This window comes from Pseudomonas sp. FP2335 (assembly GCF_030687535.1).
GTDB lineage: Bacteria > Pseudomonadota > Gammaproteobacteria > Pseudomonadales > Pseudomonadaceae > Aquipseudomonas.
This window is the reverse complement of record NZ_CP117437.1, coordinates 5071986-5129656: the sequence shown is the minus strand read 5'-3', so window position 1 is coordinate 5129656 and position 57671 is coordinate 5071986. Positions and strand designations below refer to the sequence as shown.

The window sequence follows — 57671 nt, the reverse complement described above, 5'->3', positions numbered from 1 at the left end:
CGAGCTGCCTTACCACGTTGTGGCCTACGACTACGGCGTCAAGTACAACATCCTGCGCATGCTGGTCGAGCGCGGCTGCCGCGTGACCGTGGTGCCGGCGCAAACCCCGGCCAGCGATGTCCTGGCCCTGCAACCGGACGGCGTGTTCCTGTCCAACGGCCCGGGCGACCCTGAGCCGTGCGACTACGCCATCCAGGCGATCAAGGACGTGCTGGAAACCGAGATCCCGGTGTTCGGCATCTGCCTCGGTCACCAACTGCTGGCCCTGGCCTCCGGCGCCAAGACCCTGAAAATGGGTCACGGCCACCACGGCGCCAACCACCCTGTGCAGGACTTGGACACTGGCGTCGTCATGATCACCAGCCAGAACCACGGTTTTGCGGTGGATGAAGCGACTTTGCCGGGCAATGTCCGCGCCATTCACAAGTCGCTGTTCGACGGCTCCCTGCAAGGCATCGAGCGCACCGACAAGAGCGCGTTCAGCTTCCAGGGCCACCCGGAAGCGAGCCCTGGCCCGAACGACGTAGCGCCGCTGTTCGACCGTTTCATCAATGAGATGGCCAAGCGACGCTGACTGAGCGGCCTGCGGGCGGCCCCGTACCTCGGTGGCCCCCGCAGGCTCTTCAAAGATTGTTCAAGACGGCTTGCCGACTGACCTGCGGATTTGAGTGACAAACCCATGCCAAAACGTACAGACATAAAAAGCATCCTGATTCTTGGCGCTGGCCCGATCGTTATCGGCCAGGCCTGCGAATTCGACTACTCCGGCGCCCAGGCCTGCAAAGCCCTGCGCGAAGAGGGCTACCGCGTCATCCTGGTGAACTCCAACCCGGCCACCATCATGACCGACCCGGACATGGCCGACGCCACCTACATCGAGCCGATCAAGTGGCAAACCGTTGCCAAGATCATCGAGAAAGAGCGTCCGGACGCACTGTTGCCAACCATGGGTGGCCAGACTGCCCTGAACTGCGCCCTGGACCTGGAGCGCGAAGGCGTCCTGGAAAAGTTCGGCGTAGAGATGATCGGTGCCAACGCCGACACCATCGACAAGGCTGAAGACCGTTCGCGTTTCGACAAGGCGATGAAATCCATCGGCCTGGCGTGCCCGCGTTCCGGTATCGCCCACAGCATGGAAGAGGCCAACGCGGTCCTCGAGACCCTGGGCTTCCCGTGCATCATCCGTCCGTCCTTCACCATGGGCGGCACGGGTGGCGGTATCGCTTACAACCGTGAAGAATTCGAAGAAATCTGCGCCCGCGGCCTGGACCTGTCGCCGACCAAAGAGCTGCTGATCGACGAATCCCTGATCGGTTGGAAAGAATATGAGATGGAGGTTGTCCGCGATAAGAAGGACAACTGCATCATCGTCTGCTCCATCGAAAACTTTGACCCGATGGGCGTGCACACCGGTGACTCGATCACCGTGGCTCCAGCGCAGACCCTGACCGACAAGGAATACCAGATCCTGCGTAACGCCTCCCTGGCGGTACTGCGCGAGATCGGCGTGGAAACCGGCGGTTCCAACGTTCAGTTCGGCATCTGCCCGAACACCGGCCGCATGGTCGTGATCGAAATGAACCCGCGTGTATCCCGCTCTTCGGCTCTGGCCTCGAAAGCCACCGGCTTCCCGATTGCCAAGGTCGCGGCCAAGCTGGCGGTGGGTTACACCCTGGATGAGCTGTCGAACGACATCACCGGCGGCAAGACTCCGGCGTCCTTCGAGCCGTCCATCGACTACGTCGTGACCAAGCTGCCACGTTTCGCCTTCGAGAAGTTCGCCAAGGCTGACGCGCGCCTGACCACCCAGATGAAATCCGTGGGTGAAGTCATGGCCATCGGCCGTACGTTCCAAGAATCCTTGCAGAAAGCCCTGCGCGGCCTGGAAGTGGGCGTTTGTGGCCTGGACGAGAAGCTCGACCTGAGCAACCCGGAAAGCATGAGCGTGCTCAAGCGCGAGCTGACCGTGCCGGGCGCCGAGCGTATCTGGTACGTGGCTGATGCCTTCCGTGCCGGCCTGTCCGTCGAAGACATCTTCGGCATGAACATGATCGACCCATGGTTCCTGGTGCAGATCGAAGATCTGATCAAGGAAGAAGAGAAGGTCAAGACCCTGGGTCTGGCCAGCATCGACCGCGACATGATGTTCCGCCTCAAGCGCAAAGGTTTCTCCGACCAGCGTCTGGCCAAGCTGCTGGGCGTGACCGAGAAAAACCTGCGGACCCATCGCCACAAGCTGGAGATCTTCCCGGTCTACAAGCGCGTTGACACCTGCGCTGCCGAGTTCTCCACCGATACCGCGTACCTGTACTCCACCTACGAGGAAGAGTGCGAAGCGGCGCCGTCGGGTCGCGACAAGATCATGATCCTGGGCGGCGGTCCAAACCGTATCGGCCAAGGCATCGAGTTCGACTACTGCTGCGTACACGCCGCTCTGGCCCTGCGCGCAGACGGGTACGAGACCATCATGGTCAACTGCAACCCGGAAACTGTGTCCACCGACTACGACACTTCTGATCGCCTGTACTTCGAACCAGTGACCCTGGAAGACGTGCTGGAAATCGTACGCGTCGAGAAGCCCAAAGGCGTGATCGTCCAGTACGGCGGCCAAACCCCGCTGAAACTGGCTCGCGCCCTTGAAGCGGCTGGCGTGCCGATCATCGGTACCAGCCCTGACGCCATCGACCGTGCCGAAGACCGTGAGCGCTTCCAGCAAATGGTTGAGCGCCTGAACCTGCGTCAGCCGCCAAACGCCACTGTGCGTAGCGAAGACGAGGCCATCCGTGCAGCCAGCAAGATCGGCTACCCGCTGGTGGTGCGTCCGTCCTACGTGCTGGGCGGTCGGGCGATGGAAATCGTCTACGAAGAAGAAGAGCTCAAGCGTTACCTGCGTGACGCCGTGAAAGTGTCCAATGACAGCCCGGTGCTGCTGGACCACTTCCTCAATTGCGCCATCGAAATGGACGTGGACGCTGTCTGCGACGGCACCGACGTGGTGATCGGCGCGATCATGCAGCACATCGAACAGGCTGGCGTTCACTCCGGTGACTCCGCGTGCTCGCTGCCGCCGTACTCGCTGCCGGTGCACATCCAGGACGAGATGCGCGAACAGGTCAAGAAAATGGCCCTGGAGCTGGGTGTGGTCGGCCTGATGAACGTACAGTTGGCGCTGCAAGGCGAAGACATCTACGTTATTGAAGTCAACCCGCGCGCTTCGCGTACCGTGCCGTTTGTTTCCAAATGCATCGGTGTTTCCCTGGCCATGATCGCTGCCCGTGTGATGGCTGGTAAGACCCTGAAGGAAATCGGCTTCACCAAGGAAATCATCCCGAACTTCTACAGCGTGAAAGAGGCGGTGTTCCCATTCGCCAAATTCCCTGGTGTGGACCCGATCCTGGGCCCTGAAATGAAGTCCACTGGCGAAGTGATGGGCGTGGGCGATACCTTCGGTGAAGCATTCGCCAAGGCCCAGATGGGCGCCAGCGAAGTGCTGCCGACCGGCGGTACTGCGTTCATCAGCGTGCGTGATGACGACAAGCCACTGGTTGCAGGCGTTGCCCGTGATCTGATCAACTTGGGCTTCGAAGTCGTGGCCACTGCCGGGACCGCCAAGCTGATCGAGGCTGCCGGTCTGAAAGTGCGTCGCGTGAACAAGGTGACGGAAGGCCGTCCGCACGTGGTCGACATGATCAAGAACGACGAAGTCACCTTGATCATCAACACCACTGAAGGTCGCCAGTCGATCGCGGATTCCTACTCCATTCGTCGTAACGCCTTGCAGCACAAGATCTACTGCACCACCACCATTGCTGCTGGCGAAGCTATCTGCGAAGCGCTCAAGTTCGGTCCGGAAAAGACCGTGCGTCGCTTGCAGGATCTACACGCAGGATTGAAGGCATGACCAAATACCCAATGACCGTCCAGGGCTTCAAGGCCCTGGAAGAGGAACACGCCCATCTGACCAAGGTCGTCCGTCCAAAGCTGAGCCAGGACATCGGTACGGCCCGCGAGCTGGGTGACTTGAAGGAAAACGCTGAATACCACGCTGCTCGCGAGCAGCAGGGTATGGTTGAGGCGCGGATCCGTGACATCGAAGGCCGCCTGCAGAACTCGGTGGTGATCGACGTGACGACCATTCCGAAGACCGGCAAGGTGATTTTCGGCACGACCGTGGAAATCGCCAATGTCGAGACTGACGAAAGTGTGGTCTACCACATCGTTGGCGAGGACGAAGCTGACTTCAAGCTCGGCAAGATCTCCGTCGGTTCACCGCTGGCCCGCGCCTTGATTGCCAAGGAAGAGGGGGATGTGGTGGCCGTCAAGACGCCGGGTGGCGTGATCGAGTACGAGATTGTTGAAGTTCGTCACGTCTGAAAGGCGGCGCCCGCTCCGTGCGGGCGCCATGCTTTGGCAGCTCTCCCAGATGCTTTGGGTGGGTGGCCTGTGGTTGTTGCACATTGGTGTTTTACCGGCGCTGGGCCTGATAGGCCTGGCACCGTTGCTGATCGATGAGATCGACGGATTACTGAGTGCGCTGCTGGTGGGTTTTGCGGCGGCGTGCGTGACACTCCAGGCGTTGGTGCTGGTCAAGGCCGAAGGCTGGGGGAGTTTGTGGCGGGATATTCGCGGCCAACTGCTGTTGATGGCGCTGTATGCGTGTGCAATGTTTTGCATCGTGCATGTGTGGCTGCCGGAAGCGTTGCGCTGGCAGTTGTTCAGCTATCTTGTGCTAGGGTTCTCTGGCTTGGTCCTGGTTGTGCAACCTGCACCGGGATGGAGTGGCAGGGCGCGCGAAGCACGCCCGTGACCCTTTGAATCATTTGAAGCGATGAACGTTCGACAGCTGCTTGTTGACGCTGAAGTTCTTGCGATACAGCAGCGCCATCTTGCCGATGACCTGAACCAGGTCGGCCTTGCCCACCTTGCACAGTTCTGCAATGGCGGCCAGGCGCGCTTCGCGGTCAAGGATGTTGACCTTGATCTTGATCAGTTCGTGATCGCCCAATGCGCGTTCAAGTTCGGCTAACACACCTTCAGTCAAACCGTTGTCTGCCACAATCAGAACTGGTTTCAGATGGTGGCCAATGGATTTGTACTGTTTCTTCTGCTCTTGAGTGAGCGGCATAATCTGACCCCTGCGTCTGATCTTGTAAAAAGCGGCGGCCAGTTTACCCGAGCGAGTCCGGGACCGCCCAGTTAATCACAACCCGTTTTATTTTCGAGGTGGCCCGTGGCCCGTTCCAAAACTAGCCTCAAGTGGCTGCAAGAGCATTTCAACGATCCTTACGTCAAAAAGGCGCAAAAGGACGGCTATCGTTCCCGTGCCAGCTACAAGCTGCTGGAGATCCAGGACAAGGACAAGCTGATCCGTCCAGGCATGAGCGTTATCGATCTTGGTGCAGCCCCTGGTGGCTGGTCCCAGGTGACCAGTCGTCTGATTGGTGGGCAAGGTCGCCTTATCGCTTCCGACATCCTCGAGATGGACAGCATCCCGGACGTGACCTTTGTTCATGGTGACTTTACCCAGGACACGGTGCTCGCCCAAATCCTTGAGGCTGTGGGAAATTCGCAGGTAGACCTTGTGATTTCCGACATGGCCCCCAATATGAGTGGATTACCGGCCGTCGATATGCCGCGTGCAATGTTCCTTTGCGAGCTGGCACTGGATTTGGCGGGTCGGGTATTGCGTCCCGGTGGCGATTTCCTGGTGAAGGTCTTCCAGGGTGAAGGTTTCGACGAGTACCACAAGAACATACGCAAGTTGTTCGATAAGGTGCAGACGCGTAAGCCAGACTCTTCCCGGGACCGGTCCAGAGAGCAATACCTGCTGTGCCGTGGCTTCCGTGGCGTCGAAGGTGCGACGAGTGAAGAGCGTTTTTGAGAAAGTCGAGGAGGGCGATAGGTTTTTTTATGTCGCTTTCGTCACGAAGCTTTACGAATATTGTGTAGTCAAAGTTTCACAAAGGGTTACAGACGGCGCCTGCCAGAGTTGTAGGTAATGTAGTAAGTTAGGCCGGTGAATATCATGCGAAGCGCGCGCCAGTAGCGGAGCTTGCTTCAGAGGGTAGTTAATTGAACGATATGGCAAAGAATCTGATCCTGTGGTTGATCATCGCGGCTGTCCTTGTGACGGTGATGAACAACTTCTCCAGCCCTAACGAGCCGCAGACCCTCAACTACTCCGACTTCATCCAGCAAGTCAAGGATGGCAAGGTCGAGCGTGTAGCGATTGATGGCTTTGTGATCAACGGCAAGCGCAACGACGGCGATAGCTTCAAGACCATTCGTCCGAACATTCCGGACAACGGCCTGATCGGCGATCTGGTGGACAACCACGTCGTGGTTGAAGGCAAGCAGCCTGAGCAGCAGAGCATCTGGACCCAGCTCCTGGTCGCCAGCTTCCCGATCCTGGTGATTATTGCCGTGTTCATGTTCTTCATGCGCCAGATGCAAGGTGGTGCGGGAGGCAAGGGCGGGCCGATGAGCTTTGGCAAGAGCAAGGCGCGCCTGCTTTCCGAAGATCAGGTGAAGACCACCCTGGCTGATGTTGCCGGTTGCGATGAAGCCAAGGAAGAAGTCGGTGAGTTGGTCGAGTTCCTGCGCGATCCGGGCAAGTTCCAGCGCCTGGGTGGTCGCATTCCACGTGGTGTGCTGATGGTAGGCCCGCCAGGTACGGGTAAAACCTTGCTGGCCAAGGCGATTGCCGGCGAAGCGAAAGTGCCGTTCTTCACCATTTCCGGTTCTGACTTCGTCGAGATGTTTGTCGGTGTCGGCGCCAGCCGTGTTCGCGATATGTTCGAGCAGGCCAAGAAGCACGCACCTTGCATTATCTTCATCGATGAAATCGACGCCGTTGGTCGCCATCGTGGCGCCGGCATGGGCGGCGGTCATGATGAGCGTGAGCAGACCCTCAACCAACTGCTGGTTGAGATGGACGGCTTTGAAATGAATGACGGCATCATTGTCATCGCTGCTACCAACCGTCCGGATGTATTGGACCCTGCGTTGCTGCGTCCCGGCCGTTTCGACCGCCAGGTCGTGGTCGGCTTGCCGGACATCCGTGGTCGTGAGCAGATTCTCAAAGTGCATATGCGCAAAGTGCCGATGGGCGACGACGTGGCTCCGGCCGTGATTGCCCGTGGTACTCCTGGCTTCTCCGGTGCTGACCTGGCCAACCTGGTTAACGAGGCTTCGCTGTTTGCGGCCCGTACCGGCAAGCGCATCGTCGAAATGAAAGAGTTCGAACTGGCGAAAGACAAGATCATGATGGGCGCCGAGCGCAAATCCATGGTCATGTCCGAGAAAGAAAAGCAGAACACTGCTTATCACGAAGCCGGTCACGCCATTGTTGGTCGCGTTGTGCCAGAGCATGACCCGGTCTACAAGGTATCGATCATTCCTCGCGGTCGGGCGCTGGGTGTCACCATGTTCCTGCCGGAAGAAGATCGCTACAGCCTTTCCAAGCGTGCGCTGATCAGCCAGATCTGTTCGCTGTACGGCGGCCGTATCGCGGAAGAAATGACCCTGGGCTTTGACGGTGTGACCACCGGCGCGTCCAACGACATCATGCGTGCCAGCCAGATTGCGCGAAACATGGTGACCAAGTGGGGCTTGTCGGAAAAACTCGGTCCTTTGATGTATGCCGAGGAAGAAGGTGAGGTGTTCCTGGGTCGTGGCGGCGGCGGTCAAAGCGCCAGCTTCTCCGGTGAGACAGCCAAGCTGATCGACTCCGAAGTGCGCAGCATCATCGACCAGTGCTACGGCACGGCCAAGCAGATCCTGACCGATAACCGCGACAAGCTCGACGCGATGGCTGACGCGCTGATGAAGTACGAAACCATTGATGCCGACCAGATCGACGACATCATGGCTGGCCGCACCCCGCGTGAGCCTCGCGATTGGGAAGGTGGTTCGGGTACTTCGGGTACGCCGCCAGTGGTCCAGAATGAACGCCCTGAAACCCCGATCGGCGGCCCTGCGGCTGACCATTAAGGTTTGAAATGACTTCTGTGCTGTCCTCCACCCGGTTGCCTTGCGGCAATCGGGTTCTTGATTTGGCCCATACGCATGTCATGGGCATTCTTAATGTCACTCCTGATTCCTTCTCTGATGGTGGTCGCTTCAGCCAGCTTGATGCTGCGTTGCGCCACGCCGAGGCGATGGTGTTGGCTGGTGCGACCTTGATCGATGTGGGAGGGGAGTCCACCCGTCCCGGTGCTCGTGTGGTTTCTCCCTTGGAGGAGCTGGAGCGGGTTGCGCCGATTGTCGAGCGCATCGCCCAGGAGCTGGATGTCATTATCTCGGTTGATACCTCGACCCCGGCTGTGATGCGCGAAACCGCGCGGCTGGGGGCTGGGCTTATCAATGACGTGCGTTCCTTGCGGCGTGACGGTGCCCTGGATGCGGCAGCAGCCACCGGTCTGCCGGTGTGCCTGATGCACATGCTGGGGGAGCCTGGAAATATGCAGGACAATCCGCACTACGACGATCTCGTTGGTGAGGTGAGCAGTTTCCTGGCTGAGCGGATCGCTCAGTGCGCTGGAGTAGGCATCGCTCCCGAGAAGATCATCCTTGATCCTGGGTTTGGCTTCGCCAAGACCCTGCAACATAATTTGAGTCTGTTTAAACACATGGAGTCCCTCCATGCGCTTGGTCGTCCCTTGTTGGTTGGGGTTTCGCGCAAGAGCATGATAGGGCTGGCATTGAATCGTCCAGTGGGTGAGCGGTTGTATGGTGGCCTGGCGCTTGCGGCGCTTGCCGTGACCAAGGGCGCACGCATCTTGCGTGTACATGATGTCGCCGAGACGGTCGATGTGGTGCGCATGATTGCCGCTGTAGAATCCGCCGAATAAGAATGATGGAGCACTTATGACTAAAAAATACTTTGGCACCGACGGTATCCGTGGTCGGGTCGGCGAGTTTCCGATTACTCCTGACTTCATGCTCAAGCTGGGTTGGGCGGCAGGCATGGCGTTCCGCAGCATGGGCGCGTGCCGCATCCTGGTGGGCAAGGACACCCGCATTTCGGGTTATATGTTTGAGTCTGCGCTCGAGGCGGGTTTGTCTGCTGCCGGTGCTGATGTGATGTTGCTGGGGCCGATGCCGACGCCGGCGATCGCCTACCTGACGCGTACCTTCCACGCTGAAGCCGGTATTGTGATCAGCGCTTCGCACAATCCCCACGATGACAATGGCATCAAGTTCTTTTCCGGTCAGGGCACCAAGTTGCCTGACGAAATCGAGCTGATGATCGAAGAATTGCTCGACGCACCGATGACTGTGGTCGAGTCCAGTAAGCTGGGCAAGGTGTCGCGCATCAATGATGCCTCTGGGCGTTACATCGAGTTTTGCAAAAGCAGTGTTCCTACCAGTACCAATTTTGCCGGGCTGAAAATTGTTGTCGATTGCGCACACGGTGCGACCTACAAGGTTGCCCCGAGCGTGTTCAAGGAGTTGGGTGCCGAAGTAACGGTGCTGTCGGCGCAGCCTGATGGTTTGAATATCAACGAGAACTGTGGCTCCACGCACATGGAGCAGTTGCAGGCAGCCGTGCTGGCCAAGCATGCTGACTTGGGTATTGCCTTTGATGGCGATGGCGATCGCGTGCTGATGGTGGATCACACGGGCGCGGTGGTCGATGGCGATGACCTGCTGTTCATCATTGCTCGCGACTTGCATGAGCGTAACAAGCTGCAGGGCGGCGTCGTTGGTACGTTGATGAGTAATCTGGGATTGGAGTTGGCCCTGGCTGACCTGGGGATTCCCTTTGTTCGTGCCAATGTCGGTGACCGTTACGTAATCGCCGAGCTGCTGGAGCGTAACTGGCAAGTGGGTGGCGAGAACTCCGGGCATGTTGTCTGCTTCCAGCACACCACTACTGGCGACGCAATTATCGCGGCGCTCCAGGTATTGCTGTCTTTGCGTCGTCGTGAAGAGAGTCTTGCTCAGGCGCGTCAGGCGCTGCGCAAGTGCCCGCAAGTGCTCCTCAATGTGCGCTTTGCAGGGGGTGAAAACCCAATCGAGCACCCGGCTGTCAAAGATGCCTGTGAGCGTGTGACGCTGGCAATGGCGGGGCGTGGGCGGGTGTTGCTGCGCAAGTCCGGCACAGAGCCTTTGGTGCGCGTCATGGTCGAAGGTGACGATGAAACGCAGGTTCGCGAGCATGCAGAAAGCCTGGCAAAACTGGTAAGTGAAGTTTGCGCCTGAATTCGGCTTGCCAGTGGTGATGTGGTTGGGTAACATCTGCGCCCACTTTGACCGACGGGGTACAGCATGCGTCGCACTATGGTAGCTGGTAACTGGAAGATGCACGGTACCCGCGCCAGTGTCGCTGAGCTGATCAACGGCCTTCGTCACCTGGCCTTGCCTAGCGGCGTTGATGTGGCGGTTTTCCCGCCTCTCTTGCATATCACCCAAGTGGTTGATGGCTTGAAAGGCAAGTCGATTCAGGTCGGCGCGCAGAATTCTGCGGTGGAAGCCATGCAAGGTGCGTTGACAGGTGAGATTGCACCGAGTCAGTTGGTTGATGCGGGTTGTTCCTATGTGCTGGTTGGGCACTCCGAGCGTCGCCAGATGATGGGCGAGCGGGATGGGACACTCAATCGCAAGTTCGCAGCGGCACAGGCTTGTGGCTTGATTCCAGTGTTGTGCATAGGGGAAACCCTTGAGCAGCGCGAATCGGGCAAGACTCTTGAAGTTGTCTCGCGTCAGCTAGGCAGCATCATCGAGGAGCTGGGTGTCGGTGCGTTTGCAAAGGCAGTAATCGCTTACGAGCCGGTCTGGGCCATTGGTACCGGGCTGACTGCTACGCCGCAACAGGCGCAGGATGTGCACGCAGCCATTCGCGCGCAGTTGGCGGCAGAGAATTCTGAAGTCGCACAAGGTGTGCGTCTTCTATACGGCGGCAGCGTGAAGGCGGCCAATGCGGTCGAACTGTTCGGCATGCCGGATATCGATGGGGGGCTCATTGGTGGAGCTTCCCTGAATGCAGATGAGTTCGGTGCGATCTGTCGCGCCGCGGGAAACTGAAAAAATGCTGGAAACAGTCGTAGTCGTTTTTCATCTGTTGGCCGCACTGGGCGTAGTTGCCTTGGTTTTGCTGCAGCAGGGTAAAGGTGCGGATGCTGGTGCGTCTTTCGGTGCAGGTGCTTCAAATACTGTGTTCGGAAGCCAAGGTTCCTCTACCTTTCTTAGTAAGTTTACTGCTATACTTGCCGCCGGTTTCTTCATAACCAGCTTGGGGTTAGGTTACTTTGCTAAAGAGAAGGCTCATGTGCTGACTCAGGTAGGTCTCCCAAACCCAGCAGTGTTGGAAGTTCCAAAAGCAAAACCGGCTTCTGATGATGTCCCGGTGCTTCAAGAGCAAAAGTCGGCTACTCCAGCGACTGACGTACCTCCAGCTCAAGAGCAAAAGTAAGAAGGGTTGTAAACGCTGTATTGCCGAGGTGGTGGAATTGGTAGACACGCAACCTTGAGGTGGTTGTGCCCATAGGGTGTAGGGGTTCGAGTCCCCTTCTCGGTACCAATTATCAGGAGAGCCCGCTGTTGCGGGCTTTCTTGTAGGTGGAAGGTTACATTGACCCTGCAAGGGATCGGTCGTATACTTCCGCCCCAGCTTTGTCGCGGGGTGGAGCAGTCTGGTAGCTCGTCGGGCTCATAACCCGAAGGTCGTCGGTTCAAATCCGGCCCCCGCAACCAGTTTTAGCGGAGCCCCTTTTAAGGGGCTTTTTGTTAGCTGGACACTTTCAACGCCGCTGTTCGACGGCGTTTCAAGGATGGGCGTTTCGCCCATTTTTTTATTTTGCACAGCATGCACATACATGCACGAGGGGGTTCAGGTGTCGAGCAAGCTAGAAGAGTTGCAGGCCTTGCTGGCCCCGGTGGTCGTGGCCCTAGGCTATGAATGCTGGGGTATTGAGTTTTCGGCTCAAGGTCGCCACTCAATGTTGCGCGTTTATATCGATAAAGAGGGCGGTGTGCTGGTGGACGATTGCGCCATTGTCAGCCGTCAGATCAGCGGTGTCCTGGATGTTGAAGATCCAATCGCCGTTGAATACACCCTCGAAGTTTCCTCGCCAGGCATGGAACGCCCACTGTTCACTATCGAGCAGTTTGCTAAATATGTCGGTGAACAAGTGAAGATCAAGCTGCGATCCCCGTTCGAAGGGCGACGCAATTTTCAGGGCCTTCTGCGCGGTGTAGAAGAACAGGATGTCGTGGTGCAGGTAGAAGACCATGAGTTCCTGTTGCCGATCGATATGATCGACAAGGCCAACATTATTCCCAGTTTTGACTGAGACGCGGATCCCGCGGATCCAATGGCTTGCGAAAGGCGAGGCGTACGATGAGCAAAGAAGTACTGCTGGTTGTTGAGTCGGTATCCAACGAAAAGGGTGTACCGGCAAGCGTGATTTTTGAAGCGTTGGAGCTGGCCCTGGCCACTGCTACCAAAAAGCGCTTTGAAGACGAAGTTGATCTGCGTGTGGAAATCAACCGCCACACCGGTGCCTACGAGACTTTCCGTCGCTGGACGGTGGTCGAAGAGGACGATCTTGATGATCCGGCCATCGAAACCTGGCCGAGCAAGGTTGCGCAAACGCATCCTGGCGCCAAGGTCGGTGATGTCGTTGAAGAGAAAATCGAATCCATCGAGTTCGGCCGCATTGCTGCACAGACTGCCAAGCAGGTCATTGTGCAGAAAGTCCGCGAAGCCGAGCGCGCTCAAGTCGTTGACGCTTATCGCGAGCGCCTGGGTGAAATCATCTCCGGCACCGTGAAAAAAGTCACCCGCGACAATGTGATCGTCGACCTGGGCAACAACGCAGAAGCGTTGCTGGCTCGCGAAGACATCATTTCTCGCGAAACCTTCCGTGTCGGCGTGCGTCTGCGTGCGCTGCTCAAGGAAATCCGCACCGAGAACCGCGGTCCTCAGCTGATCCTGTCGCGTACCGCGCCGGAAATGCTGATTGAACTGTTCCGCATCGAAGTGCCGGAAATCGCCGAAGGCCTGATCGAAGTCATGGCTGCGTCCCGCGACCCGGGTTCGCGCGCCAAGATCGCGGTCCGCTCCAAGGACAAACGCATCGACCCGCAAGGCGCTTGCATTGGTATGCGCGGTTCGCGCGTCCAGGCAGTGTCGGGCGAATTGGGCGGTGAGCGTGTGGACATCGTCCTGTGGGACGATAACCCGGCGCAGTTCGTGATCAACGCCATGTCGCCAGCTGAAGTGGCGGCAATTATCGTTGACGAAGATGCCCATGCAATGGACATCGCCGTTGGCGCAGACAATCTGGCTCAGGCCATTGGTCGTGGTGGTCAGAACGTGCGTCTGGCCAGCCAACTGACCGGCTGGACCCTGAACGTGATGACCGAATCGGACATCCAGGCTAAGCAGCAAGCTGAAACCGGTGACATCCTGCGCAACTTCATCGACGAGCTGGAAGTCGACGAAGACCTGGCGCAGGTGCTGGTAGATGAAGGCTTCACCAGCCTGGAAGAGATTGCCTACGTACCGTTGGAAGAAATGCTCAACATCGACGGCTTTGACGAAGATACCGTCAACGAGCTTCGCGCTCGGGCCAAGGATCGTTTGTTGACTAAAGCCATCGCTACTGAGGAAAAGCTGGCAGACGCCCATCCGGCCGAAGACCTGCTCTCGCTTGAGGGTATGGACAAGGATTTGGCGATGGAACTGGCGGTGCGCGGCGTAATTACCCGCGAAGACCTGGCCGAGCAGTCTATTGACGACCTGCTCGACATCGACGGCATTGACGATGATCGTGCCGGCAAGTTGATCATGGCCGCCCGAGCCCATTGGTTCGAGTAATTAGGCGCGGCCTGAGGAGAGAAGTGCATGACGCAAGTCACGGTGAAACAACTGGCCGATGAGGTCAAAACACCGGTAGAGCGCCTGTTGCAGCAGATGCGTGAGGCAGGTCTGCCGCACACCGCCGCCGATGAAGGTGTGAGCGATAGTGAGAAGCAGTCTTTGCTGACTCACTTGAAGAGCAGCCACAAGGCGAAAGTGGAAGAACCGCGCAAGATTACATTGCAGCGCAAAACCACCAGCACACTGCGTGTTGCTGGTAGCAAGAGCATCAGCGTTGAAGTACGCAAGAAGAAAGTCTTCGTACAGCGCAGCCCGGAAGAAATCGAAGCCGAGCGCAAACGCGAACTGGAAGAGCGTCGCGCAGTAGAAAATGCTGCTCGTCAGAAGGCTGAAGAAGAAGCCAAGCGTCGCGCCGAAGAAGAAGCGCGTCGCCAGCCTGCTGCTGCGCAACCTGCTGCCACTGAAGCGGTCGCTGCGCCTGTTGAAGCTGTGCGTGAGGCCGCTCCGGTTGCCGCTGCACCTGCTCCGGCAGCTGACGCCCGCAAGCGTGACGAACCTCGTCGCCCGGACAAGCCACGTGCCGACGATAACAATCGTCGCAGCGGTGGTGGCGATGGCGAGCGCAAAAACGCTCCGCATCGTGCTTCGGTCAAAGAGAAAGCGCCTGCTCCACGCGTTGCCCCACGTACTACCGACGAAGAAAGCGATGGCTTCCGTCGTGGTGGTCGCGGCAAGGCCAAGCTGAAGAAACGCAACGCCCACGGTTTCCAGAGCCCAACCGGCCCTGTCGTGCGTGAAGTGAAGATCGGCGAGACCATCACTGTTGGCGATCTCGCCCAGCAGATGTCGGTCAAGGCAGCTGAAATCATCAAGTTCATGTTCAAGCTGGGTACTCCGGCCACTATCAACCAGGTACTGGATCAGGAAACTGCCCAACTGGTTGCTGAAGAGCTGGGCCACAAAGTGACCCTGGTCAGCGATACCGCCCTGGAAGATTCCCTGGCCGAGTCCCTGAAGTTTGAAGGTGAGGCGGTTTCCCGTGCACCGGTCGTGACCGTAATGGGCCACGTTGACCACGGTAAAACTTCCCTGCTCGACTACATCCGTCGTGCCAAGGTTGCTGCTGGCGAAGCCGGCGGTATCACCCAGCACATCGGTGCGTACCACGTTGAAACCGACCGTGGCATGGTGACGTTCCTCGACACCCCTGGTCACGCCGCGTTTACCGCAATGCGTGCCCGTGGTGCCAAGGCGACTGACATCGTGATCCTGGTGGTTGCAGCTGACGACGGCGTGATGCCACAAACCATCGAAGCCGTTCAGCATGCCAAGGCTGCTGGCGTTCCGCTGGTTGTTGCGGTGAACAAAATCGACAAGCCGGGCGCTGATCTTGATCGCATCCGTAGCGAACTGTCGGTTCACGGCGTGACATCCGAAGAGTGGGGTGGCGACACTCCATTCGTACCAGTCTCCGCGAAGATGGGTACTGGCGTTGACGAACTGCTCGAAGCCGTTCTGTTGCAAGCCGAAGTCCTGGAACTGACTGCTACTCCCTCGGCTCCTGGCCGTGGCGTTGTGGTTGAGTCCCGTCTCGACAAGGGCCGTGGCCCGGTTGCGACCGTTCTGGTTCAAGACGGTACCCTGCGCCAAGGCGACATGGTCCTGGTCGGTTCGAACTACGGCCGTGTACGTGCCATGCTCGACGAGAACGGCAAGCCAATCAAGGAAGCAGGTCCTGCTATCCCGGTCGAGATCCTCGGCCTGGACGGTACGCCGGACGCTGGCGACGAGATGAGTGTAGTGGCCGACGAGAAGAAAGCCCGTGAAGTGGCTCTGTTCCGTCAAGGCAAGTTCCGCGAAGTCAAACTGGCCCGTGCTCACGCAGGCAAGCTGGAAAACATCTTCGAGAACATGGGCCAGGAAGAGAAGAAGACGCTTAACATCGTCCTCAAATCTGACGTACGTGGTTCCCTCGAAGCGTTGAACGGCGCCTTGAACGGCCTGGGTAACGACGAAGTGCAAGTGCGCGTTGTCGGTGGCGGTGTCGGTGGTATCACCGAATCCGACGCCAACTTGGCACTGGCTTCCAACGCTGTGCTGTTCGGCTTCAACGTGCGTGCCGATGCTGGCGCTCGCAAGATCGTCGAGCAGGAAGGCCTGGACATGCGTTACTACAACGTCATCTACGACATCATCGAAGACGTCAAGAAAGCCCTTACCGGCATGCTTGGCAGCGACGTCCGGGAGAACATCCTGGGTATCGCCGAAGTACGTGACGTGTTCCGCTCGCCGAAATTCGGCGCGATCGCCGGCTGCATGGTTGTCGAAGGCACTGTGTACCGTAACCGTCCAATCCGCGTACTGCGTGAAGACATCGTTATCTTCGAAGGCGAGCTGGAATCCCTGCGCCGCTTCAAGGATGACGCTTCCGAAGTACGTGCCGGCATGGAATGCGGTATCGGCGTCAAGAGCTACAACGACGTCAAGGTTGGCGACAAGATCGAAGTCTTCGAGAAGGTTCAGGTTGCTCGCAGCCTCTAACTCGCGCACTTCCGGAGCCACGCAGCGAGTGGGCATGCAAATGCCCCGCGCAGCGTACGGACTCTAAACGCAACGCCCGGTCTGGCTTTTGTCAGGCCGGGCGTTTGCCGCTTTCAGACCCCACGGGTTTCACCGTGTGGCAGTAACAGGTAACAAGACATGGCAAAAGAATACAGCCGTACCCAGCGTATCGGCGATCAGATGCAGCGCGAGCTGGCCCAACTGATCCGTCGCGAAGTCAAAGACCCACGGGTTGGCCTGGTCACCATCACCGCCGTTGAAGTGAGCCGTGACGTTGGTCACGCCAAGATCTTCATCACCGTGATGGGGCAGGACAACAGTGAAGAAATCGCGCAAAGCATCAAGGTGCTCAACGCTGCGGCAGGTTTCCTGCGCATGCAGTTGGCCCGTGAAATGAAGCTGCGCAGCGTTCCCCAGCTGCACTTCCACTACGACGAAAGCGTCGTGCGTGGTGCGCATCTGTCGGCACTGATCGAGCGCGCCGTGGCGGAAGACAGTCAGCACCCGTCCACACCTGAAGACGCCAAGGAGTAAGCGGTGGCTCAGGTCAGACGTATCCGTCGCAACGTCAGCGGCATCATTCTGCTCGACAAGCCCATTGGCTTTACCTCCAATGCCGCTTTGCAGAAGGTCCGCTGGCTGCTCAATGCCGAGAAGGCCGGGCACACCGGCAGCCTTGATCCGCTGGCCACCGGCGTGTTGCCGTTGTGCTTTGGCGAGGCTACCAAGTTCTCGCAATACCTGCTCGATTCCGACAAGGGTTACGAAACCCTCATGCAACTGGGCAAGACCACCACCACGGCCGATGCCGAAGGTGATGTTTTGCAGGTTCGCGATGTGACCGTTGGTCGTGCGGATATTGAAGCGGCTTTACCCGGTTTTCGTGGGCAAATCAGTCAGATACCGCCGATGTACTCGGCGCTCAAGCGTGATGGGCAGCCACTTTACAAGCTGGCACGTGCGGGCGAAGTAGTGGAGCGCGAACCGCGTTCTGTTACTATTGCGCGCTTGGAATTGCTCGCCTGTGAAGGTGACACTGCGCGTCTGGCCGTGGACTGCAGCAAAGGCACCTATATCCGTACCCTAGTGGAAGATATTGGTGAAAAGCTTGGTTGCGGCGCGTACGTTGCAGAACTGCGACGCACCCAGGCCGGCCCTTTCACCCTGGCCCAGACGGTCACGCTGGAAGAGTTGGAAGCGGTGCACGCCGAAGGCGGCAATGAAGCAGTTGATCGCTTCCTGATGCCATCGGACAGCGGTTTGCTGGATTGGCCATTGCTGCACTTCTCGGAGCACAGCGCGTTCTACTGGCTCAACGGCCAGCCGGTACGTGCCCCGGATGCCCCGAAGTTCGGCATGGTGCGGGTACAGGATCATAACGGTCGCTTTATCGGTATCGGTGAAGTGAGCGAAGACGGGCGCATCGCGCCGCGTCGACTGATTCGGTCAGAATGACCGAACGAGTGTGGCTGTTAACAGGCACGGTCAACACTCATTTTTAGATACAGGGATTTGTCCCTGGCCTGTTGAGACTGCCCTTTGGGTGGTTTCCTGAAAAAAGGATTGCCTCATGGCTCTCGACGTTCAAGAAAAAGCACAAATCGTTGCTGACTATCAGCAAGCTGTTGGTGACACTGGTTCGCCAGAAGTGCAAGTTGCACTGCTGACCCACAACATCAACAAGCTGCAAGGTCACTTCAAGGCCAACGGTAAAGATCACCACTCCCGTCGTGGTCTGATCCGCATGGTAAACCAGCGTCGTAAGCTGCTGGATTACCTGAAAGGCAAGGATCTGGGTCGTTATCAGGCTCTGATCGGTCGCCTGGGTCTGCGTCGCTAATAAGCGATTGCGCTAGAGGTTGGTTGTCTGCCGTGTGTCAGTGGGATTCCCGCTGGCCCATGGCAGGCTCCCAGCCTCAAGTTTTATCTGGATACACGTTTTACCCTGGACTAGCGTCGGGCCGATTCCCGACATTGCCCAAGAATTTCGCAAGAAGACAAGTTCCCCAAGAGCCACAAAGAAGGTAGGACACCGTGAACCCGGTTATCAAAAAATTCCAGTTCGGTCAGTCGACCGTTACCCTCGAGACAGGCCGTATCGCCCGTCAAGCCTCCGGCGCAGTGCTGGTTACCGTTGACGACGACGTGACCGTATTGGTGACCGTTGTTGGCGCCAAGACCGCTGACCCAAGCAAAGGCTTCTTCCCTCTTTCCGTTCACTACCAGGAAAAGACTTACGCTGCCGGTAAGATCCCTGGCGGTTTCTTCAAGCGTGAAGGCCGTCCTTCCGAGAAAGAAACCCTGACTTCCCGACTGATCGACCGTCCGATCCGTCCGCTGTTCCCAGAAGGCTTCATGAACGAAGTGCAGGTTGTCTGCACCGTCGTTTCCACCAGCAAGAAAACCGATCCGGACATCGCTGCGATGATCGGTACTTCGGCTGCCCTGGCTATCTCGGGCATTCCGTTCGACGGCCCGATCGGCGCCGCTCGCGTTGCTTTCCACGAAAGCACCGGCTACCTGCTGAACCCGACTTACGAGCAACAGAAAGCATCGAGCCTGGACATGGTCGTTGCCGGTACCTCGGAAGCCGTATTGATGGTTGAATCGGAAGCCAAAGAGCTGACCGAAGACCAGATGCTGGGCGCCGTACTGTTCGCCCACGACGAGTTCCAGGCGGTCATCAAGGCCGTTACCGAACTGGCTGCCGAAGCCGCCAAGCCTACCTGGACCTGGACTGCTGCCCCGGAAGCCACCGAGCTGCTGAGCACTATCCGCTCCGAGTTCGGCGCTGCGATCTCCGACGCCTACACCATCACCGTCAAGGCCGACCGCTACGCTCGCCTGGGTGAGTTGAAGGATCAGGTCGTTGCCAAGCTGTCCGGTGAAGAAGGTCAGCCTTCCTCCAGCGATGTCAAAGCGGCTTTCGGCGAAATCGAATACCGCACCGTTCGCGAAAACATCGTCAACGGCAAGCCACGTATCGACGGTCGCGACACCAAGACCGTACGTCCGCTGAACATCGAAGTCGGCGTTCTGCCAAAGACTCACGGTTCGGCGCTGTTCACCCGTGGTGAAACCCAGGCCCTGGTTGTGGCGACTCTGGGTACTGCCCGTGACGCACAGCTGCTGGACACCCTGGAAGGCGAGAAAAAAGACCCGTTCATGCTGCACTACAACTTCCCTCCGTTCTCGGTGGGCGAGTGTGGTCGCATGGGTGGCGCTGGTCGTCGTGAAATCGGCCACGGCCGTCTGGCCCGTCGTTCGATTGCAGCCATGCTGCCGGCTGCCGACGTGTTCCCGTACACCATCCGTGTCGTATCGGAAATTACCGAATCCAACGGTTCCAGCTCCATGGCTTCGGTCTGCGGTGCTTCCCTGGCACTGATGGATGCTGGTGTGCCGATGAAGGCGCCGGTTGCCGGTATCGCCATGGGCCTGGTTAAAGAAGGCGAGAAGTTCGCCATCCTGACCGACATCCTGGGCGACGAAGACCACCTGGGCGACATGGACTTCAAGGTAGCCGGTACCGCCAAAGGCGTCACCGCGCTGCAGATGGACATCAAGATCAAGGGCATCACCGAAGAGATCATGGAAATCGCCCTGGGCCAAGCCCTGGAAGCGCGCCTGAACATCCTCGGCCAGATGAACCAGATCATTGGTCAGTCCCGTACCGAACTGTCGGAAAATGCTCCGACCATGATCGCGATGAAAATCGACACCGACAAAATCCGTGATGTTATCGGTAAAGGCGGCGCGACTATCCGTGCGATCTGTGAAGAGACCAAGGCTTCGATCGACATCGAAGACGACGGCTCGATCAAGATCTTCGGCGAAACCAAGGAAGCCGCTGAGGCAGCACGTCAGCGCGTCCTGGGCATTACCGCTGAAGCCGAGATCGGCAAGATCTACGTCGGTAAGGTTGAGCGCATCGTCGACTTCGGCGCATTCGTCAACATCCTGCCGGGCAAGGACGGTCTGGTTCACATCTCCATGCTGAGCGACGCTCGTGTTGAGAAAGTGACCGACATCCTGAAAGAAGGCCAGGAAGTGGAAGTGCTGGTACTGGACGTGGACAACCGCGGCCGTATCAAGCTGTCCATCAAGGACGTAGCAGCAGCCAAGGCTTCGGGCGTTTAATCACCCTCAGGCTTTTCGCTGAAAAAAGGGACTCTTCGGAGTCCTTTTTTTATGCCTGGAGGAAAATGCCTGGAAATCAGGTGCTTACCCAGATCCAAAAGCCGCAACTTGCATGCAGAGGCGAGGGGTTTCATGCAAGTTGCACGATTACAAAAAACAGCTGTTTTCGTAACTCGTTGTTTTGTAAGGTTTTAATTGCCTGATGCGACTTGGCACACTGTCTGCAATATCCCTGTTAACGCTGCAGCATCAAGGTTTACGTACTGCAGACTTTTAATAAAACAGGAGTTACTCGTATGAAGAAGTTCGCTCTCGCTACTGCTACCGCTCTGACCCTGGCCATGGGTGCTAACGTAGCCTTTGCTCAGACTTCCCAAGCCCCTATGACCCTGGCGGCCGGTGAAGTGACCAAGGCTAAAGAGTCCACCTCGGACACCTGGATCACCACCAAAGTGAAAGCTGATCTGCTGACCGAGAAAGGCATTCCTGGTTCGGACATCAAGGTTGAGACCAATAAAGGCGTGGTTTCCCTGTCTTCGACAGTCGCGATCTCCGACGCTCAGAAAGCCACTGCCGTAGCCATCACCAAGAAAATCAAAGGTGTTACCGCCGTTTCGGCTGACGGCCTGATGGCTGGCGGCGCTACCAAGGCTGACAATATCGACAAAACCAAAAGCGCAGCGGCTGACGCCAAAGAGTCCACTTCGGACACTTGGATCACCACCAAAGTAAAAGCTGACCTGGTGACCGAGAAAGGCATTCCTGGCACCGACATCAAAGTCGAAACCAACAAAGGCGTAGTGTCCCTGTCTTCGACCGCTGCGGTCACTGAAGCTCAGAAAACTACCGCGGTGAACATCACCAAGAAAATCAAAGGCGTTAAAGCTGTATCGGCCGACGGCCTGAAAGCAGAGTAACGCACCCCTTTTCGTCTGAACTGGACGGCGGCGGCTTAGGGTGAGTTAGACATCCACCTGATGCACCTCTGGAGTTCATGCGAGCGACCACACGGATGTGGTCATTACAGGCCCCGGCACTTGTGTCGGGGCCTGTTCTATTGTGGGTGACGTTAACTGGAAGCGCCGGCGATCAGGCCCTCGACCCGTCGTCGATTTCAAGGCTGCATCGCCGGCAAGCCGGCTCTTGCAAGGGGCTTACTCCGCGTCCAGGTGCATCGGTGTGACGACACGCCCATCCTTCTCGGCCTGGCCCAAGTTGGCATCAATGAAGTACACCCGGTCATCTTCCAACTGTCCCTTATCCACCAGGTAGTCCTTGATGGTGCTGGCACGGTCTTGGCCCAGCTGGCGCAGCAGTACATCACTGCCGCTCCAGAACTTGATCACCCCGTCACGAAGCTTCGCGCTACGTTCATCGTTGCTCAGGTCTTTCCATTCGGCTGGCGGTTGCTGTTTCAGGCGGGTGCGGTAAATGCCTTCAAGCAATGGTGCTTTTTCCTTCTCGGGTACCACCAGCAATGACGCTTGGGCGGGAACCTTTTCTCCACGACGTTGAAGAATCTTGTAGTAGTTGTACTGGTACTCGCGCTCCAGTCGCTGAGCGGCAAGGAAAGGCCCGTCGCTGCTGGCCGCCGCGGTGCCTTCGATCTCCAGACGCAGGCTAGGGCGTTCTTTCAGTGCTTTGGCCAGCGTGTTCAGGGCGCCTTCAGCATCCTTGTCCAATTCGCTGGAACCGGCGGCGAACGATACATTGCCGAGGTCTTCCGAACCGCCGCCCGTTACCAGCCCACCGATAAACTTAAACGGCGCTGTCGCTGCACGCACTACCAGGTTACGCAGGGTCTGCCAGACAATCGGCATAACACTGAACTGCGGGTTATTCAGATCGCCAGTCACCGGCAGTTCGATGGAAATCTTGCCGTCGGAGTCCTTGAGCAGCGCGATTGCCAGACGAATCGGCAAGTCCACGGCATCGGCGCTGTCGACTTTCTCGCCCAGTTGCAATTGCTCGACCACCACTTTGTTCTCGGCCTTCAGCTGGCCCTTGGTGATCACATAGTGCAGGTCGAGGTTCAGTCGCCCCTTGCGGATGCGGAAACCGGCGAACTTGCCAGAGTAGGGCGTGAGGGTGGTCAGTTCTACGCGTTTGAAGCTGGTTGCAATATCCAGCGCCGCCATCGGGTCAAACGGGTTCACGCTGCCCTTGATCGTCACGGGGGCGTAGCGATCCACCTTGCCCTTGATGTCGACGCTGGCCGGTTTGGCCTGGCGGCTGTCGATGGTGCCAATTTGTCCGTTGAGCTGTTGAATCGCGGTCGCGAAGTTCGGGGTCAGGCTGAAGTCGGCAAAGTTGGCGGAACCGTCGTTGATCGCAATCTGCCCGATACGAATGCCCAGGGGCTTTTCTTTGCTGACAGGTTTCGAGCCTTTGTCCGGTGGTTGCGGGATCAACAAGTCGTCGACGTTGGTGGTGCGGTCGTCGTTGATCATGAAGCGCGCATACGGCTGCAGCAGGTTGACCTTATCGATCGACAGGCTATCGCCGTGCTGATAGTTCACGCCTTCGAGCACCAGGCGCTGCCATTTGAGGAAGTCGCGGGTCTTGAGGGTGTCCAGGGTGTGCAACTGGTCCACCTGCGCCCGGCCGGTGACCTGGAACTTCAGAGGATCAGTGCTTTTAAGGTTCACATCAAGATTGCTGCCGAGCATGCCGCTACGCAGTTCCAGGCGGATGAACGGGCTGATATAGGACTGGGCGACTCGCAGGTCGATGTCCTGGGTATTTACTTTCAGCTTGGCGCTGACCGGGTTGAGGTTGACCTCGCCAGTCGCCTGGACCTTGCCTTGCTTGCCCAGGCCCGTGTCGAGTTTCAGCGTGAACGGGCTCTGGTTGAGGCTATCGAAGTTCTGCACATCGACATTCAGCGGGCCGACTTCCAGTGCGACCGCCGGCTTGGCCTGGCGGTCAGCCAGGTGCACCTGATAGTTACGCAGTTGCACATCCTTGAGCAGCACTTGCCAAGGTTTGCTTGGCGCCGCGGGCTCGGCTTTTGGCGAGTCGGCGGTGGCGGGGGCATTTTTCGGCTCCGGCGCCTTGGTTGGTTTGCTCGGCTGGCTGGCGAACAATTTCTGCCAGTCCAGTTGCCCATCCGCTTCCAGCGCCGCCCAGGCTTCCAGCTTGTTGCTGCGGATCTTGCCGACAACGACCTGCTGTTTGGCCAGGTCCACGGTGGTTTCGCTGACGTCCAGGCGCTCCAGGCGCACCAGAGGGCGGCCATCCGGTGCCTTGATGGCAAACGGTGCGATGCTGGCGGAGGTGTTGGTCAGGTTCAGCTCGGTCTCTTTGGCCAGGCTGAATTTATACTCGGTGCTGAAGTTGAGCACGCCGTCTTCAAGCACCAGCGGCAGGGCATCGCGCACGTAGGGCCACCAAGCCTTCATCTTGCCGTCGGTGACTTTCAGTGTGCCCTGGGACGTGATTGGCACCAGGCTGAAGTTGCCTTTCCAATCGATTTGCCCGCCTGCCGGGCCTGCCGCGACGAGCGTCATGTCGGCATTGTCTTCGGGCAGGGTGCTGAGGTTCTTCAGCTCGAAGTCGAGCTTGTCGTAGAGGAATTCGATGGGCTCGCTGGGGCGCAAGTCCTCAAAGTGCACATAGCCGCCGGCCAGCTTGATGCCGTCGATACGCAGAGGAAACGGTTTGGCATTCGGGTCGGTCGGAGTTGGTTCGCTCGGCGGGATTTTGAACAGTTGCGCCAGGTTCAACTGGCCGGACTTGTCGAACAGCAACTCAGTCTTCGGTTTGTCCAGTTGCACATCGGCCAGGTGCAGCGCGCGGGTCCACAGGCTGTCGACCTGCAGGTTGGCGTAGAGGCGCTCGAAACCCACCTGCTCCTTGCCGGGGTCGCCGATCTTGAGGCCCCAGACGGTCAGCTCGAGGCTGAAGGGGTTGAGTTCGATCCGTTCGATTCGCGCCGGCACCGTGGCGTAATTCGCCAGTTGCTGGTTGGCAATCCGCAGGGCAATTCCGGGCAAAATCAAGAAGCCCAACAGGCTGTACAGGGCAAGGGCGGTCAACAAGGCGCCAACGGCGCGAATCAATCCTTTGTGCATGGGGCGGCGCCATCTATGTCAAACAGGAGTGCCTTGGAGTATGGCACGGGTTTTCGGTTCCGAAGAACGAGGGCTTTGGGAAGCGTCCTACAGCTGGAGTATCAATGTTTTCAGGGGGGGCTGCTGGTCTTGTGAAGGAAAATCCGCCCCCGGCGTCATGATTTGCCAGTCGCGTACCGCACGTCCGGCTTTTTCTGCGCAACGCAGTACCTGTTCGCGCCAGTCATCCATGCTGACCTTCGCCAGGTTGTTGCAGCAAATCAGTACACCGTTGTCGGCCGTGGCGAGCAGTGCTGGCTTGAGCAGGCTTTGGTAGTCGCGCAACAGGTCGACGGTGCCGAATGCGCTCTTGGCCCAGGCCGGAGGGTCGAGCAACACCAAGTCATACTGGCGCTGCTCCAGGCGTGGATAGCTCGGCAGTTTCTGGCCGCGGCGCTGGGTGATTGGCAGGCCGGCCAGTTGGCGAATCGCCGGGAAGTAGTCGGACTGCACGAACTCCATGGTCGGCAACTGCGGGTTCAGCAGGCCGTTCTCGCGGCCGACCGCCAGGTTGCCCTCGGCGAAGTCCAGGTTGCACACCTCCCGCGCCCCGCCGGCCGCAGCGCTCAGGCCGACGCCACAGGTGTAGGCGAACAGGTTCAGCACGCTTTTGCCGGCGCTATGGTTCTTGACCCAGCCGCGGGTGTTGCGCAGGTCGAGGAACAGCAGCGGGTCCTGCCCGGCATGCCGTCCGCGTACGCGGTAATTGAGCCCCCATTCATGGCCGACCAGATCTTCCAGTGCCGCCGGCTCGGCGCGGTACACCGTGTCTTCACGGTCGACCCGCGAGTTGCCACGGGAACGGTCGTTGTACACCAGCAGCAATTCCAGGCCCATGTACTGGTTGATCAACTGGTGCAGGTCCAGCAACTCCTCGGTATGCAGTGACTGATGGAAGCTCTGCACCAGCAGTTGCGGGCCATAACGGTCGATGGTCAGGCCGCCGGCGCCTTCCTGGCTGCCATGGAACAAGCGATAGCAGTCGGTGCCCTGGGCGTGCAGCTCGTTGATCAGGTCTTGGCGATGATCGAGGGCGGCGCGCAGCGCCTGATTCAAGGGAGACATGGAGCGCGCCTTGCTTAAGTAATGGGGGTAAATGTGGGCGCGGAGTTTAACAGTTATAAAGCCTCGCCTACATCAACCCCATCCGCCGATGCGCCCGTTGTACCGAACCGTTGCGCATCGCCCAGCGCAGCAACGGCGCGCTGCGTTTGACCGCGCCCCGGATCATCTGGCGTTGCAGCGGGCTCTGGTGTTGATCGAGCATGGCGCTGGCCCAGTCTGGCAGCAGGTCGATGCCGGCCTGCATCATCAAGGCTCCAAACGGCTTGGCCATCGTGCTGGGTGCCGGGGCATTGAGCAGCAGGCGCAACACTTCACGACTGCGCGCGTCGCACAGCAGTTGCGGGCGGATACGTGCCAGGTAATCCGAAACTTCCTGCCGCGAACGCGGAACATGCCGCGCGCCCAGTTGTTCGGCGACCAAGGCGATCTCGCTGTAGTAACGGTCCTGGTCCCGACCCGAGAGCAGCGGGTTGCGATAGCGCAGGTGAGCGGCGAGGAAGTTGCTGACCTCGGCCACATGCACCCAGGTGAGCAGTTCCGGATCGCTGGCTGCATAAGGTCGGCCGTCCGGCGCATGGCCAACCACTTGCAGGTGAATGGTGCGCACTTTTTCGATCAGCCACTGCGCGTCCTTGCGCGAGCCAAAGGTCGTGCCGGAGATGAACTGCGAGGTGCGCCGCAAACGCCCGAGCATGTCCTCGCGAAAGTTCGAGTGATCCCACACCCCAGCCAGGGCCAGCGGGTGCAGGGCCTGCAACATCAAGGCGCTGATGCCGCCGATCAACATGCTGCTGAAGTCGCCATGCACTTGCCAACTGACCGAACTCGGTCCGAACAGGCCTGGGTCGCCCTTGGGGTTTTCCAGGTCCAGCTGGCCCAGTGAGAGCCCTGTGAGGCTCATCAATTGGGTTTCGATACGGCTGCGGATAAATTCCATGGCGACGCTGGGTTTCCTATCGGTTCAGGCGTTTGTCGATCAGGCCGTCGACAACGCTGGGATCGGCCAGGGTGGAAGTATCACCGAGGCTGTCCAGTTCGTTGCAGGCGATCTTGCGCAAGATCCTGCGCATGATTTTGCCGGAACGGGTCTTCGGCAACGCGGGTGCCCATTGGATCAGTTCCGGCTTGGCAAAGCTGCCGATTTCCTTACTGACCAAGTCCAGCAGGTGTTTTTTTAGCGCATCGTCGGGCGCTACGCCATTCATCGGCGTGACAAAGGCGTAGATGCCCTGGCCTTTGACATCATGGGGGTAGCCCACCACGGCGGCCTCGGCCACCAGGTCATGCAGGACCAGGGCACTTTCCACCTCGGCGGTGCCGATGCGGTGGCCGGAGACGTTGATCACATCGTCGATGCGCCCGGTGATCCAGTAGTCGCCGTCCTCGTCGCGTCGCGCGCCGTCGCCGGTGAAGTAGTAGCCGGGGTAGGGTTTGAAATAGGTGTCGATCATCCGCTGGGGGTCGCCGTAGACGCTGCGGATCTGCCCCGGCCAACTCGCCTTGATCGCCAGCACGCCACTGCCGGCGCCGGCAAACACCTTGCCGTGCTCATCCAGCAACACCGGTTGTACGCCAAACATCGGTTGCGTGGCGCAACCGGGCTTGATCCGCTGCGCGCTCACCAGCGGGCTGAGCATGATGCCGCCGGTCTCGGTCTGCCACCAGGTGTCGACGATCGGGCAGCGCTGCTCGCCGACAGCGTTGAAGTACCAGTCCCAGGCTTCGGGGTTGATCGGTTCGCCGACGCTGCCGAGTAAGCGCAGGCTGGCGCGGGACGTATTCTCCAGCGGGCCGTGGCCCTCGCGCATCAAGGCCCGCAGGGCCGTCGGCGCGGTGTAGAAGATATTGACCTTGTGCTTGTCGATCACCTGCCAGAACCGCGAACTGTCCGGGTAGCTCGGCACGCCCTCGAACATCAGCGACGTCGCGCCATTGGCCAGCGGGCCGTACACGATGTAGCTGTGGCCGGTGACCCAGCCCACGTCGGCGGTGCACCAGAACACTTCGCCGTCCCGGTAGTCGAGCACGTACTTGAAGGTCATCGCCGCTTGCAGCAGATAGCCGCCGGTGGTGTGCAGCACGCCTTTGGGTTTGCCGGTGCTGCCGGAGGTGTAGAGGATGAAGAGCGGGTCTTCGGCGTCCATCGGCTCGGGTGGGCAGTCGGCGCTTGCGGCGTCCAGTGCCTGTTGATACTTGAGGTCGCGGCCTTCGCTCCAGTTCACGGTCGCACCGGTGCGTTCCACTACCAATACGGTGCTGACGTTCGGGCAGTTGGCCAGGGCTTTGTCGACATTCTGTTTCAGCGCCACCGGCTTGCCGCCGCGTACCCCTTCGTCGGCGGTGATCACCGTGCGGCAGTCGGCATCCAGGATGCGGTCGCGCAGGGCGTCCGGCGAAAAGCCCCCAAATACCACCGAGTGCACCGCGCCAATACGTGTGCAGGCCAGCATGGCGTAGGCCGCTTCCGGGATCATCGGCATGTAGATGCACACCCGATCACCTTTCTTCACGCCACGGCCTTTCAGCACATTGGCCAGGCGACTGACGTTTTGGTGCAATTGGCGGTAGGTGATTTTCGAGGACTTTGTCGGATCATCACCTTCCCAGATGAAGGCGGTTTGCTCAGCGCGTTGCGCCAGATGACGGTCGATGCAGTTGTAGCTGACGTTCAGTTGCCCGCCCGCGAACCATTGGGCAGCGCCCGTGTGGATGTCTGATTGCTGAACGTTATGCCAGGGCGTGATCCAGTCCAGAAAGCCCTTGGCCTGTTCGGCCCAGAAGGTATCCGGTTGCTCGATGGATTGGCGGTAGAGGCGCTGATAGTCCTCTTGACTGAGTTGCGCAGCGCGGCGGACGGCATCGGCGCTGGGGAACGTGCTGATATCGAACATGAGCGGTCCTTATTCTTGTTTTTGGCACAAGTCATAAAGATGCACGCTGTGGGGGGAGGGTTCAAGGCCAACGTCCAAACGGACGTTGGCCCTGGAGTGGCCGGATCAGCCGCGGTGACGACCGCGGAAGTAGTTGATCAGACCCTGGGTCGAGGCGTCATCCGCCACGGCTTCTTCAGTGCCGGTCAGGCGGTTGTAGACGCCCTTGCCCAGCTCTTTACCCAGTTCCACACCCCATTGGTCAAAGGCGTTGATGCCCCAGATGACGCTCTGCACGAACACCTTGTGTTCATACATCGCCACCAGTGCGCCCAGACGACGCGGGCTGATGCGTTCCACCACCAGGGTGTTGCTCGGACGGTTGCCCGGGATCACCTTGTGCGGTGCCAGCTTCTGCACGTCTTCTTCGGCGATGCCCTTGTCGCGCAGTTCGGCCTCGGCCTCGCTGCGGGTCTTGCCGAGCATCAGCGCCTGGCTCTGGGACAGGCAGTTGGCGTATAGCCACTGATGGTGGTCCGACACGGGGTTGAAGCTGACAATCGGCACGATGAAGTCGGCCGGGATCAGTTGGGTCCCTTGGTGCAGCAACTGGTGGTAAGCGTGCTGGCCGTTGCAGCCTACGCCGCCCCAGATCACCGGACCGGTATCGGTGGACACCGGAGTGCCGTCCTGGCGCACGCTCTTGCCGTTGGATTCCATGTCCAGTTGTTGCAAGTGCTTGGTGATGTTACGCAGGTAGTGGTCGTACGGCAGGATCGCATGGCTCTGCGCGCCCCAGAAGTTGCCGTACCACACGCCCAGCAGGCCCAACAGTACCGGCATGTTGGCTTCGAACGGCGCGTTCTGGAAATGCTGGTCCATGGTGTAGGCACCGGACAGCAGTTCCTTGAAGTTGGACATGCCGATGGCCAGGGCGATTGGCAAGCCGATGGCCGACCACAGCGAGTAGCGGCCACCGACCCAGTCCCACATCGGGAAGATGTTTTCTTCGCGGATACCGAACGCCACGGCCGCGGCGTTGTTGCTCGATACGGCGATGAAGTGGCGGAACAGCTCGGCTTCCGACCCCCCCTGGGCCAAGTACCAGGCGCGGGCGGCCTGGGCGTTTTTCAGGGTTTCGAGGGTGTTGAAGGATTTCGACGAGACGATGAACAGTGTGGTCTCGGCGCGCAGCTTCATGGTCAGCTCGTGGAACTCGCTGCCGTCGATGTTCGCCAGGTAGTGGCAGCGCACGCCTTTGTGGGCGTAGGACAACAGCGCTTCGGAGACCAGCTCCGGGCCGAGGAACGAGCCACCGATACCGATGTTCACCACGTCGGTGATCGGCTTCTCGGTGTAGCCACGCCACAGGCCGTCGTGGATGCGGCCGACCAGGTCAGTCATCTGGTTCAGCACCTTGTGCACGTCCGGCATGATGTTCACGCCGTTGACCGACAGCTTGTCACCCACCGGGCGGCGCAGGGCGGTGTGCAGGGCAGGGCGGCCTTCGGATGAGTTGACCGGTTCGCCAGCGTACAGCGAGTTGATCGCGGCCTTGAGGTCGACTTCCTTCGCCAGAGCCACCAGCAGGTCACGGGTTTCGCTGGTGATCAGGTTTTTCGAGTAATCGAGGAAAAGTCCGCAGCTGCTCAAGGTGAATTGGGAAAAACGCTGGGGATCGGCATTGAACGCGTCGCGCATGCTGAAATCCTGCATGGCTTGGCGGTGTTGATTGAGCGCTTGCCAGGCGGGCAGAGCGGTAACGTCGTGAGGAGTGCGGTAGTACGCCATCGCTGCGGGTTTCCTTTTATTACGGGGACTGCCTTTAGGACACTTCTAAGCCCGGAACGTCCTGCCTCTCATCAAGCGGCGGACTCCGGACAGCGCTAACCAAGAGCGCAGGGCGATTACATTAAACCTAGCGTGTGAATATGTCTTGGCTTTGTCTGCGCTGTGGCCGGTACTTTTTTATACCGGCACAGAGAGGAGGGCAACAGGCGGGGGTCAGTCGAGGTTCAGATGCAGGTTGTCGATGAGGCGGGTGGCGCCCAGATAGGCCGCAACGAGGATGACGACATCACGGTCTTCAGGCGTTGCCGGGCGCAGGTGCACGCCTTGGCGCACTTCGAGGTAATCGATGCGCAGCCCGGCGGCTTCGATCTGCCGGATGTGTTCGGCACGCAGCTTGGCGAAGTCGTGGTCACCGGCTTGGATGGCCGCGGCAATCTGGCTGAGGCTGCGGTACAGCACCGGCGCGATGGCGCGTTGTTCGTCGCTGAGGTAACCGTTGCGCGACGACAGCGCGAGGCCATCCTCGGCGCGCACGGTGGGCTCGCCGATGATCTGGATCGGCATATTCAGGTCATGCACCATGGCGCGGATCACTGCCAACTGCTGGTAGTCCTTTTGGCCAAACACCGCGATGTCCGGCTGGACCATGTTGAACAGCTTGCTCACCACTGTCGCCACGCCTTCGAAGTGCCCGGGGCGACTGGCGCCGCACAGGCCCTCCGACAGCAGCGGGACGCTGACGCGGGTCTGGCCGCTCATGCCGCCGGGGTACATCTCGTCGACGGAGGGTGCGAACAGCAGGTTGCAACCGGCTTGCAGGAGTTTCTCCTGGTCGGCGGCCAGGGTGCGCGGGTATTTGTCCAGGTCTTCACCCGCGCCGAATTGCAGCGGGTTGACGAAGATGCTGGCGACGACAAAGTCCGATTGTTGCGCAGCCTTGGTCACCAGTGTCGCGTGGCCGCTGTGCAGGTTGCCCATGGTCGGCACAAAACCGATGCGTTTGCCGGCGTTGCGCGCGTGGGTCACAGCGGCGCGCAGTTCGCGTAGGGTTTTTACGGTGTTCATGCAGAGAATCCGTGTTCGGCGCCTGGGAAGGTCGCGCCTTTGACTTCGGCGACGTAAGCGCCCAATGCCGCGTGGATGCTGTCTTGGCCGGTCATGAAGTTCTTCACGAACTTCGGTACGCGGCCGCTGATCGACAGGCCGAGCATGTCGTGCAGCACCAGCACCTGGCCATCGGTGGCCGAACCGGCGCCGATACCGATGACTGGCACTTTAACGGCTTGGGTGATTTCCGCCGCCAGTTCGCTCGGCACGCATTCAAGCAGGATCATCGCCACGCCGGCCTGTTCCAGGGCGATGGCATCGGCGCGCATCTGGCGCGCCTGGGCTTCGTTGCGGCCCTGAACCTTGTAGCCGCCGAGGATGTTCACCGACTGTGGCGTCAGGCCCATATGGGCGCACACCGGCACGCCGCGTTCGGCCAGCAGGCGGATCGACTCGGCGAGCCAGACGGCACCTTCGACCTTGACCATATGTGCACCGGCACGCATCAGCTTGCCGGCGTTGTGAAAGGTCTGTTCGACGGTGGCGTAATCCATGAACGGCAGGTCGGCAATGATGAATGCGCCATCGTTGCCGCGTTTGACGCTGGCCGTGTGGTAGGCCAGTTCATCGGTGGTCACAGGCAGGGTGCTGTCATGCCCTTGCAGAACCATGCCCAGGGAGTCGCCCACCAGTAACACTTCGACTCCGGCCTGGCAGCAGGCGTGGGCGAAGGTGGCGTCGTAGCAGGTCAGCATGGTGATTTTTTCACCTTTGAGCTTGAGGCTCTGCAAGGTGGTCAGGGTAATGTCTGGCATGAAAAGGGTCCTCGTTCAGGCGCTTGGAAACAGCGAGTAACGCGCGTGAGTCTTCGTTTATACAGGCGCACTGTCTTGAGAGCAGTGCTTATAAGGCCTGGATTGCGCCCTTCAGTGCCGGGTTGGCGGCAGCGGGACGCCTATAGTCGTGAGGAGGACACGGGAAGTCAATTGGATGTGTTACCGCATTGTTACGATGACGGTGTTACCGCTGTTACTGATGCGATTCAGCAGGGATCAGCCGTTTTTACAGTGCCGAAGCGCCCACATTGATCGAGTCAGTCTGGAAGGATGCGTTCCAGTCCGACGAATGGGCACGCAGCCAACAGGTCACTGAGTTGCCGGCCGTCGGATAACTGCAGGGTGCTCGGCGCCAGTTCGGCCAGCGGGTACAGCACGAAGGGCCGCAGGTGCATCTGGTAGTGCGGCACCTTGAGGCGCGGTTCGTCGATCAGGCGATCGCCAAACAGCAGGATGTCCAGGTCCAGCGTGCGTGGGCCCCAACGCTCAAGGCGCTCGCGGCCCTGGTCGTTTTCGATGGCCTGCAGCGCATCCAGCAGGGCCAGCGGCGCGAGGTCGCTGTCCAGCGCGGCCACCGCGTTGGTGTAGCGCGGTTGGCCCGGGAGCAAGGAATCGCTTTGATAGAAGGCGGACACGCCGACGAGCGTGGTGCAGGGCAATAACGCCAGCGCCTCGATGGCGCTGCGCAATTGCTGGTCCGGGGCAGCCAGGTTGCTGCCCAACCCGATGTAGATACGTTCCACGGTTTATTCGCCCGAGGCGTCGGCCGCGCTGCGTTTGCGCTTGCTGCCGCTGCGTCGGCGTTTCTTGGGCCCTTCGCTGGCGCCATCGCCTTTGCTGCCGAGGTCGCGGATCATGTCGCGGCGCTCGCTGTCATTGGCGTCCTGATAATCGGTCCACCATTCGCCCAGGCCGTCGGTCTGTTCGCCGGCGCTTTCGCGCAGCAGCAGGAAGTCGTAGCCGGCACGGAAGCGCGGGTTGTCGAGCAGCAGGTCGGCGCGTTTGCCGCTGCGGCGCGGCAGGCGCTCCTGCATGTCCCAGATCTCGCGGATCGGCATGGTGAAACGTTTGGGAATGGCAATGCGCTGGCACTGCTCGGCAATCAGCTCGTGAGCCGCTTCCTGCATGGCCGGAATCGGCGGCATGCCGCGCTCTTGCAGGCGCAGGACGCGTTTCGGCAGGGCAGGCCACAGCAAGGCAGCAAACAGGAAAGCCGGGGTCACCGGTTTGTTCTGCTTGATGCGCAGGTCGGTGTTGATCAATGCCTCGCTGATCAGCGTGTGGGTGTACGTCGGGTTGTACTCCAACGCCTCGGCGCTGGCCGGGAACAGGGGGTCGAACAACTGCAGGTCGACGAGCATTTCGAAGGTATCGGCGGCGTGGCCCGAGAGGAACAGCTTGAGCACTTCTTCGAACAGGCGCGCCGAAGGGATTTCCCGCAGCATCGGTGCCAGCTCGCGAATCGGCGCGGCGGTGTGTTTCTCGATACCGAAGTTCAGCTTGGCGGCAAACCGCACCGCCCGCAGCATGCGCACCGGGTCTTCCTGGTAGCGCTGCGTCGGGTCGCCGATCAGGCGGATCAGGTTGTTGCGAATGTCGTGTACGCCGTTGGCGTAATCGAGGATGCGCTCGCTGACCGGGTCGTAATAGAGGGCGTTGATGGTGAAGTCGCGACGTTGCGCGTCTTCTTCCAGGCTGCCATAGACGTTATCGCGCAGGATGCGTCCGCTTTCGTTGCGGGAAGACTGGTTGGTGTCTTCCTCTTCATCGTTTTGCGGGTGGCCGGCGCGGAAGGTCGCGACCTCGATGATCTCGCGACCAAAGTGGATGTGCACCAGCTTGAAGCGACGGCCGATGATGCGCGCATTGCGGAACTCGGCGCGCACTTGTTCAGGCGTGGCGCTGGTGGCGACGTCGAAATCCTTGGGCGTGATGTTGAGCAACATGTCGCGCACACAGCCGCCGACCAGGTAAGCCTGGTAGCCAGCGTTCTGCAAGCGTTCGACGATATTCACCGCATAACGGCTGAATTGAGCGCGTTGCAGCGAATGCTGGCTGCTATTGAGCACTTCAGGCGTGCTGCGTTTGTGTTGCGTACGACGCAAGGGGGAACGGAATGACTGGAACAACTTCTTCAGCATGGGATGCACTGTTTGAAGGAATGTTCGGCCATAACGAAGAATGACCGCATGATGGGCGGGGATTCTAGCATTTAGTCAGGGGATGGTGTAGGAACAAGCTACAGGCATTGCGCCATAAGCCTTTGGTGGTCAAATTCCGGAAACTACAAGGGGAGCCGAAGCTCCCCCAGAAGTAGTTGCGTGCTCTATTTTTATTATTGATTGCGGGCTTCTTGTTTTTGTTGATCGCCCTCGCCATGAAGCTTCACCTTCATGACACTCCCAATCGGGAGTCAAGAGCAAACGGATTGCTTTGGTCGCTGTGTTGCTGATCTACGATCCAACCAGTTCAGGCTCTGCCTTAGGGCAGTTTTTGTTGTTCTCGGCCTGGTTGCGGGGCAAGCCCCAAATGCAACGCCTCTCCAAAAGAATCAGTTAGCTGCGCCTCCGCCGTGTTGTTTTTGTTATGCGTGAGTCGATTCGTCTTATTTTTATTGTCTTGTACAAAGCTTGTTATTGTTTTTGTACTAAGCATATAGCAGGGTGCGTGCCAACTTTTGCACCGCCCAATAAAAACGGGGGGTTGAGCGGTTTTTGGGCTTTTGGCGGGCAAAAAAAAGCCGGGGCTTCGTTACCGTAAGCCCCGGCTTTTGTTACGTGAAAATCATCGGTAACAGTTTTTTCACATCTGAGGGTGTTACCTGTGGGGTCACACCCTCAGCTTTCGCTGGCCACCCCGGTCTTGCGCCGTGGGATGCCCAGGCGCTGGCGACGTTCCCACAGGCACTTGCGGCTCACGCCCAGCTTGCGTGCCAGTTCGGTTTCGGTCATGTGGTCCTGATGCTCGAGGACGAAGTGCTGGAAGTAGTCCTCCAGTGACAAGTCTTCTGTCGGCTCATGGCTGGTAGCGTTGGCGCCGCCCTGTTGTGGGGCCAGGCCGATGAAGTCGTCGTCTTCCAGGTCGCTGAGCTCTATATCGATACCCAGCAGCTCGGCGGAAATTTCCGGGCTCTCCGACAGAATCACCGCACGCTCCACCGCGTTCTCCAGTTCCCGCACGTTGCCCGGCCACGAGTAATGCCGGATCGCCTGCTCGGCATCCGGGGCGAACTTGAGGTCGGTACGGTTGATGCGTGCACTCTGGCGTTGCAGGAACGCGTTGGCGATCTCGTTGACGTCGGCGCCACGCTCGCGCAGGGCCGGCAGCTTGAGGGCAATCACGTGCAGGCGGTAATACAAGTCTTCACGGAACTGGCCGATCTTGGCCAGGCTCTTGAGATCCCGGTGAGTCGCGGCGATCAGGCGCACGTCGACCTTCTGCGATTGCACCGAACCGACGCGGCGAATCTCGCCTTCCTGCAGTACACGCAGCAAACGTGCCTGCGCTTCCAATGGTAGTTCGCCGATTTCGTCGAGGAACAAGGTGCCGCCGTCCGCCGCTTCCACCAGGCCCGCACGCCCGGCGCTGGCGCCGGTGAAGGCGCCTTTTTCGTGGCCGAACAGTTCGGACTCGATCAGGGATTCCGGGATTGCCGCGCAGTTCACCGAAATCATCGGTGCCTTGGCGCGCTTGGACAGGTTGTGCAGGGCACGGGCCACCAACTCTTTACCAGTGCCCGACTCGCCCTGGATCAGTACATTGGAATCGGTAGGCGCGACCTTGCGGATCTTGCCGTACAGGTCCTGCATCGGCGGGCAGGAACCGATGATGCCGATCTCGCCATTGCTGTTGTCGACACCTGGCTTGTCGGCCGCTTTGCCGGCTGGACGCGGCTCGGCAGGGGTACTGCTGGCCGACTGACGGTCGCGCAGGATACGGGCCACGGCCTGGAGCATTTCATCATGGTCGAAAGGCTTGGCGATGTAGTCCACCGCGCCCATCTTCATGGAGTCTACCGCCGAGCGCAGGCTGGCGTAGCTGGTCATGATCAGCACCGGGGTGCCTTGGCCAAGCTTGATCAACTCGGTGCCAGGTGCGCCCGGCAAGCGCAGGTCGCTGACAATCAGGTCGAACGTGGGAATGCTGAACCGCTCCTGGGCTTCCTGTACCGAGCCAGCTTCGCTGACCTGGTACTGATTACGTTCAAGCAGGCGACGCAAGGCAGAGCGGATAATGGTTTCGTCTTCGACGATCAAAATGTGCGGCATTGATTCAATTCTCTCGACGGTCTCAGTTCACAGCGGACGTCGCTTCGACATGACGCGGCAAGGTCACCCGAATACGGGTGCCGCGTTGGCTTTCGGTGTCAGCCGGGCTGTCGATGGTGATTTGTCCATAATGCTCTTCAACGATGGAATAGACCAGTGCAAGGCCCAGACCGGTGCCTTCACCCGGGTCCTTGGTGGTGAAGAAGGGTTCGAACAATCGGTCCATGATGTTCTGTGGAATGCCGCTGCCTTCGTCCTCGACGATCAGGTCGACCGTATGCTCGAAAGCCTCGGTCTTGACGCGTACCGCACCACCGGCCGGGGTCGCGTCACGGGCATTGGACAACAGGTTGATCAGCACTTGGGCCAGACGCTGTGAGTCGCCATCGACCCAATGGTCCGGGTCGCACAAGTTGAAAAACTGTACTTCGAAATTTCGTCGGTTCAAGGCCAGCAGCCCGATGGCGTCCTGCGCCACTTCGGCCAGGCACACCGCTTCGTCCTGGTTTTGATGGGCGCCGGCGTGGGCAAAGCTCATCAGCGACTGCACGATGCGTGATACGCGCTTGGTCTGTTCGAGGATCTGCCCGCTGATCTCGGTGATTTCACCGTCCTCTTCGCGCTCTTCGCGCAGGTTCTGCGCCAGGCACGCGATACCGGTGATCGGATTGCCAATCTCGTGGGCCACACCGGCTGCCAGGCGACCAATACTGGCCAACCGCTCGGAGTGCACCAGCTTGTCTTCGAGCATCTGGGTTTCGGTCAAATCTTCCACTAGCAACACCAGGCCGCTGTTGCCCGGCGCCAGGGGCTCGTCGATGGCGGCTTTGTGCAGGTTCAGCCAGCGGGTCTGGCCGTCGAGGGCCAAGTGCTGTTTGTGCAAGTGCTCGTCGGGCAGGTTGATGAAACCTTGCAGCAACTCTCTCCACGGCTCGCCCAGGGTATTGAGGCGCGAGCCGACGACCCGTTGCGCAGCGATGCCGGTGAGTTCTTCCATGGCCTTGTTCCACATCAGGATCTCTTGATCCTTGGCCAGGGAGCAGACGCCCATCGGCAGTTCCTGCAGCGTCTGGCGGTGGTAACGGCGCAAGGCGTCGAGTTCGGCGGCAAGGCCCGTGAGGCGCGAGTGGTAGTCCTCCAGCCGGCTTTCGATGAAATGGATGTCTTCGGTGACGTAGTTTTCGCCGCCCGCCTTGTAGGGCAGAAAGGTTTCCACCATGTCCTGGGACACGCTGGGACCCATCAGGCCGGACAGGTTGGCCTCGATGCGATCACGCAGACGGCGCAGCGCGTACGGGCGACGTTCGTCGAACGGCAGGTAGAGATCGCGCAGGGCCTGCTCGACTTCCTTTTGCGCGGCCTTGGCGCCCAGTGGCTTCGCCAGTTGCGTGGCGAATTCCTGGGGTGAGGCCGCGTGCAGTTCGCGCCGTTGCGGGCGGCGCACGTTGTCCACCGCGCAGGCTTCGGCGGCGCTGGTTTCCTCGGGACTGGCATTGGTGAACAGCGAGATCAGGGTGAACATCAGGACGTTGGCGGCCAGGGACGCAATCGCCGCCATGTGCCAACTGGTATCGTCGAGCACGTAGATCATGTTCAGCAGCGGGATGTAGAAGCCCTGCAAGTTGCCGACCAGCGGCAGCAGCATGGTCACCGTCCAGACCAGGATCCCGGCCAGCAGCCCGGCGATGAAACCGCGGCGATTGGCTGTCGGCCAGTACAGCACCGACAACACCCCCGGCAGGAACTGCAAGGTGGCGACAAACGCGACGATGCCCAGGTTGGCCAGGTCCTGCCCGGCGCCGAGCAGCAGGTAGAAGCCGTAGCCGGCCATGATGATCGCGACGATCAATGCACGGCGCGTCCACTTCAGCCAGCGGTAGATATTGCCTTCGGCCGGCGGCTGGTACAGCGGCAGCACCAAGTGGTTGAGCGCCATGCCCGAGAGCGCCAGCGTGGTGACGATGATCAGCCCGCTGGCCGCCGATAAACCGCCGACATACGCCAACATCGCCAAGGCCGGACTATTGGCCGCAATGCCGATACCAAGGGTGAAATATTCAGGGTTGGTGGTCGCGCCCAGCTTGAGGCCGGCCCATAGGATCAGCGGCACCGCCAGGCTCATCAGCAACAGGAACAGCGGCAAGCCCCAACTGGCACTGACCAGCGAGCGGGGGTTGAGGTTTTCAGTGAAGGTCATGTGGTACATGTGCGGCATCACGATCGCCGAGGCAAAGAACACCAGCAATAACGTGCGCCACGGGCCTTCCTGCAAAGGTGTGTGCAGGGCCGCGAGGGCGGTCTGGTTTTGCAGCAGCCACAGTTCCAACTGTTGCGGGCCGTCGAACACGCCGTAGAGCGCATACAGGCCGACGCCGCCGATGGCGATCAGCTTGATCACCGATTCAAAGGCAATCGCAAACACCAGGCCTTCGTGCTTCTCGCGGGTGGCGATATGGCGCGAACCGAAGAAGATCGTGAACAGTGTGATCAGTGCGCAGAACGCCAGGGCGACGCGATGCTGCACGGGCTCGCGGGTGAGAATGCTGATGGAATCAGCCACCGCCTGGATCTGCAGGGCCAGCAGCGGCAGCACGCCGATCAACATGAAAATCGTAGTCAGCGCGCCAGCCCAGGTGCTGCGAAAGCGGAAGGCGAACAGGTCGGCCAGGGACGACAGCTGGTAGGTGCGGGTAATTTTCAGGATCGGGTACAGCAACACCGGTGCCAGCAGAAACGCGCCGGACACGCCGAGATAGCTGGAAAGAAAACCATAACCGTACTGATAGGCCAGGCCCACCGTACCGTAGAACGCCCAGGCGCTGGCATAGACGCCGAGGGACAAGGTGTAGGTCAACGGATGGCGAATGATCGCCCGCGGAATCATTCCGCGCTCACTGATCCAGGCCACCCCGAACAGCGCGGCCAGGTAGGCGGCGCTGACCAGTAGCATCTGGGTGAGACTAAAGCTCATCGGCATCTTTTTGGCTCTGCAGGATGAAAGTCACGACGATCAGGATCAGCCACAGCAGATACGGGCGATACCAGGCGCCCGTGGCGTCGATCCACCAATCCATGATGGCGGGAGAAAACAGGTAGATCCCGACGACCAGCAGCAGGACCAATCGATAGATGTACATGTTGGCCTCTGATTAGAAAACTGCGGCGATGGTAACGGATGGTGGGCAAGCTGCAAGCGCCTTCAGCTCAATTGCGCTTCGGCCAGCGTGAGTGTGCGGGGGATCTGTGCCGCATCCCAGTGCTGGATGCCCCAATCAAGCAGTTCCCGTGGGCTGGCGTGCAACAGCTCGTCGCCGGGTTGCTGGCCGAGGGCGCGCAGTGCCCGCAGTAGCAAAGGCGTGGCCTGGTCTGGCGTCAGCGGTGGGGAGCGGTAGGACTTGCCCAGTTTGTTACCGTCCGGCTGGACGATCAGCGGTACGTGCAGGTAGCGCGGTTGGCGCAGGCCCAGCAGTTCTTGCAGATACAACTGGCGTGGCGTGGAGTCGAGCAGGTCGGCACCGCGGACAATATCGGTAACACCTTGCCAGGCGTCGTCGAGGACCACGGCCAGTTGATAGGCGTACAGGCCATCGCGGCGACGGATGATGAAGTCGCCGACATCGCGGCCCAGGTGCTGTCGGAATTCGCCCTGAACCCGGTCGGTAAAGTGATACTCCAGTTCCGGCACACGCAAACGGATTGCGGCATCTTGCTGATCGTGACCGGCGTTGCGACACAGGCCGGGATAGATCCCGTTGTAGGGCTCCAGCTGTTTGCGCGAGCACGTGCAGGCGTAGGCCAGGCCATGGTTGAACATATCGTTCAACACTTTGGCGTAGGCGTCATGCCGCTCGCTTTGTCGGACCAGTTCGCCGTCCCATTCGAAGCCGTAGCTTTCCAGCGCATGCAGGATGGCTGCCTGGGCGCCGGGCTCTTCACGGGGAGGGTCGAGGTCTTCCATACGCATGAGCCAGCGGCCTTGATTGGCGCGGGCGTCGAGGTAGGAGGCGAGGGCTGCGACCAGGGAGCCAAAGTGCAAATGGCCGCTGGGCGTGGGGGCGAAGCGCCCGATATAGGTAGAGGCTGTCATGGGCCGGATACTACTGGAAAAACGGTAAACGCCAGAAACAAAAATGGGGCGTTTGCACGCCCCATTCGTTCAGCTCGCAAGGATTACTTGCCGACCTGCTTTTCCTTGATTTCCGCAAGGTTCTTGCAGTCCACGCACATGTCTGCGGTAGGACGGGCCTCGAGGCGGCGAATACCGATCTCGATGCCGCAGGACTCGCACCAGCCGTATTCTTCGTCTTTGATCATTTGCAGTGTCTTGTCGATCTTCTTGATCAACTTGCGCTCGCGATCACGGGCGCGCAGTTCGAGGGCGAACTCTTCTTCCTGGCTGGCACGGTCTGCCGGGTCGGGGAAGTTGGCTGCTTCGTCCTTCATGTGGTCAACGGTACGGTCGACCTCCTGCATCAAGTCCTGTTTCCACTTGTTCAGGATCTTGGTGAAGTGCTCGCGCATGGGCTCGCCCATGTACTCTTCGCCCTTCTTTTCCACATAGGGTTCGAAGCCGCTGAGGCCTTGAGTCTGCTGTTGCTTTGCTTGGGTGGACATGAATAGACCGCCTCTCACTCTTCTAATCCATTGCGCAGGATTGCAACATCACCGACACCTGCCGGCCCTGCGGCTGCAAGCGGGCGAACTTACCAGATAGATTCGGGGTGCGCCACTCCCGGTTGTCGAGGCCGTGGCGAAGGCGTCGCAAACTGCGGCGGCCCGTCGTAGCTGGGCATGCACTGTCTCGAATCTTGATTTTAGTCGTTTTGCAGGCGCTTGCCCGGCCTGCGCGGATAGCCGGGCAGGCAATAGAACATGTTTTACCGCGTGGGTTCGGTAGAATCCGGATTTTGTCCTCACCGTTAAGGAAGGCTAATGGTCCAGCCCTACAGTGCGCGCAGTCGCGCCATCGAACCTTTTCATGTCATGGCGTTACTGGCACGTGCCAATGAGCTGCAGGCCGCCGGGCATGACGTGATCCACCTGGAAATCGGCGAGCCGGACTTCACCACCGCCGAGCCGATTATCCGTGCCGGCCAGGCGGCGCTGGCCAATGGCAAGACCCGTTACACCGCAGCCCGCGGCCTACCTGAGTTGCGCGAAGCGATCAGCGGTTTCTACCAGCAACGTTACGGCTTGAATATCGACCCGGAGCGCATCCTGATCACGCCTGGGGGCTCAGGTGCATTGTTGTTGGCCAGCAGCTTGTTGGTGGATCCGGGCAAGCACTGGTTGCTGGCCGACCCTGGCTACCCGTGCAACCGCCACTTCCTGCGGCTGGTGGAGGGCGCGGCGCAGTTGGTGCCGGTGGGCCCGGACGTGCGCTACCAACTGACCGCCGAGCTGGTGGCCAGGCATTGGGACCAGGACAGTGTGGGCGCGCTGGTCGCTTCCCCTGCCAACCCGACCGGCACCATTCTCACGCGCGACGAACTGGCTGGCTTGTCGACGGCAATCAAGGCGCGTCACGGTCACTTGGTGGTGGACGAGATTTACCACGGCCTCACCTACGGCACCGATGCCGCCAGCGTGCTCGAAGTGGACGATGACGCCTTCGTCCTGAATAGTTTTTCGAAGTATTTCGGCATGACCGGCTGGCGCCTGGGTTGGCTGGTAGCACCACCGGCTGCAGTCGGGGAGTTGGAGAAACTCGCGCAGAACCTCTACATCAGCGCACCCAGCATGGCCCAGCATGCCGCGCTCGCGTGTTTCACCCCGGACACCCTGAGCATCCTCGAGGAGCGCCGCGCCGAATTCGGCCGTCGTCGCGACTTCCTGCTGCCGGCCCTGCGTGAACTGGGTTTTGGCATTGCGGTTGAGCCGGAGGGGGCGTTCTATTTGTATGCCGATATCAGCGCGTTCGGTGGTGATGCCTTCGCGTTCTGTCGACACTTCCTTGAAACCGAACATGTGGCGTTTACGCCGGGGCTGGATTTCGGTCGCCATCAGGCCAGCCATCATGTGCGTTTTGCCTACACGCAAAACCTTGAGCGGCTACAAGAGGCGGTGGATCGGATCGCCCATGGGTTGCGGAGCTGGCAAGGCTGATGCGTTTTAATCCTCCCCTCGAAGAAGCGCGGCTGATCCGTCGTTACAAGCGCTTTCTCACCGATATCGAAACCGTTGGCGGCGAGTTGCTGACTATTCACTGCCCGAACACTGGCTCGATGCTCAACTGCATGGTGGAAGGCGGGCAGGTGTGGTTCAGTCGTTCCAATGACCCCAAGCGCAAGCTGCCCGGCACCTGGGAAATCGCCGAGACACCCCAGGGCCGCCTGGCCTGCGTCAATACGGCACGCGCCAATCAGTTGGTCGAGGAGGCGTTGCACGCCGGGGTGATCGCTGAGCTCAATGGCTTCACCGCACTCAAGCGTGAAGTGCCGTACGGCCAGGAGAAAAGCCGCATCGATTTTCGCCTGGAATACCCCGACGGTGTGGCTTATGTGGAAGTCAAAAGTGTCACCCTGGGCTTCGATGGCAGTGCGGTCGCGGCGTTCCCGGACGCGGTAACGCAGCGCGGAGCCAAGCATCTGCGCGAGTTGGCGCACTTGGCCCGCGAAGGGGTACGGGCGGTGCAGTTGTATTGCGTCAACCTCTCGGGGATTGAGGCGGTGCGCCCGGCCGTGGAAATTGATCCCGCTTACGCGGCGGCATTGCGTGAGGCCAAGGCTGCCGGTGTACAAGTGTTGGCGTATGGCGTACGGGTCACGCCGCAGGAAGTATGCGTAGAGCGTCGCCTGGACGTACTGCTCGACTAGAGTTCCACCCACAAGCCCTGTGCGTCTTCACGGCCGGGCAGGGCGGTGAGGCTTTGGCCGGCGCACGGGCCGTAGATGCACTCGCCACTTTCGATCAGGAACAAGGCGCCGTGGGTGGCGCACTTGATCAGGCTGGCGCTGGTGTCAAGGAACTGGTCCGGCTGCCATTCCAGCGGGATGCCGCGATGAGGGCAGCGATTGATGTAGAAGTAGGCAACGCCGTCACGGCGCACCACCAACAGTTTGCAGCCATCGATTTCAAAACCGCGGCTGCTGTCGGGGGCGAGGGTGTCGGAGGGGCAGAGAAACTTCATTTCAGTCCTTAAGTGCCTTGACGTTCAAATGCAAACAATTATCAAATGCAGGCTTCGCCCGTCAGCTGACTGGGCGCCCAGTACGATGCCCGGCAGGGATTATCTGTCACATCGATGAGTGCCCGTAAGGCCCGCCTTTGGAAGGAAACCCTGTTATGCGCTTGAGTGCCAGCGCTATTGCGCTTGTTGTCGGACTGCTGTTCAACCTCGGGGCACACGCCTCTGAACGGCCACAACGCTGGGTCAGTGCCGGTGGGGCGCTTTCGGAGTGGGTGACGGCCCTGGGGGGCGAGTCGAAGCTGGTGGGGGTGGACACCACAAGCCAGCATCCGGCCTCACTCAAGGCCTTGCCGAGTATTGGTTATCAACGACAACTGTCGGCGGAGGGCATCCTGAGCCTGCGTCCACAGATTCTGGTGGGCACCGAGGAGATGGGGCCGCCGCCGGTGCTGGCGCAGATCCGCAGCGCGGGCGTGCAGGTGGAGATGTTCTCGGCCCAGCCGGATCTGCCGACGCTGAAGGGCACCCTCCAGCACTTGGGCAAGTTGCTGGGTGATGAAGCCAAGGCCAATGAGTTGTTTAGCGGATATGAGCAGGCTCTGGATCAGCAGAAGAACTGGTTGACCAAGGCCCAAGCCACGCAAAAGGCCCCGGGTGTATTGCTGTTGCTCGGCCATTCGGGTGGCAAGCCGCTGATTGCCGGCAAGGATACGGCGGCGGACTGGGTGTTGCAGCAGGCCGGTGGACGCAACCTGGCGACCCACAGTGGTTACAAGCCGTTTTCGGTAGAGTCGCTGGCTGGCTTGAGCCCTGATGTGCTGGTGTTCTCTGATCGCGCCCTGAGCGGTGATGCGGCGCGGGCGGCCCTGTTCAGGGAGAACCCGATCCTGGCTGCAACCCCGGCGGCTAAAGGGGGACGGGTGTTTGAGCTGGACCCCACGCTCTTGGTCGGTGGGCTTGGGCCGCGCTTGCCGCAAAGCCTCAAGCAATTGTCCGCCGGGTTTTATCCGTCCCAGGCCAAGCCTGCCCCATGACCACTCTGGTTAAACCCAAGACGCTGTTTATCGGGCTGGCGCTGTTGTGTGTGTTGGCGATTTGGCTCTCATTGGCCCTGGGGCCGGTCAGCCTGCCGTTGTTGGATACGCTCCGCGCGGCTTTGCGCTTGATGGGCGCCCCTGTCGAGGCCCAAGGGCTGGAGCAGGCGGAGCTGATCCTGGGGCAGATCCGTTTGCCGCGTACGTTGCTGGGGCTGGCGGTGGGCGGGGTGCTCGCGTTGTCGGGCGTGGCGATGCAGGGCCTGTTTCGCAATCCGCTGGCGGACCCGGGGCTGGTCGGGGTGTCGAGCGGCGCGGCGTTGGGGGCGGCGATTGCGATTGTCGGCGGCGCTTTTTTTGGCGGTTTGCCGCAAGCGTTCGGCCCTTATTTGTTGTCATTGTGTGCGTTTCTCGGTGGCTTGGGGGTCACCGCACTGGTGTATCGGCTGGGGCGGCATAACGGGCAGACGAACGTCGCGACAATGCTGCTGGCCGGCATCGCTCTTACGGCGCTCGCGGGTTCGGCGGTGGGGCTGTTTACTTATCTGGCGGACGACGCCACCTTGCGCACCCTGACCTTCTGGAACCTGGGCAGCCTCAATGGCGCCAGCTATTCGCGGCTGTGGCCGTTGCTGCTGGTGAGTGCCGCTGTCGCGTTGTGGCTGCCGCGTCGGGCCAAGGCCTTGAATGCGCTGCTGCTGGGCGAGTCCGAGGCCAGCCATCTCGGGGTTGATGTTGAGCGGCTCAAGCGCGAGTTGGTGTTCTGTACGGCCCTCGGTGTGGGCGCAGCCGTGGCGGCGGCGGGGATGATCGGATTTGTCGGCTTGGTGGTGCCGCATCTGGTGCGATTGCTGGCGGGGCCGGATCATCGGGTGTTGCTGCCGGCGTCGGTGCTGGCGGGGGCGAGTTTGTTGCTGTTTGCCGACTTGGTGGCCAGGCTGGCTTTGGCGCCGGCGGAGTTGCCCATCGGTATTGTGACTGCGTTTATCGGCGCGCCATTTTTTCTCTACCTGTTGTTGCGGGGGCGTGCCTGATGCTGCGTGTGGAAGACCTGCAGATCCGTCGCGGCCGCAAAACCGTGCTGGCGGATGTCACCCTGGAGCTGCTGCCGGGTGAAGTACTCGGTGTGCTGGGCCCCAATGGCGCGGGCAAAAGCACGTTGCTCGGTGCGTTGTGCGGTGAGTTGCTGCCGGATCAGGGCGGCGTATGGTTGGATCAGCGCCCGCTGAGCGAGTGGAGTGGTTCGCAGCGCGCGCAACGTTTGGCGGTGTTGCCGCAGTCTTCGTCCCTGGAGTTTGCCTTTCGCGTCGAAGAAGTCGTGGGCATGGGCCGCTTGCCCCATCAGACCGGGCGGATGCGCGATGATGAAATCATCGCAGCGGCCCTGCTGGCGGCGGATGTCGGGCATTTGAGCGGTCGCAGTTATCTCGCCTTGTCCGGCGGCGAGCGTCAACGCGTGCACCTGGCGCGAGTCCTGGCGCAGCTGTGGCCGGGGGAGGCTGGGCAGACATTGTTGCTGGATGAGCCGACATCGATGCTCGACCCCTTGCATCAACATACGACCTTGCAGGCTATCCGCACCTTCGCCGATCGCGGCGCGGCAGTGTTGGTGATTCTTCACGACCTGAATCTGGCGGCGCGTTACTGTGACCGGATCTTGCTGCTGGAGGCGGGGCGTCCCCATGCCCTGGATACGCCAGCACAGGTGATGCAGCCGGAGCCGCTCAAGGCAGTGTTCGGTTTGGATGTGTTGGTACAGCCGCATCCGGAACGGGGGCATCCGCTGATCATTGCGCGCTGAAACGCACTTTTGCGCAGGCAAAAAAAGACCCGGCAAGAGCCGGGTCAAATAACCGTGATTAGCCTGATGAGGAGATAATCTGAGAGTCCGAACCAATGGTCTTTCAGTTATCGGCTGATCTCGCGACCAGTTGTGATAATCATAACGATTCTCATTTGAGAGTCAACATTTGTTTTTGCATGCATTCGTGCTTTTCTCAAACGCTCGTTCGTAACCCCCGTCAACCCTGGCTCTGACCGTCGCGCTAATTCTTCTGGCGCGCCGAGATAGCATCCAATTGACGGTTCAACGCTTCCTTGCGCTCGGCTGGAATGTCATTCCAGTGAACATCCATCAACGCCCCTTCAATTGCATACAGCAAGACTTTCGATGCGCGGAACCCGCGAGTCCGTACAGCTCGGTAGGCGTCGACCGCGCCCAGGCGTCGCAGGTCGGACGCACTGTGGATGCCCACCGCATGCAGCCATTGTGCTGACGTCTTGCCGAGGTTTTTCAGGTGTTGCAGCTCATCGTTCATCAAGCCTCCTTGCGACGGCCGAATGGTGCGGTGGGTATCGTGACCAGGCAAGCCTGAAAAGGAGTGTAGCGCTCAGTAGGAAAAGCGTAGTTCTTTGGCCTGAAACGGCCTAAAAGCTTATAAGAATGGTGCGGGGATTTTTTGCAGGGCAGGGATGGAGCACCCCGGAGCACTGAATGTGTCCGGGGCTTTACGGCAGGGAATTACTTGGTGCGATAACGCAGGCGTGTACCGAAATTGACCGACATGAGGATCTCGTCGGCGGTCAGTTCGGGCGGGAAGTAAGTACCGGAGATCTGTGCATGGGCCAGGCTGGCGCCTTCGAGCGAGCACTCGCGCAGATCCAGGCCGCGTAAATCGGCCGAGCGGAAATAGGCGTCGGTGAAGTCCACGCCCGCGGCTTCCAGTTCGCGTAAATCCAGCCCTCGGAAGTCGCCACCGCGCATGTCGATCGTGCCGCCTTTTGGGCGCTCCAGGTTGAAGCCGCGAATATCGTCTTTATGCAGGAGCGAGTAGAGCGGTGTATCAAGAAGCTTCGGCTGACTCATGATGGCAACTCCTGTTAGTTTTATGACGCCATTATAGTGCCACTATTGCTTGGCCGTGCGCCGAAAGTCGGTGACACGGCCAAGAAATTTTTCTTACAGCCCAGGCAGGCGCTGACGGATGTGCGCGACCAAAGCGTCCAGTGTCCCGCTTTCATTGGTTTCGACGCGTTTGCTCAGGAGCAGTTCCTCGGCGCTCAGTGGTTCGCGGTTGGCCTGTTGCTCTTCGATAATGGCCAGTGTTGCGTCGGACGGATCGTTTTTGTCGGCCTGACGTTGTGCCAACCAGCTCTCGATAACGGCTTGTGGTGCGTTGCAGTCCAGGATCAGGAACGGTGCGCCGGTGGCTTCGGCAACCTTGGCGGCGGCGTCGCGTTGTGTGCGCTTGAGGAACGTGGCATCCAGCACTACCGGGAAACCGGCGCGCAGCACGATATCGGCGATTTCATTCAAGCGCGCGTAGGTGGCAGCGCTTGCATCGGCTGCGTAGATACCGGCCTTGGGTGTGTTCTCGACCTGCTGCTCGCCGAACAGGCGTTTGCGTTCCACATCCGAGCGCAGGCGCACGGCACCCAGTGCCTCTACCAGGCGCATGGCCACCTGGCTTTTGCCCACCGCGGAAACGCCGTGGGTAATTGCCAGGAACCGCGAAGGAATGGTGCTGTAGCTTTCTGCCAGGTTGGCGTAGTTGCGGTACTGGCGCAGGCTGCTGGCGCGTTGCACCGGGCTGGCGTCGCCCGGCATGCTGAACAGCGCGATCTTGGCGCGTACCAGGGCACGGTAGGCTTTATAGAAGTTCAGCACTTCGAGGCCCTGGTAGTCGCCGGTCAGTTCCAGGTATTGGCTGATAAAACGCCGTGCCAGGGATTTGAGGCCACGGTCTTCCAGGTCCATCGCGAGGAAACCGGTATCCGCGTACACGTCGGTGAAACGGAACGGCTCGTTGAACTCGATGCAGTCGAAGATCACCACCTGGCCGTCGATCAAGGTGGCGTTGCCCAGGTGGATGTCGCCGTGGCATTCACGGGTGAAGCCGTCCTGCTTGCGCTGGATGAACAGTGGCTTGAGGCGTTCGAAGCTGCTTTCGGCCCAGGCTTGCAACGCGTCGAGTTGAATCAGGTCGGCCTTGTCGCTGAGGAAGGGACGGATCTGGTCGAAGTTCTGGCGCACTGGTGCCATCACCTCGTCCGGAGTGCCGGCCGGGTGGTCTTGCGCAACTTTCGGTGCCGTCAGGTGGAACTGTGCGATCTGTTTGGCCATCTCATCGATGTGCGCGCTGGTCAGTTCGCCGTTGGCTTGCAAGGTGCTGAGCAGTTGGCTTTGCGGGAACTGGCGCATTTTCAGCGCGTACTCGATGACCGGGCCTTCACCGCCCAGTTGTGGGGCTTCGGCGGTGCCAGTGATCGGCAGCACCTCAAGATACAAATCCTTGGTCAGGCGCTCGTTGAGGCGCAGCTCTTCCCGGCAGAAATGGCCGCGATCATCCAGGGCCGTGAAGTCCAGAAAGCCGAAGTTCATCGGTTTCTTCAGTTTATAAGCGTAGGGCCCAGTGAGTATGACCCAGGAAATGTGGGTCTCGATCACTTGGAATTCTTCAACCGGATGAGGGTACAAAGCCGGGTTTTGCAGGGCTGCGATCAGGGACTGGCTCACGGGCGATCCTTCAAAGACTGGGGGAAATCATGGCGGGCATTATGGCTGCTGATGTCTGCCGTGCAAACCGCTGTCCGGCTCATGTTGATCATCAATAAAGTGCGTATAATCCGCCGCCATGACTCGAACCCGATCTCCCCGTTCCCGTAAAAAACCTCCTTCCCGTGGCCTGCGCCCTTGGCTGGGCTGGGCGCTCAAGCTCAGCCTGGTGGGCCTTGTGGTCCTCGCCGGCTTCGCCGTGTATCTCGATGCCGTGGTGCAGGAGAAGTTCTCCGGCAAGCGCTGGACCATCCCGGCCAAGGTGTATGCGCGTCCATTGGAATTGTTCAATGGCCAGAAGCTGAGCAAGGATGACTTCCTCACCGAGCTTGATGCCTTGGGCTATCGCCGTGAGCCCGTGAGCAACGGCCCGGGCGCCGCTGCCGTCAGCGGCAATACCGTCGACCTGAACACCCGTGGCTTCCAGTTCTATGAAGGTCTGGAAAAAGCCCAGCCGGTGCGCGTGCGTTTCTCCGGCGACTATGTGGCCGAGTTGTCTTCCCTCAACGGTTCGAAGCTGCCGGTAGTGCGTCTGGAACCGCTGATGATCGGCGGGATTTATCCGAAGAACCTTGAAGATCGCATCCTGATCAAGCTCGACCAGGTGCCGCCGTACCTGCTCGAAACCCTGGTCGCCGTAGAAGACCGCGATTTCTACAGCCACTGGGGCGTCTCGCCGAAGTCGATTGCCCGTGCCATCTGGGTGAACACCTCCGGCGGCAAGATGACCCAGGGCGGCAGTACGCTGACGCAACAGTTGGTGAAGAACTTCTACCTGACCAACGAGCGCAGCCTGACCCGTAAGCTCACCGAAGCCATGATGGCGATGCTGCTGGAAGTGCATTACAGCAAGCAGGAAATCCTCGAGGCGTACCTCAATGAGGTGTTCGTCGGCCAGGATGGTCAGCGCGCGGTGCATGGTTTCGGTCTGGCCAGCCAGTTCTTCTTTGGCCAGCCGCTGTCCGAGCTGAAGCTGCATCAGGTCGCTTTGCTGGTGGGGATGGTCAAGGGCCCGTCCTACTACAACCCGCGTCGCAACCCGGAGCGTGCGCTGGAGCGTCGTAACCTGGTGCTTGATGTGCTTGAGCAGCAGGGCGTTGCCACTGCAGAACAAGTGGCTGCGGCGAAGAAGATGCCGCTGGGCGTGACCACGCGCGGCAAGTTGGCTGACAGTTCGTTCCCGGGCTTTATCGACCTGGTCAAGCGCCAGTTGCGTGAAGACTATCGCGACGAAGACTTGACCGAAGAGGGCCTGCGTATCTTCACCAGTTTCGACCCGATCCTGCAGATGAAGGCCGAGGCGTCGGTAAATGACACCTTCAAGCGCATGACCGGCCGCAAAGGCGCCGACGAAGTTGAAGCGGCCATGGTCGTGACCAACCCGGAGACCGGCGAGGTCCAGGCCCTGGTTGGCAGTCGCCTGGCCAGCTTTGCCGGGTTCAACCGCGCGCTGGATGCGGTGCGACCGATCGGCTCGCTGGTCAAGCCGGCGGTTTACCTGACCGCGCTGGAGAAGCCGAGCAAATACACGCTGACCAGTTGGTTGTCGGATGATCCGCTGTCGGTCAAAGGCGGGGATGGCCAGGTGTGGACGCCGCAAAACTTCGACCGCCGTTCCCACGGCACGGTTTTCCTGTACCAGGGCCTGGCGCACTCCTACAACATCTCCACTTCACGCCTTGGGCTTGAAGTGGGCGTGCCGAACGTGTTGAAAACCCTCGCACGCCTGGGCATTACCCGTGAGTTCCCGGCCTTCCCGTCGATCCTGTTGGGTGCCGGTGCGATGACGCCGATGGAAGTCGCGACGATGTACCAGACCCTGGCCAACGGCGGTTTCAATACGCCGATGCGTGGGATTCGGAGCGTGCTGACTGCCGAAGGCGAGCCGCTCAAGCGTTATCCGTTCCAGATCCAGCAGCGTTTCGATGCAGGCTCCATCTACCTGATCCAGAACGCCATGCAGCGCGTGATGCGTGAAGGTACGGGCGCCTCGGTCTATAGGGTGCTGCCGTCGAACCTGACACTGGCGGGCAAGACCGGCACCAGTAACGATTCGCGCGACAGCTGGTTCGCCGGTTTCGGCCAGGATGTGCTGGCGGTGGTGTGGATGGGCCGTGATGATAACGGCAAGACTCCGTTCACCGGCGCGACAGGTGCGTTGCAGGTCTGGACCAGTTTCATGCGCAAGGCCGACCCGCTGCCGTTGAACATGCCGCAGCCGGACAACATCGTGCAGGCCTGGATTGATCCGCACACGGGGCAGGGCTCTGACGCCAACTGTCCGGGTGCGGTACAGATGCCGTATATTCGCGGCAGCGAGCCACCACCCGGCGCCGCGTGCGGTGGCAGTTTGCCTGCTGACGCGGAGTCGGTGATGGATTGGGTCAAGGGCTGGATGAATTAAGCGAAGAGGGTTTCACGTGAACAAGTGGTTGTTTCCAGCTATTACAACTCTGGCTTTGCTCGGTGGTTGCTCCAGCGTGCAGCGCGGCTCCATCCCCGTGGTGGATTCGAGCACCGCTGTCTCCAACAGCGACCGTATCTCGGCCAATGGCGGTTTCCGCCAGACCGTGACCAACCGTCCCGCCCAGGCCCGGCCGCAGGCTGTGCCGCAGGATTCGGGCGTGGTGGTGATGGTGCCGGGTGCTGGCGCCGCGACATCGGCGCCCATCAGTGCCGAGCCGTGGACGCCGGGGCCAAGCACTTCCGGCCCGATCGATTCCACGCCGATCCAGTCGGCGCCGATCAACCAGGGCACCTACAATATGCCGTCGACGCCGAGTGGCATTCCGTCGTCGTCCAATTCCGGCGGCCTGTCGGCCGACGAGCAACTGGACGGCCCGGTGCTGGCGTTGTTGACCACTGCCCAGCAACAGCAGGCCGGTGGCGATTTGAACGGCGCATCGTCGAGTCTTGAGCGCGCCCAGCGTGTGGCACCTCGTGAGCCGCAAGTGTTGTATCGCCTGGCCCAGGTGCGCATGGCCCAGGGTGATGCGCCACAAGCCGAGCAGTTCGCCCGTCGTGGCCTGACGCTGGCCAATGGTCGCCCCGACCTGCAAGCCAACCTGTGGGCCCTGATCGGCGACGCGCGCGCCGCCCAGGGTGATGCCGCCGGTGCTGCTCAGGCGCGGCAGAAAGGCAAGGTCACGTACTGATGGATGCACGGTTTCCCGCAATTGCCGAGCAATTATTGCTGATCGAGCGCGAATTGCGCGTGCAGGGCTGGTGGGACGAGGTGTCCCCCGGCATTGAAGCGCTCAGCAGTGTCGAGCCGTTTTCGGTGGATACCCTGGACTTCCACCAGTGGCTGCAATGGATCTTCCTGGTGCGCATGAAGCAGATCCTCGAACAGGACCTGCCGCTGCCCAACGCCTCGGGGATCCTGGAGATGGCGGAAATGGTCTACGCCGACCGTCCGCGTGAGAGCCTCGGATTGCGTAACGCGCTGAAAAAGTTCGACCAATTGATCGTCGACGCTCGTTAATTGCCTGACTGCCGGGTTTTCCGGCAGTCTTGCGCACATTTCTACCGCTTGACGACATTCAGGCGAGTTTTATCCCTCCTCAAAGCCCTTTCTTCTACGTTCTCATGCGCTTAGTTGGAAAAAAGCGCAATTATTGCTTGACTTGAACGGCCTGAAACAGAAGAATCCAAAGTCCGCTGTATCGGGACTGCCAGAAGCAGGCCCGCTCAGCAGATCATGAGGCGCACACCCGCGCCGACCTGTTACACCCGCAACGCGTTACCTCGCGCTGGGTGGGAAAAGCCCGCAACACTTGGGACGATCCCAATACTTGCTCAGTCAGTGCTGACGTAGTCGGCGACCACCGTCGCTCATGCTCTGTTGAGAAGTAAACCTATTAAGACCCGTCGGTTTTCAACGGACGGTATTCTGGCGTTTTAGAGGTGAACAACGTGGAGCTTTTATCTGGCGGTGAGATGCTCGTCCGCTTTTTGCGTGACGAAGGCGTCGACTATATCTACGGGTACCCAGGTGGTGCTCTGCTGCATGTCTACGACGCACTGTTCAAGGAACCGGCTGTCAACCACATCCTGGTTCGCCACGAACAGGCCGCGACCCATATGGCGGACGGTTACGCCCGTGCCACCGGCAAGGCCGGCGTGGTACTGGTAACGTCCGGCCCAGGCGCAACCAATGCCATTACCGGCATCGCGACTGCTTATATGGATTCTATTCCGATGGTGATCATTTCCGGTCAGGTGCCAAGCACCATGGTCGGCACTGACGCATTCCAGGAAACCGACATGATCGGTATTTCCCGGCCGATCGTGAAACACAGCTTCATGATCAAGCACGCCTCGGAAATCCCGGAAGTCATGAAAAAGGCGTTCTACCTCGCACAGTCCGGTCGCCCGGGCCCTGTGGTGGTCGACATTCCAAAAGACATGACCAACCCGGCGGAAAAATTCGAATACGTCTTCCCGAAAAAAGCCAAGCTGCGCTCCTACAGCCCGGCCGTCCGTGGGCATTCGGGGCAAATCCGCAAGGCGGCAGAAATGCTCCTGGCGGCCAAGCGTCCCGTACTGTACTCGGGTGGTGGCGTGATTCTCGGTGGTGGTTCCGCACCGCTGACCGAACTGGCCAAGCTGCTCAACCTGCCGGTAACCAATACCTTGATGGGCCTCGGCGCATTTCCGGGTACCGACCGTCAGTTCGTCGGCATGCTCGGCATGCACGGCAGCTACACCGCCAACCTGACCATGCACCACGCCGACGTGATCCTGGCCGTGGGCGCTCGTTTCGATGACCGTGTGATCAACGGCGCGAGCAAATTCTGCCCGAATGCCAAGATCATCCACATCGACATCGACCCGGCGTCCATCTCCAAGACCATCAAGGCCGACGTGCCGATCGTGGGTCCTGTAGAAAGCGTATTGACCGAAATGGTCGCTGCGCTCAAGGACATCGGCGAAACGCCGAACAAGGAATCCGTTGCCAGTTGGTGGAAACAGATCGACGAATGGCGCGGTGATCGCGGCCTGTTCCCTTACGACAAGGGTGACGGCAGCATCATCAAGCCACAGACCGTGATCGAGACCCTGTGCGAAGTGACCAAGGGCGACGCCTTTGTGACCTCCGACGTGGGCCAGCACCAGATGTTCGCCGCGCAGTACTACAAGTTCGACAAGCCAAACCGCTGGATCAACTCCGGTGGCCTGGGCACGATGGGCTTTGGTTTCCCTGCGGCCATGGGTGTGAAACTGAGCTTCCCGGACAGCGACGTCGCGTGCGTCACCGGCGAGGGCAGTATCCAGATGAACATCCAGGAACTGTCGACGTGCCTGCAATACGGTCTTCCAGTGAAGATCGTGTGCTTGAACAACGGCGTACTGGGCATGGTTCGCCAGTGGCAGGACATGAGCTACAACAGCCGTCACTCCCATTCCTACATGGAATCGCTGCCGGACTTCGTCAAGCTGGTTGAAGCCTATGGCCATGTCGGCATTCGCATCACCGATCTGAAAGATCTGAAGCCGAAGATGGAAGAAGCGTTCGCCATGAAGGATCGCCTGGTGTTCATCGATATCAAGGTGGATACCAGTGAGCACGTCTACCCGATGCAGATCAAAGACGGCTCTATGCGCGACATGTGGCTGAACAAGACGGAGCGTACTTAATCATGCGGCACATTATCTCCCTGCTTCTGGAGAACGAACCCGGCGCTCTGTCTCGTGTTGTCGGCCTGTTTTCGCAACGTAACTACAACATCGAAAGCCTGACCGTGGCCCCGACCGAAGACCCGACCCTGTCGCGTCTGACGTTGACCACCGTGGGTCACGATGAGGTGATCGAGCAGATCACCAAGAACCTCAACAAGCTGATCGAAGTGGTCAAGCTGGTCGACCTGTCGGAAAGTGCCCACATTGAGCGCGAGCTGATGCTGGTTAAAGTCAAGGCCACGGGCGCCCAACGTGCCGAGATCAAGCGCACTACCGATATTTATCGCGGGCAGATCGTCGATGTGAGCGCCAGCGTTTATACCGTTCAACTGACCGGTACAAGCGACAAGCTGGACAGCTTCATCCAGTCGATCGGGACGGCCTCGATTCTGGAAACGGTACGCAGTGGTGTCACCGGCATTGCCCGTGGCGACAAAGTACTCAGCATCTAAACCAAATTAGCGAATGGCCTTACGGCCTGGATATATAGAGGAACCTCATGAAAGTTTATTACGATAAAGATTGTGACCTGTCGATCATCCAGGGCAAGAAAGTCGCCATCATCGGCTACGGCTCCCAGGGTCACGCGCAAGCTTGCAACCTGAAAGATTCCGGCGTTGACGTGACTGTTGGCCTGCGCAAAGGCTCGGCCACTGTTGCCAAGGCAGAAGCCCATGGCCTGAAAGTGACTGACGTTGCTTCCGCTGTTGCTGCTGCCGACCTGGTCATGATCCTGACCCCGGACGAGTTCCAGTCCTCGCTGTACAAGAACGAAATCGAGCCGAACATCAAGAAGGGCGCCACCCTGGCCTTCTCCCACGGCTTCGCGATCCACTACAACCAGGTTGTGCCGCGTGCTGACCTCGACGTGATCATGATCGCGCCGAAAGCACCGGGTCACACCGTGCGTTCCGAGTTCGTCAAAGGCGGCGGTATCCCTGACCTGATCGCGATCTACCAAGACGCATCGGGCAACGCCAAAAACGTTGCGCTGTCCTACGCAGCAGGCGTGGGTGGTGGTCGTACTGGCATCATCGAAACCACCTTCAAGGACGAGACTGAAACCGACCTGTTCGGCGAGCAAGCCGTTCTGTGCGGCGGTACCGTTGAGCTGGTGAAAGCTGGCTTCGAAACTCTGGTTGAAGCTGGCTACGCGCCAGAAATGGCCTACTTCGAGTGCTTGCACGAACTGAAGCTGATCGTTGACCTCATGTACGAAGGCGGTATCGCCAACATGAACTACTCGATCTCCAACAACGCCGAATACGGCGAATACGTCACTGGCCCGGAAGTGATCAACGCCGAGTCCCGTCAGGCTATGCGCAACGCCCTGAAACGTATTCAGGACGGCGAATACGCCAAAATGTTCATCAGCGAAGGCGCTACCGGCTACCCTTCGATGACCGCCAAGCGTCGTAACAACGCCGCTCACGGTATCGAAGTCATCGGCGAGCAACTGCGCTCCATGATGCCGTGGATCGGTGCCAACAAGATCGTCGACAAAGCCAAAAACTAAGTCGTACGGATCAAGGGAGAACGCGGCTTAGGCCGCGTTTTTTCGTTTGGGGGGCAGGTTCTGGTATAAAGCTGCATCGTTTGCGGGCGAACACTCGCCGCAAGTATCTGTCGAATTTTTTCACACCGTTGCAAGGTAAAGTCCATGAGCGAACGTCCCGAAGAGCCAAACCAGGCTCCTGACGCCGAAAGCCTGCTACCGATCGATGAGCATGTCGAAGAAGGGCATGACGCGGAGGGCCGCAAGGTCCGGCATCGTGGCATCTATCTGCTGCCCAATCTGTTCACTACGGCGAACCTGTTTGCCGGGTTCTATTCCATCATCAACTCCATGAGCGCCCAAAGTGCGCTGGCAGCGGGTGATGCGGTGAGTGCCAGCAAATACTTCGGTTTTGCTGCCATCGCAATCTTTGTTGCCATGGTGCTCGACGGCCTTGATGGGCGTGTGGCGCGCATGACCAATACCCAAAGTGCCTTCGGTGCCGAGTATGACTCGCTGTCGGACATGGTTGCCTTTGGTGTTGCGCCTGCGTTGCTGGCGTTTGCCTGGGCGCTGGGTGATATGGGCAAGGTCGGCTGGATGGTCGCCTTTATCTATGTCGCCGGGGCTGCATTGCGCCTGGCGCGTTTCAATACCCAGGTTGGGACCGCTGACAAGCGTTACTTCATTGGTCTGGCCAGCCCGGCTGCAGCAGGTGTGGTGGCGGGTATCGTCTGGGCATTCAGTGACTACGGTATCCAGGGTTCGAAGATGTCGTTCCTGGTGGCCTTGATGGTTGCGGCCGCTGGCATGCTGATGGTCAGCAACATCAAGTACAACAGCTTCAAGGAACTGGATCTCAAGGGGCGCGTGCCTTTTGTGGCAATCCTGGCCGTTGTGCTGGTGTTTGCAGTGGTCTTCAGTGATCCTCCGCGGATCCTGCTGCTGGCGTTCCTGGTCTATGCCGCGTCGGGCCCGGTTCAGTACTTGCTGCATCTGCGTCGGGACAAAACATTGCCTTAATGTAATTTCCCCCATACTCCGCAGTCTATTGGTGCATCAGTTCTCCAATGCTGCGGAGTTGCCATGTTAATCAAATTGCCAAAAGCGTCCGATTGCCACGAGTCGGATGTCACACCTGAATCCCTTTATTTCTCTCGCCGCAGCTTGCTCGGTGGTGCGCTCGCCGGTATCGCTGCCAGCAGCTTGCCGCGCTGGGCCAGTGCGACTGATGCTTCCCGTTACGCTGATGTTGAG

General features: G+C 59.7%; 50 protein-coding genes and 2 tRNA genes (2 of these 52 cut by a window edge). 33 read left to right on the top strand and 19 right to left on the bottom strand.

The window, feature by feature from the left end; all coding sequences use genetic code 11:
- From carA to PSH81_RS23035, 4 genes are all read left to right on the top strand, one after another.
- A protein-coding gene (carA, locus tag PSH81_RS23050) for a glutamine-hydrolyzing carbamoyl-phosphate synthase small subunit (protein ID WP_192298925.1) crosses the window boundary here: on the top strand, positions 1 to 574 show its 3' portion. The gene continues 563 nt to the left of window position 1, outside the view; 574 of the gene's 1137 nt are visible here — the last part of the coding sequence; its start codon lies off the left edge, out of view; it ends in the stop codon at positions 572 to 574.
- Between the two features lie 105 nt (positions 575 to 679).
- Entirely contained in the window at positions 680 to 3901 is a 3222-nt protein-coding gene (carB, locus tag PSH81_RS23045; RefSeq protein ID WP_192298924.1) for a carbamoyl-phosphate synthase large subunit, read from the top strand.
- Complete coding sequence (gene greA / locus PSH81_RS23040) at positions 3898 to 4374, top strand: transcription elongation factor GreA (protein ID WP_003235048.1); 477 nt, start codon at positions 3898 to 3900, stop codon at positions 4372 to 4374. Before carB ends, greA begins: the two co-directional genes overlap by 4 nt.
- Before the next feature lie 28 nt (positions 4375 to 4402).
- Positions 4403 to 4807 carry an MFS transporter gene (locus PSH81_RS23035; protein ID WP_192298923.1) on the top strand — a complete coding sequence of 135 codons (405 nt, stop codon included), beginning with the start codon at positions 4403 to 4405 and terminating at the stop codon, positions 4805 to 4807.
- Positions 4808 to 4816: 9 nt separating this feature from the next.
- Here the strand turns inward: PSH81_RS23035 and PSH81_RS23030 are convergent, their stop codons facing one another.
- Positions 4817 to 5125, bottom strand: coding sequence for a YhbY family RNA-binding protein (locus tag PSH81_RS23030; protein ID WP_017139256.1), 309 nt, complete (start codon positions 5123 to 5125; stop codon positions 4817 to 4819).
- A 105-nt stretch (positions 5126 to 5230) separates the two neighbouring features.
- On the opposite strand from PSH81_RS23030, the gene rlmE reads away from it, so the two are divergent.
- The 16 genes from rlmE to PSH81_RS22950 all read left to right on the top strand — a co-directional run bounded on the left by rlmE (position 5231) and on the right by PSH81_RS22950 (position 21447).
- Positions 5231 to 5881, top strand: a complete 651-nt coding sequence (gene rlmE / locus PSH81_RS23025; RefSeq protein WP_192298922.1) for a 23S rRNA (uridine(2552)-2'-O)-methyltransferase RlmE — start codon at positions 5231 to 5233, stop codon at positions 5879 to 5881.
- A gap of 200 nt (positions 5882 to 6081) precedes the next feature.
- A complete protein-coding gene (gene ftsH / locus PSH81_RS23020) occupies positions 6082 to 7992 on the top strand; it encodes an ATP-dependent zinc metalloprotease FtsH (protein WP_226455730.1) in 1911 nt (636 codons plus the stop codon).
- A gap of 8 nt (positions 7993 to 8000) precedes the next feature.
- Positions 8001 to 8852 (top strand): dihydropteroate synthase, encoded by an 852-nt coding sequence (folP, locus tag PSH81_RS23015; RefSeq protein WP_226455729.1) that lies wholly within the window; start codon positions 8001 to 8003, stop codon positions 8850 to 8852.
- 16 nt (positions 8853 to 8868) lie between these two features.
- Positions 8869 to 10206, top strand: coding sequence for a phosphoglucosamine mutase (glmM, locus tag PSH81_RS23010; RefSeq protein WP_192298919.1), 1338 nt, complete (start codon positions 8869 to 8871; stop codon positions 10204 to 10206).
- 66 nt (positions 10207 to 10272) lie between these two features.
- Complete coding sequence (tpiA, locus tag PSH81_RS23005; RefSeq protein WP_192298918.1) at positions 10273 to 11028, top strand: triose-phosphate isomerase; 756 nt, start codon at positions 10273 to 10275, stop codon at positions 11026 to 11028.
- Between the two features lie 4 nt (positions 11029 to 11032).
- Positions 11033 to 11416, top strand: coding sequence for a preprotein translocase subunit SecG (gene secG, locus PSH81_RS23000; protein WP_010206600.1), 384 nt, complete (start codon positions 11033 to 11035; stop codon positions 11414 to 11416).
- A 22-nt stretch (positions 11417 to 11438) separates the two neighbouring features.
- Positions 11439 to 11524: transfer RNA gene (locus tag PSH81_RS22995), tRNA-Leu, on the top strand.
- Positions 11525 to 11620: 96 nt separating this feature from the next.
- Positions 11621 to 11697, top strand: a tRNA-Met gene (locus PSH81_RS22990).
- Positions 11698 to 11837: 140 nt separating this feature from the next.
- A complete protein-coding gene (gene rimP, locus PSH81_RS22985) occupies positions 11838 to 12296 on the top strand; it encodes a ribosome maturation factor RimP (protein WP_032862957.1) in 459 nt (152 codons plus the stop codon).
- A gap of 47 nt (positions 12297 to 12343) precedes the next feature.
- Positions 12344 to 13825: a transcription termination factor NusA gene (gene nusA / locus PSH81_RS22980; protein ID WP_017735551.1), complete on the top strand. Its 1482-nt coding sequence runs from the start codon at positions 12344 to 12346 to the stop codon at positions 13823 to 13825.
- A 27-nt stretch (positions 13826 to 13852) separates the two neighbouring features.
- The gene (infB, locus tag PSH81_RS22975) at positions 13853 to 16369 is read left to right on the top strand and encodes a translation initiation factor IF-2 (protein ID WP_226455727.1); all 2517 of its coding nucleotides are present in this window, start codon (positions 13853 to 13855) and stop codon (positions 16367 to 16369) included.
- A gap of 159 nt (positions 16370 to 16528) precedes the next feature.
- Positions 16529 to 16924, top strand: a complete 396-nt coding sequence (rbfA, locus tag PSH81_RS22970; protein WP_065883945.1) for a 30S ribosome-binding factor RbfA — start codon at positions 16529 to 16531, stop codon at positions 16922 to 16924.
- Positions 16925 to 16927: 3 nt separating this feature from the next.
- Positions 16928 to 17845: a tRNA pseudouridine(55) synthase TruB gene (gene truB, locus PSH81_RS22965; RefSeq protein ID WP_305391537.1), complete on the top strand. Its 918-nt coding sequence runs from the start codon at positions 16928 to 16930 to the stop codon at positions 17843 to 17845.
- 115 nt (positions 17846 to 17960) lie between these two features.
- Entirely contained in the window at positions 17961 to 18230 is a 270-nt protein-coding gene (rpsO, locus tag PSH81_RS22960; RefSeq protein WP_003176135.1) for a 30S ribosomal protein S15, read from the top strand.
- A 194-nt stretch (positions 18231 to 18424) separates the two neighbouring features.
- Entirely contained in the window at positions 18425 to 20530 is a 2106-nt protein-coding gene (gene pnp, locus PSH81_RS22955) for a polyribonucleotide nucleotidyltransferase (RefSeq protein ID WP_192298916.1), read from the top strand.
- A 296-nt stretch (positions 20531 to 20826) separates the two neighbouring features.
- A complete protein-coding gene (locus PSH81_RS22950) occupies positions 20827 to 21447 on the top strand; it encodes a BON domain-containing protein (protein ID WP_192298915.1) in 621 nt (206 codons plus the stop codon).
- Between the two features lie 237 nt (positions 21448 to 21684).
- Here the strand turns inward: PSH81_RS22950 and PSH81_RS22945 are convergent, their stop codons facing one another.
- The 14 genes from PSH81_RS22945 to dksA form a co-directional block, all read right to left on the bottom strand.
- Complete coding sequence (locus PSH81_RS22945) at positions 21685 to 24603, bottom strand: DUF748 domain-containing protein (RefSeq protein ID WP_305391536.1); 2919 nt, start codon at positions 24601 to 24603, stop codon at positions 21685 to 21687.
- Between the two features lie 87 nt (positions 24604 to 24690).
- Positions 24691 to 25707 carry a class I SAM-dependent rRNA methyltransferase gene (locus PSH81_RS22940; RefSeq protein WP_192298913.1) on the bottom strand — a complete coding sequence of 339 codons (1017 nt, stop codon included), beginning with the start codon at positions 25705 to 25707 and terminating at the stop codon, positions 24691 to 24693.
- Positions 25708 to 25774: 67 nt separating this feature from the next.
- Complete coding sequence (locus tag PSH81_RS22935; RefSeq protein ID WP_226455725.1) at positions 25775 to 26644, bottom strand: oxygenase MpaB family protein; 870 nt, start codon at positions 26642 to 26644, stop codon at positions 25775 to 25777.
- 16 nt (positions 26645 to 26660) lie between these two features.
- On the bottom strand, positions 26661 to 28598 hold the full coding sequence (gene acs, locus PSH81_RS22930) for an acetate--CoA ligase (protein WP_305391535.1): 1938 nt from the start codon (positions 28596 to 28598) through the stop codon (positions 26661 to 26663).
- A 105-nt stretch (positions 28599 to 28703) separates the two neighbouring features.
- On the bottom strand, positions 28704 to 30368 hold the full coding sequence (gene pgi / locus PSH81_RS22925; protein WP_226455723.1) for a glucose-6-phosphate isomerase: 1665 nt from the start codon (positions 30366 to 30368) through the stop codon (positions 28704 to 28706).
- Between the two features lie 213 nt (positions 30369 to 30581).
- Positions 30582 to 31433, bottom strand: a complete 852-nt coding sequence (gene panC, locus PSH81_RS22920; RefSeq protein ID WP_192298909.1) for a pantoate--beta-alanine ligase — start codon at positions 31431 to 31433, stop codon at positions 30582 to 30584.
- Positions 31430 to 32230, bottom strand: a complete 801-nt coding sequence (gene panB / locus PSH81_RS22915) for a 3-methyl-2-oxobutanoate hydroxymethyltransferase (RefSeq protein ID WP_305391534.1) — start codon at positions 32228 to 32230, stop codon at positions 31430 to 31432. Before panB ends, panC begins: the two co-directional genes overlap by 4 nt.
- A gap of 278 nt (positions 32231 to 32508) precedes the next feature.
- On the bottom strand, positions 32509 to 32994 hold the full coding sequence (folK, locus tag PSH81_RS22910) for a 2-amino-4-hydroxy-6-hydroxymethyldihydropteridine diphosphokinase (protein ID WP_305391533.1): 486 nt from the start codon (positions 32992 to 32994) through the stop codon (positions 32509 to 32511).
- A 3-nt stretch (positions 32995 to 32997) separates the two neighbouring features.
- Complete coding sequence (locus tag PSH81_RS22905) at positions 32998 to 34392, bottom strand: polynucleotide adenylyltransferase PcnB (protein WP_192298906.1); 1395 nt, start codon at positions 34390 to 34392, stop codon at positions 32998 to 33000.
- A 696-nt stretch (positions 34393 to 35088) separates the two neighbouring features.
- On the bottom strand, positions 35089 to 36519 hold the full coding sequence (locus PSH81_RS22900; protein WP_192298905.1) for a sigma-54 dependent transcriptional regulator: 1431 nt from the start codon (positions 36517 to 36519) through the stop codon (positions 35089 to 35091).
- 22 nt (positions 36520 to 36541) lie between these two features.
- On the bottom strand, positions 36542 to 39496 hold the full coding sequence (locus PSH81_RS22895) for a sensor histidine kinase (RefSeq protein ID WP_192298904.1): 2955 nt from the start codon (positions 39494 to 39496) through the stop codon (positions 36542 to 36544).
- Complete coding sequence (locus tag PSH81_RS22890) at positions 39480 to 39656, bottom strand: hypothetical protein (protein ID WP_003176118.1); 177 nt, start codon at positions 39654 to 39656, stop codon at positions 39480 to 39482. The genes PSH81_RS22895 and PSH81_RS22890 overlap by 17 nt, the downstream gene beginning before the upstream one ends.
- Before the next feature lie 62 nt (positions 39657 to 39718).
- The gene (gene gluQRS / locus PSH81_RS22885; RefSeq protein WP_305391532.1) at positions 39719 to 40606 is read right to left on the bottom strand and encodes a tRNA glutamyl-Q(34) synthetase GluQRS; all 888 of its coding nucleotides are present in this window, start codon (positions 40604 to 40606) and stop codon (positions 39719 to 39721) included.
- 83 nt (positions 40607 to 40689) lie between these two features.
- Positions 40690 to 41133: an RNA polymerase-binding protein DksA gene (gene dksA, locus PSH81_RS22880; RefSeq protein WP_192298902.1), complete on the bottom strand. Its 444-nt coding sequence runs from the start codon at positions 41131 to 41133 to the stop codon at positions 40690 to 40692.
- 318 nt (positions 41134 to 41451) lie between these two features.
- On the opposite strand from dksA, the gene PSH81_RS22875 reads away from it, so the two are divergent.
- On the top strand, positions 41452 to 42624 hold the full coding sequence (locus PSH81_RS22875; protein WP_226455718.1) for a pyridoxal phosphate-dependent aminotransferase: 1173 nt from the start codon (positions 41452 to 41454) through the stop codon (positions 42622 to 42624).
- Entirely contained in the window at positions 42624 to 43334 is a 711-nt protein-coding gene (gene sfsA, locus PSH81_RS22870) for a DNA/RNA nuclease SfsA (protein WP_305391531.1), read from the top strand. Before PSH81_RS22875 ends, sfsA begins: the two co-directional genes overlap by 1 nt.
- Here sfsA and PSH81_RS22865 read toward each other — a convergent pair.
- A complete protein-coding gene (locus PSH81_RS22865) occupies positions 43331 to 43648 on the bottom strand; it encodes a Rieske 2Fe-2S domain-containing protein (RefSeq protein ID WP_305391530.1) in 318 nt (105 codons plus the stop codon). The genes sfsA and PSH81_RS22865 overlap by 4 nt on opposite strands.
- A gap of 155 nt (positions 43649 to 43803) precedes the next feature.
- On the opposite strand from PSH81_RS22865, the gene PSH81_RS22860 reads away from it, so the two are divergent.
- Genes PSH81_RS22860 through PSH81_RS22850 form a run of 3 tightly spaced genes read left to right on the top strand, consistent with a single transcriptional unit; the run spans position 43804 to position 46483 of the window.
- The gene (locus tag PSH81_RS22860) at positions 43804 to 44682 is read left to right on the top strand and encodes a hemin ABC transporter substrate-binding protein (RefSeq protein WP_305391529.1); all 879 of its coding nucleotides are present in this window, start codon (positions 43804 to 43806) and stop codon (positions 44680 to 44682) included.
- A 50-nt stretch (positions 44683 to 44732) separates the two neighbouring features.
- Complete coding sequence (locus PSH81_RS22855) at positions 44733 to 45716, top strand: iron ABC transporter permease (RefSeq protein ID WP_305392801.1); 984 nt, start codon at positions 44733 to 44735, stop codon at positions 45714 to 45716.
- A complete protein-coding gene (locus tag PSH81_RS22850; protein WP_305391528.1) occupies positions 45716 to 46483 on the top strand; it encodes a heme ABC transporter ATP-binding protein in 768 nt (255 codons plus the stop codon). The genes PSH81_RS22855 and PSH81_RS22850 overlap by 1 nt, the downstream gene beginning before the upstream one ends.
- 244 nt (positions 46484 to 46727) lie before the next feature.
- Here PSH81_RS22850 and PSH81_RS22845 read toward each other — a convergent pair whose 3' ends face one another.
- The 3 genes from PSH81_RS22845 to PSH81_RS22835 all read right to left on the bottom strand — a co-directional run bounded on the left by PSH81_RS22845 (position 46728) and on the right by PSH81_RS22835 (position 49198).
- Positions 46728 to 47000, bottom strand: a complete 273-nt coding sequence (locus PSH81_RS22845; RefSeq protein WP_010562703.1) for a TfoX/Sxy family protein — start codon at positions 46998 to 47000, stop codon at positions 46728 to 46730.
- Positions 47001 to 47203: 203 nt separating this feature from the next.
- Positions 47204 to 47548: a pentapeptide repeat-containing protein gene (locus PSH81_RS22840; RefSeq protein ID WP_192298896.1), complete on the bottom strand. Its 345-nt coding sequence runs from the start codon at positions 47546 to 47548 to the stop codon at positions 47204 to 47206.
- 93 nt (positions 47549 to 47641) lie between these two features.
- Complete coding sequence (locus PSH81_RS22835) at positions 47642 to 49198, bottom strand: bifunctional aminoglycoside phosphotransferase/ATP-binding protein (RefSeq protein ID WP_305391527.1); 1557 nt, start codon at positions 49196 to 49198, stop codon at positions 47642 to 47644.
- Positions 49199 to 49316: 118 nt separating this feature from the next.
- Here PSH81_RS22835 and mrcB point away from each other — a divergent pair, with 118 nt between their 5' ends.
- The 8 genes from mrcB to msrP all read left to right on the top strand — a co-directional run.
- Complete coding sequence (gene mrcB / locus PSH81_RS22830) at positions 49317 to 51641, top strand: penicillin-binding protein 1B (RefSeq protein WP_305391526.1); 2325 nt, start codon at positions 49317 to 49319, stop codon at positions 51639 to 51641.
- A 16-nt stretch (positions 51642 to 51657) separates the two neighbouring features.
- The gene (locus PSH81_RS22825) at positions 51658 to 52392 is read left to right on the top strand and encodes a M48 family metallopeptidase (protein WP_192298893.1); all 735 of its coding nucleotides are present in this window, start codon (positions 51658 to 51660) and stop codon (positions 52390 to 52392) included.
- Entirely contained in the window at positions 52392 to 52721 is a 330-nt protein-coding gene (locus tag PSH81_RS22820) for a YqcC family protein (RefSeq protein WP_192298892.1), read from the top strand. Before PSH81_RS22825 ends, PSH81_RS22820 begins: the two co-directional genes overlap by 1 nt.
- A 431-nt stretch (positions 52722 to 53152) precedes the next feature.
- Complete coding sequence (locus PSH81_RS22815) at positions 53153 to 54877, top strand: acetolactate synthase 3 large subunit (protein ID WP_192298891.1); 1725 nt, start codon at positions 53153 to 53155, stop codon at positions 54875 to 54877.
- A gap of 2 nt (positions 54878 to 54879) precedes the next feature.
- Positions 54880 to 55371: an acetolactate synthase small subunit gene (gene ilvN / locus PSH81_RS22810; protein WP_003176102.1), complete on the top strand. Its 492-nt coding sequence runs from the start codon at positions 54880 to 54882 to the stop codon at positions 55369 to 55371.
- A 47-nt stretch (positions 55372 to 55418) separates the two neighbouring features.
- Positions 55419 to 56435 carry a ketol-acid reductoisomerase gene (ilvC, locus tag PSH81_RS22805; protein WP_003194132.1) on the top strand — a complete coding sequence of 339 codons (1017 nt, stop codon included), beginning with the start codon at positions 55419 to 55421 and terminating at the stop codon, positions 56433 to 56435.
- A 144-nt stretch (positions 56436 to 56579) separates the two neighbouring features.
- Positions 56580 to 57437: a CDP-diacylglycerol--serine O-phosphatidyltransferase gene (gene pssA / locus PSH81_RS22800; RefSeq protein ID WP_017734128.1), complete on the top strand. Its 858-nt coding sequence runs from the start codon at positions 56580 to 56582 to the stop codon at positions 57435 to 57437.
- 63 nt (positions 57438 to 57500) lie between these two features.
- Positions 57501 to 57671, top strand: partial view of a protein-methionine-sulfoxide reductase catalytic subunit MsrP gene (gene msrP, locus PSH81_RS22795; protein WP_226455712.1) — the 5' end (the start) only. 843 nt of this gene lie beyond the right edge of the window; the window shows 171 of its 1014 coding nt (coding positions 1–171); it begins with the start codon at positions 57501 to 57503; its stop codon lies beyond the right edge, outside the window.

What these genes read in the sequence shown, in the direction of transcription:
- rbfA (WP_065883945.1), top strand. Translation starts at nt 16,529, where the DNA reads ATGGCAAAAGAATACAGCCGTACCCAGCGTATCGGCGATCAGATGCAG.
- PSH81_RS22905 (WP_192298906.1), bottom strand. Translation starts at nt 34,392, where the DNA reads ATGCTGAAGAAGTTGTTCCAGTCATTCCGTTCCCCCTTGCGTCGTACG.
- PSH81_RS22900 (WP_192298905.1), bottom strand. Translation starts at nt 36,519, where the DNA reads ATGCCGCACATTTTGATCGTCGAAGACGAAACCATTATCCGCTCTGCC.
- nusA (WP_017735551.1), top strand. Translation starts at nt 12,344, where the DNA reads ATGAGCAAAGAAGTACTGCTGGTTGTTGAGTCGGTATCCAACGAAAAG.
- greA (WP_003235048.1), top strand. Translation starts at nt 3,898, where the DNA reads ATGACCAAATACCCAATGACCGTCCAGGGCTTCAAGGCCCTGGAAGAG.
- folP (WP_226455729.1), top strand. Translation starts at nt 8,001, where the DNA reads ATGACTTCTGTGCTGTCCTCCACCCGGTTGCCTTGCGGCAATCGGGTT.
- sfsA (WP_305391531.1), top strand. Translation starts at nt 42,624, where the DNA reads ATGCGTTTTAATCCTCCCCTCGAAGAAGCGCGGCTGATCCGTCGTTAC.
- PSH81_RS22890 (WP_003176118.1), bottom strand. Translation starts at nt 39,656, where the DNA reads ATGTACATCTATCGATTGGTCCTGCTGCTGGTCGTCGGGATCTACCTG.
- PSH81_RS22940 (WP_192298913.1), bottom strand. Translation starts at nt 25,707, where the DNA reads ATGTCTCCCTTGAATCAGGCGCTGCGCGCCGCCCTCGATCATCGCCAA.
- ilvC (WP_003194132.1), top strand. Translation starts at nt 55,419, where the DNA reads ATGAAAGTTTATTACGATAAAGATTGTGACCTGTCGATCATCCAGGGC.
- rpsO (WP_003176135.1), top strand. Translation starts at nt 17,961, where the DNA reads ATGGCTCTCGACGTTCAAGAAAAAGCACAAATCGTTGCTGACTATCAG.
- PSH81_RS22820 (WP_192298892.1), top strand. Translation starts at nt 52,392, where the DNA reads ATGGATGCACGGTTTCCCGCAATTGCCGAGCAATTATTGCTGATCGAG.
- PSH81_RS23035 (WP_192298923.1), top strand. Translation starts at nt 4,403, where the DNA reads ATGCTTTGGCAGCTCTCCCAGATGCTTTGGGTGGGTGGCCTGTGGTTG.
- secG (WP_010206600.1), top strand. Translation starts at nt 11,033, where the DNA reads ATGCTGGAAACAGTCGTAGTCGTTTTTCATCTGTTGGCCGCACTGGGC.
- pssA (WP_017734128.1), top strand. Translation starts at nt 56,580, where the DNA reads ATGAGCGAACGTCCCGAAGAGCCAAACCAGGCTCCTGACGCCGAAAGC.
- panC (WP_192298909.1), bottom strand. Translation starts at nt 31,433, where the DNA reads ATGAACACCGTAAAAACCCTACGCGAACTGCGCGCCGCTGTGACCCAC.
- acs (WP_305391535.1), bottom strand. Translation starts at nt 28,598, where the DNA reads ATGTTCGATATCAGCACGTTCCCCAGCGCCGATGCCGTCCGCCGCGCT.
- PSH81_RS22850 (WP_305391528.1), top strand. Translation starts at nt 45,716, where the DNA reads ATGCTGCGTGTGGAAGACCTGCAGATCCGTCGCGGCCGCAAAACCGTG.
- PSH81_RS22875 (WP_226455718.1), top strand. Translation starts at nt 41,452, where the DNA reads ATGGTCCAGCCCTACAGTGCGCGCAGTCGCGCCATCGAACCTTTTCAT.
- pgi (WP_226455723.1), bottom strand. Translation starts at nt 30,368, where the DNA reads ATGGCGTACTACCGCACTCCTCACGACGTTACCGCTCTGCCCGCCTGG.
- PSH81_RS22945 (WP_305391536.1), bottom strand. Translation starts at nt 24,603, where the DNA reads ATGCACAAAGGATTGATTCGCGCCGTTGGCGCCTTGTTGACCGCCCTT.
- PSH81_RS23030 (WP_017139256.1), bottom strand. Translation starts at nt 5,125, where the DNA reads ATGCCGCTCACTCAAGAGCAGAAGAAACAGTACAAATCCATTGGCCAC.
- ilvN (WP_003176102.1), top strand. Translation starts at nt 54,880, where the DNA reads ATGCGGCACATTATCTCCCTGCTTCTGGAGAACGAACCCGGCGCTCTG.
- PSH81_RS22860 (WP_305391529.1), top strand. Translation starts at nt 43,804, where the DNA reads ATGCGCTTGAGTGCCAGCGCTATTGCGCTTGTTGTCGGACTGCTGTTC.
- ftsH (WP_226455730.1), top strand. Translation starts at nt 6,082, where the DNA reads ATGGCAAAGAATCTGATCCTGTGGTTGATCATCGCGGCTGTCCTTGTG.
- PSH81_RS22865 (WP_305391530.1), bottom strand. Translation starts at nt 43,648, where the DNA reads ATGAAGTTTCTCTGCCCCTCCGACACCCTCGCCCCCGACAGCAGCCGC.
- PSH81_RS22845 (WP_010562703.1), bottom strand. Translation starts at nt 47,000, where the DNA reads ATGAACGATGAGCTGCAACACCTGAAAAACCTCGGCAAGACGTCAGCA.
- PSH81_RS22840 (WP_192298896.1), bottom strand. Translation starts at nt 47,548, where the DNA reads ATGAGTCAGCCGAAGCTTCTTGATACACCGCTCTACTCGCTCCTGCAT.
- mrcB (WP_305391526.1), top strand. Translation starts at nt 49,317, where the DNA reads ATGACTCGAACCCGATCTCCCCGTTCCCGTAAAAAACCTCCTTCCCGT.
- infB (WP_226455727.1), top strand. Translation starts at nt 13,853, where the DNA reads ATGACGCAAGTCACGGTGAAACAACTGGCCGATGAGGTCAAAACACCG.
- PSH81_RS22950 (WP_192298915.1), top strand. Translation starts at nt 20,827, where the DNA reads ATGAAGAAGTTCGCTCTCGCTACTGCTACCGCTCTGACCCTGGCCATG.
- glmM (WP_192298919.1), top strand. Translation starts at nt 8,869, where the DNA reads ATGACTAAAAAATACTTTGGCACCGACGGTATCCGTGGTCGGGTCGGC.
- carB (WP_192298924.1), top strand. Translation starts at nt 680, where the DNA reads ATGCCAAAACGTACAGACATAAAAAGCATCCTGATTCTTGGCGCTGGC.
- panB (WP_305391534.1), bottom strand. Translation starts at nt 32,230, where the DNA reads ATGCCAGACATTACCCTGACCACCTTGCAGAGCCTCAAGCTCAAAGGT.
- PSH81_RS22935 (WP_226455725.1), bottom strand. Translation starts at nt 26,644, where the DNA reads ATGGAATTTATCCGCAGCCGTATCGAAACCCAATTGATGAGCCTCACA.
- tpiA (WP_192298918.1), top strand. Translation starts at nt 10,273, where the DNA reads ATGCGTCGCACTATGGTAGCTGGTAACTGGAAGATGCACGGTACCCGC.
- dksA (WP_192298902.1), bottom strand. Translation starts at nt 41,133, where the DNA reads ATGTCCACCCAAGCAAAGCAACAGCAGACTCAAGGCCTCAGCGGCTTC.
- PSH81_RS22895 (WP_192298904.1), bottom strand. Translation starts at nt 39,496, where the DNA reads ATGCCGATGAGCTTTAGTCTCACCCAGATGCTACTGGTCAGCGCCGCC.
- gluQRS (WP_305391532.1), bottom strand. Translation starts at nt 40,606, where the DNA reads ATGACAGCCTCTACCTATATCGGGCGCTTCGCCCCCACGCCCAGCGGC.